The sequence below is a fragment of the Streptomyces sp. NPDC038135 genome (genome assembly GCF_055601245.1).
This window is the reverse complement of the sequence record NZ_JBVJXS010000008.1, coordinates 164,135-219,772: the sequence shown is the minus strand read 5'-3', so window position 1 is coordinate 219,772 and position 55,638 is coordinate 164,135. Positions and strand designations below refer to the sequence as shown.

General features: G+C 74.1%; 54 protein-coding genes and 1 pseudogene (2 of these 55 only partly in view). 24 read left to right on the top strand and 31 right to left on the bottom strand.

Translation table 11 applies throughout. From position 1 onward, the window contains the following. Positions 1-551: the final stretch of a bifunctional lysylphosphatidylglycerol synthetase/lysine--tRNA ligase LysX gene (lysX, locus tag ACZ7JA_RS23835; RefSeq protein ID WP_470810260.1), read on the top strand. It extends 2,740 nt beyond the left edge of the window; only the last 551 of its 3,291 coding nucleotides appear in the window; the start codon falls outside the window, past its left edge; its stop codon occupies positions 549-551. Between the two features lie 104 nt (positions 552-655). After that, positions 656-1,489, top strand: coding sequence for a polysaccharide deacetylase family protein (locus tag ACZ7JA_RS23830; protein ID WP_389452356.1), 834 nt, complete (start codon positions 656-658; stop codon positions 1,487-1,489). Positions 1,490-1,516: 27 nt separating this feature from the next. On the opposite strand, the gene ACZ7JA_RS23825 is transcribed toward ACZ7JA_RS23830, so the two are convergent. After that, entirely contained in the window at positions 1,517-2,200 is a 684-nt protein-coding gene (locus ACZ7JA_RS23825; RefSeq protein WP_389301534.1) for a class F sortase, read from the bottom strand. A 332-nt stretch (positions 2,201-2,532) separates the two neighbouring features. On the opposite strand from ACZ7JA_RS23825, the gene ACZ7JA_RS23820 reads away from it, so the two are divergent. Beyond that, the gene (locus tag ACZ7JA_RS23820; protein ID WP_389452359.1) at positions 2,533-3,312 is read left to right on the top strand and encodes a hypothetical protein; all 780 of its coding nucleotides are present in this window, start codon (positions 2,533-2,535) and stop codon (positions 3,310-3,312) included. A 114-nt stretch (positions 3,313-3,426) separates the two neighbouring features. On the opposite strand, the gene ACZ7JA_RS23815 is transcribed toward ACZ7JA_RS23820, so the two are convergent. Both ACZ7JA_RS23815 and ACZ7JA_RS23810 read right to left on the bottom strand, forming a co-directional pair. Continuing rightward, positions 3,427-4,191 (bottom strand): bestrophin-like domain, encoded by a 765-nt coding sequence (locus tag ACZ7JA_RS23815; protein ID WP_351667945.1) that lies wholly within the window; start codon positions 4,189-4,191, stop codon positions 3,427-3,429. A 30-nt stretch (positions 4,192-4,221) separates the two neighbouring features. Next, positions 4,222-4,350 (bottom strand): hypothetical protein, encoded by a 129-nt coding sequence (locus ACZ7JA_RS23810; RefSeq protein WP_351667943.1) that lies wholly within the window; start codon positions 4,348-4,350, stop codon positions 4,222-4,224. 765 nt (positions 4,351-5,115) lie between these two features. Here ACZ7JA_RS23810 and ACZ7JA_RS23805 point away from each other — a divergent pair. The 4 genes from ACZ7JA_RS23805 (at position 5,116) to ACZ7JA_RS23790 (ending at position 10,550) form a co-directional block, all read left to right on the top strand. Further along, positions 5,116-6,078, top strand: coding sequence for an SCO0930 family lipoprotein (locus ACZ7JA_RS23805; protein ID WP_470810257.1), 963 nt, complete (start codon positions 5,116-5,118; stop codon positions 6,076-6,078). Positions 6,079-6,357: 279 nt separating this feature from the next. Continuing rightward, positions 6,358-7,170, top strand: a complete 813-nt coding sequence (locus ACZ7JA_RS23800) for an SAM-dependent methyltransferase (protein WP_389301545.1) — start codon at positions 6,358-6,360, stop codon at positions 7,168-7,170. Next, complete coding sequence (locus ACZ7JA_RS23795; protein ID WP_389301548.1) at positions 7,167-9,311, top strand: putative bifunctional diguanylate cyclase/phosphodiesterase; 2,145 nt, start codon at positions 7,167-7,169, stop codon at positions 9,309-9,311. Before ACZ7JA_RS23800 ends, ACZ7JA_RS23795 begins: the two co-directional genes overlap by 4 nt. Positions 9,312-9,401: 90 nt before the next feature. Beyond that, positions 9,402-10,550, top strand: a complete 1,149-nt coding sequence (locus ACZ7JA_RS23790) for a tetratricopeptide repeat protein (RefSeq protein WP_470810254.1) — start codon at positions 9,402-9,404, stop codon at positions 10,548-10,550. 130 nt (positions 10,551-10,680) lie between these two features. Here the strand turns inward: ACZ7JA_RS23790 and ACZ7JA_RS23785 are convergent, their stop codons facing one another. Continuing rightward, a complete protein-coding gene (locus tag ACZ7JA_RS23785) occupies positions 10,681-11,598 on the bottom strand; it encodes a hypothetical protein (RefSeq protein ID WP_389301553.1) in 918 nt (305 codons plus the stop codon). After that, entirely contained in the window at positions 11,595-11,990 is a 396-nt protein-coding gene (locus tag ACZ7JA_RS23780; RefSeq protein ID WP_351667931.1) for a hypothetical protein, read from the bottom strand. The genes ACZ7JA_RS23785 and ACZ7JA_RS23780 overlap by 4 nt, the downstream gene beginning before the upstream one ends. Positions 11,991-12,109: 119 nt before the next feature. On the opposite strand from ACZ7JA_RS23780, the gene ACZ7JA_RS23775 reads away from it, so the two are divergent. Then, on the top strand, positions 12,110-15,952 hold the full coding sequence (locus ACZ7JA_RS23775; protein WP_470810251.1) for a CHAT domain-containing protein: 3,843 nt from the start codon (positions 12,110-12,112) through the stop codon (positions 15,950-15,952). Between the two features lie 30 nt (positions 15,953-15,982). On the opposite strand, the gene ACZ7JA_RS23770 is transcribed toward ACZ7JA_RS23775, so the two are convergent. Further along, complete coding sequence (locus tag ACZ7JA_RS23770) at positions 15,983-16,867, bottom strand: LysR family transcriptional regulator (protein WP_351667927.1); 885 nt, start codon at positions 16,865-16,867, stop codon at positions 15,983-15,985. Between the two features lie 121 nt (positions 16,868-16,988). Here ACZ7JA_RS23770 and ACZ7JA_RS23765 point away from each other — a divergent pair, with 121 nt between their 5' ends. The 7 genes and pseudogenes from ACZ7JA_RS23765 to ACZ7JA_RS23735 all read left to right on the top strand — a co-directional run bounded on the left by ACZ7JA_RS23765 (position 16,989) and on the right by ACZ7JA_RS23735 (position 23,430). Continuing rightward, the gene (locus tag ACZ7JA_RS23765; protein ID WP_450744799.1) at positions 16,989-17,660 is read left to right on the top strand and encodes a succinate dehydrogenase; all 672 of its coding nucleotides are present in this window, start codon (positions 16,989-16,991) and stop codon (positions 17,658-17,660) included. A 1-nt stretch (position 17,661) separates the two neighbouring features. Then, complete coding sequence (locus ACZ7JA_RS23760) at positions 17,662-19,611, top strand: fumarate reductase/succinate dehydrogenase flavoprotein subunit (protein WP_389301561.1); 1,950 nt, start codon at positions 17,662-17,664, stop codon at positions 19,609-19,611. Further along, positions 19,608-20,357: a succinate dehydrogenase/fumarate reductase iron-sulfur subunit gene (locus ACZ7JA_RS23755; RefSeq protein ID WP_351667923.1), complete on the top strand. Its 750-nt coding sequence runs from the start codon at positions 19,608-19,610 to the stop codon at positions 20,355-20,357. The genes ACZ7JA_RS23760 and ACZ7JA_RS23755 overlap by 4 nt, the downstream gene beginning before the upstream one ends. 238 nt (positions 20,358-20,595) lie before the next feature. Continuing rightward, positions 20,596-21,366 (top strand): GNAT family N-acetyltransferase, encoded by a 771-nt coding sequence (locus ACZ7JA_RS23750; protein ID WP_470810248.1) that lies wholly within the window; start codon positions 20,596-20,598, stop codon positions 21,364-21,366. Continuing rightward, positions 21,366-22,121, top strand: a pseudogene (locus ACZ7JA_RS23745) (lysophospholipid acyltransferase family protein); the annotation flags it as partial. The gene ACZ7JA_RS23750 and the pseudogene ACZ7JA_RS23745, both read left to right, overlap by 1 nt. Before the next feature lie 121 nt (positions 22,122-22,242). Beyond that, a complete protein-coding gene (locus ACZ7JA_RS23740) occupies positions 22,243-22,806 on the top strand; it encodes a hypothetical protein (RefSeq protein WP_351667917.1) in 564 nt (187 codons plus the stop codon). Between the two features lie 30 nt (positions 22,807-22,836). Further along, a complete protein-coding gene (locus tag ACZ7JA_RS23735) occupies positions 22,837-23,430 on the top strand; it encodes a hypothetical protein (protein ID WP_450744776.1) in 594 nt (197 codons plus the stop codon). Positions 23,431-23,475: 45 nt separating this feature from the next. Here ACZ7JA_RS23735 and ACZ7JA_RS23730 read toward each other — a convergent pair whose 3' ends face one another. After that, positions 23,476-25,821: an ATP-binding cassette domain-containing protein gene (locus ACZ7JA_RS23730; protein ID WP_470810245.1), complete on the bottom strand. Its 2,346-nt coding sequence runs from the start codon at positions 25,819-25,821 to the stop codon at positions 23,476-23,478. Between the two features lie 27 nt (positions 25,822-25,848). Beyond that, the gene (locus ACZ7JA_RS23725; protein WP_389452376.1) at positions 25,849-26,037 is read right to left on the bottom strand and encodes an antitoxin; all 189 of its coding nucleotides are present in this window, start codon (positions 26,035-26,037) and stop codon (positions 25,849-25,851) included. Positions 26,038-26,184: 147 nt separating this feature from the next. On the opposite strand from ACZ7JA_RS23725, the gene ACZ7JA_RS23720 reads away from it, so the two are divergent. After that, a complete protein-coding gene (locus ACZ7JA_RS23720) occupies positions 26,185-28,662 on the top strand; it encodes an ATP-dependent Clp protease ATP-binding subunit (protein WP_351667909.1) in 2,478 nt (825 codons plus the stop codon). A gap of 4 nt (positions 28,663-28,666) precedes the next feature. Here the strand turns inward: ACZ7JA_RS23720 and ACZ7JA_RS23715 are convergent, their stop codons facing one another. Further along, positions 28,667-29,671 (bottom strand): MsnO8 family LLM class oxidoreductase, encoded by a 1,005-nt coding sequence (locus ACZ7JA_RS23715; RefSeq protein ID WP_389301571.1) that lies wholly within the window; start codon positions 29,669-29,671, stop codon positions 28,667-28,669. 45 nt (positions 29,672-29,716) lie between these two features. Beyond that, a complete protein-coding gene (locus tag ACZ7JA_RS23710; RefSeq protein WP_351667905.1) occupies positions 29,717-30,112 on the bottom strand; it encodes a (2Fe-2S) ferredoxin domain-containing protein in 396 nt (131 codons plus the stop codon). Positions 30,113-30,172: 60 nt separating this feature from the next. On the opposite strand from ACZ7JA_RS23710, the gene ACZ7JA_RS23705 reads away from it, so the two are divergent. Then, entirely contained in the window at positions 30,173-30,664 is a 492-nt protein-coding gene (locus ACZ7JA_RS23705) for a phosphatase domain-containing protein (RefSeq protein WP_351667903.1), read from the top strand. Positions 30,665-30,697: 33 nt separating this feature from the next. Here ACZ7JA_RS23705 and ACZ7JA_RS23700 read toward each other — a convergent pair whose 3' ends face one another. Further along, complete coding sequence (locus ACZ7JA_RS23700) at positions 30,698-30,916, bottom strand: dodecin (protein ID WP_351667901.1); 219 nt, start codon at positions 30,914-30,916, stop codon at positions 30,698-30,700. A gap of 262 nt (positions 30,917-31,178) precedes the next feature. Between ACZ7JA_RS23700 and ACZ7JA_RS23695 the strand changes: the two genes are divergently transcribed. Then, on the top strand, positions 31,179-32,432 hold the full coding sequence (locus tag ACZ7JA_RS23695) for an extracellular solute-binding protein (RefSeq protein ID WP_351667899.1): 1,254 nt from the start codon (positions 31,179-31,181) through the stop codon (positions 32,430-32,432). A gap of 1 nt (position 32,433) precedes the next feature. Here ACZ7JA_RS23695 and egtD read toward each other — a convergent pair whose 3' ends face one another. From egtD to egtA, 4 genes are read right to left on the bottom strand one after another with little or no spacing between them, the layout of a single operon-like run. Next, a complete protein-coding gene (gene egtD, locus ACZ7JA_RS23690) occupies positions 32,434-33,396 on the bottom strand; it encodes an L-histidine N(alpha)-methyltransferase (protein WP_351667897.1) in 963 nt (320 codons plus the stop codon). After that, a complete protein-coding gene (gene egtC / locus ACZ7JA_RS23685) occupies positions 33,393-34,172 on the bottom strand; it encodes an ergothioneine biosynthesis protein EgtC (RefSeq protein WP_351667895.1) in 780 nt (259 codons plus the stop codon). The genes egtD and egtC overlap by 4 nt, the downstream gene beginning before the upstream one ends. Then, entirely contained in the window at positions 34,172-35,509 is a 1,338-nt protein-coding gene (gene egtB / locus ACZ7JA_RS23680) for an ergothioneine biosynthesis protein EgtB (protein ID WP_404027392.1), read from the bottom strand. Before egtB ends, egtC begins: the two co-directional genes overlap by 1 nt. Then, positions 35,506-36,822, bottom strand: coding sequence for an ergothioneine biosynthesis glutamate--cysteine ligase EgtA (egtA, locus tag ACZ7JA_RS23675; protein ID WP_450744787.1), 1,317 nt, complete (start codon positions 36,820-36,822; stop codon positions 35,506-35,508). Before egtA ends, egtB begins: the two co-directional genes overlap by 4 nt. 275 nt (positions 36,823-37,097) lie before the next feature. On the opposite strand from egtA, the gene ACZ7JA_RS23670 reads away from it, so the two are divergent. After that, positions 37,098-37,952 (top strand): TIGR02452 family protein, encoded by an 855-nt coding sequence (locus ACZ7JA_RS23670; RefSeq protein WP_470810237.1) that lies wholly within the window; start codon positions 37,098-37,100, stop codon positions 37,950-37,952. Between the two features lie 97 nt (positions 37,953-38,049). Here ACZ7JA_RS23670 and ACZ7JA_RS23665 read toward each other — a convergent pair whose 3' ends face one another. Together ACZ7JA_RS23665 and ACZ7JA_RS23660 are read right to left on the bottom strand one after the other, a co-directional pair. Then, positions 38,050-38,496: a type II toxin-antitoxin system PemK/MazF family toxin gene (locus tag ACZ7JA_RS23665; RefSeq protein ID WP_199212961.1), complete on the bottom strand. Its 447-nt coding sequence runs from the start codon at positions 38,494-38,496 to the stop codon at positions 38,050-38,052. A gap of 146 nt (positions 38,497-38,642) precedes the next feature. Continuing rightward, complete coding sequence (locus ACZ7JA_RS23660; protein WP_351667887.1) at positions 38,643-39,056, bottom strand: cupin domain-containing protein; 414 nt, start codon at positions 39,054-39,056, stop codon at positions 38,643-38,645. Between the two features lie 97 nt (positions 39,057-39,153). On the opposite strand from ACZ7JA_RS23660, the gene ACZ7JA_RS23655 reads away from it, so the two are divergent. Further along, positions 39,154-39,849 (top strand): helix-turn-helix transcriptional regulator, encoded by a 696-nt coding sequence (locus ACZ7JA_RS23655; RefSeq protein WP_470810236.1) that lies wholly within the window; start codon positions 39,154-39,156, stop codon positions 39,847-39,849. Continuing rightward, on the top strand, positions 39,846-40,274 hold the full coding sequence (locus tag ACZ7JA_RS23650; RefSeq protein ID WP_389452399.1) for a hypothetical protein: 429 nt from the start codon (positions 39,846-39,848) through the stop codon (positions 40,272-40,274). Before ACZ7JA_RS23655 ends, ACZ7JA_RS23650 begins: the two co-directional genes overlap by 4 nt. Before the next feature lie 81 nt (positions 40,275-40,355). On the opposite strand, the gene ACZ7JA_RS23645 is transcribed toward ACZ7JA_RS23650, so the two are convergent. The 5 genes from ACZ7JA_RS23645 to ACZ7JA_RS23625 form a co-directional block, all read right to left on the bottom strand. Beyond that, the gene (locus tag ACZ7JA_RS23645) at positions 40,356-41,843 is read right to left on the bottom strand and encodes an SPFH domain-containing protein (RefSeq protein ID WP_470810235.1); all 1,488 of its coding nucleotides are present in this window, start codon (positions 41,841-41,843) and stop codon (positions 40,356-40,358) included. 133 nt (positions 41,844-41,976) lie between these two features. After that, positions 41,977-42,195: a hypothetical protein gene (locus ACZ7JA_RS23640; RefSeq protein ID WP_351667879.1), complete on the bottom strand. Its 219-nt coding sequence runs from the start codon at positions 42,193-42,195 to the stop codon at positions 41,977-41,979. A gap of 100 nt (positions 42,196-42,295) precedes the next feature. Continuing rightward, positions 42,296-43,717, bottom strand: a complete 1,422-nt coding sequence (locus ACZ7JA_RS23635; protein WP_389452405.1) for an amidase — start codon at positions 43,715-43,717, stop codon at positions 42,296-42,298. Between the two features lie 136 nt (positions 43,718-43,853). After that, positions 43,854-44,837, bottom strand: a complete 984-nt coding sequence (locus tag ACZ7JA_RS23630; RefSeq protein WP_351667875.1) for an alpha/beta hydrolase — start codon at positions 44,835-44,837, stop codon at positions 43,854-43,856. Positions 44,838-45,016: 179 nt separating this feature from the next. Continuing rightward, the gene (locus tag ACZ7JA_RS23625) at positions 45,017-45,580 is read right to left on the bottom strand and encodes an NAD(P)H-dependent oxidoreductase (RefSeq protein ID WP_351667873.1); all 564 of its coding nucleotides are present in this window, start codon (positions 45,578-45,580) and stop codon (positions 45,017-45,019) included. Positions 45,581-45,685: 105 nt separating this feature from the next. Between ACZ7JA_RS23625 and ACZ7JA_RS23620 the strand changes: the two genes are divergently transcribed. Beyond that, the gene (locus ACZ7JA_RS23620; RefSeq protein WP_351667871.1) at positions 45,686-46,366 is read left to right on the top strand and encodes a TetR/AcrR family transcriptional regulator; all 681 of its coding nucleotides are present in this window, start codon (positions 45,686-45,688) and stop codon (positions 46,364-46,366) included. A 38-nt stretch (positions 46,367-46,404) separates the two neighbouring features. Here the strand turns inward: ACZ7JA_RS23620 and ACZ7JA_RS23615 are convergent, their stop codons facing one another. Both ACZ7JA_RS23615 and ACZ7JA_RS23610 read right to left on the bottom strand, forming a co-directional pair. Next, positions 46,405-47,544, bottom strand: coding sequence for an FAD-dependent oxidoreductase (locus ACZ7JA_RS23615; RefSeq protein ID WP_470810233.1), 1,140 nt, complete (start codon positions 47,542-47,544; stop codon positions 46,405-46,407). Positions 47,545-47,568: 24 nt separating this feature from the next. After that, complete coding sequence (locus tag ACZ7JA_RS23610) at positions 47,569-48,231, bottom strand: TetR/AcrR family transcriptional regulator (RefSeq protein ID WP_470810230.1); 663 nt, start codon at positions 48,229-48,231, stop codon at positions 47,569-47,571. A gap of 185 nt (positions 48,232-48,416) precedes the next feature. Between ACZ7JA_RS23610 and ACZ7JA_RS23605 the strand changes: the two genes are divergently transcribed. After that, a complete protein-coding gene (locus ACZ7JA_RS23605) occupies positions 48,417-49,463 on the top strand; it encodes a LacI family DNA-binding transcriptional regulator (protein ID WP_389301607.1) in 1,047 nt (348 codons plus the stop codon). Positions 49,464-49,542: 79 nt separating this feature from the next. On the opposite strand, the gene trxA is transcribed toward ACZ7JA_RS23605, so the two are convergent. Further along, positions 49,543-49,917, bottom strand: coding sequence for a thioredoxin (gene trxA / locus ACZ7JA_RS23600; RefSeq protein ID WP_351667863.1), 375 nt, complete (start codon positions 49,915-49,917; stop codon positions 49,543-49,545). Between the two features lie 151 nt (positions 49,918-50,068). Between trxA and ACZ7JA_RS23595 the strand changes: the two genes are divergently transcribed. Next, positions 50,069-51,499 carry a dihydrolipoyl dehydrogenase family protein gene (locus tag ACZ7JA_RS23595; RefSeq protein ID WP_470810227.1) on the top strand — a complete coding sequence of 477 codons (1,431 nt, stop codon included), beginning with the start codon at positions 50,069-50,071 and terminating at the stop codon, positions 51,497-51,499. 17 nt (positions 51,500-51,516) lie between these two features. Here the strand turns inward: ACZ7JA_RS23595 and ACZ7JA_RS23590 are convergent, their stop codons facing one another. The 6 genes from ACZ7JA_RS23590 to ACZ7JA_RS23565 all read right to left on the bottom strand — a co-directional run. Further along, entirely contained in the window at positions 51,517-52,161 is a 645-nt protein-coding gene (locus ACZ7JA_RS23590) for a peptide deformylase (RefSeq protein ID WP_389301612.1), read from the bottom strand. Between the two features lie 420 nt (positions 52,162-52,581). Then, positions 52,582-52,929: a tetratricopeptide repeat protein gene (locus tag ACZ7JA_RS23585; protein WP_351673628.1), complete on the bottom strand. Its 348-nt coding sequence runs from the start codon at positions 52,927-52,929 to the stop codon at positions 52,582-52,584. Positions 52,930-53,017: 88 nt separating this feature from the next. Next, entirely contained in the window at positions 53,018-53,908 is an 891-nt protein-coding gene (locus ACZ7JA_RS23580) for a universal stress protein (RefSeq protein ID WP_470810224.1), read from the bottom strand. 52 nt (positions 53,909-53,960) lie between these two features. Further along, complete coding sequence (locus tag ACZ7JA_RS23575; RefSeq protein WP_470810221.1) at positions 53,961-54,257, bottom strand: hypothetical protein; 297 nt, start codon at positions 54,255-54,257, stop codon at positions 53,961-53,963. A gap of 108 nt (positions 54,258-54,365) precedes the next feature. Further along, positions 54,366-55,235, bottom strand: coding sequence for a carbohydrate ABC transporter permease (locus tag ACZ7JA_RS23570; protein ID WP_389301618.1), 870 nt, complete (start codon positions 55,233-55,235; stop codon positions 54,366-54,368). Continuing rightward, a protein-coding gene (locus ACZ7JA_RS23565) for a carbohydrate ABC transporter permease (protein ID WP_470810217.1) crosses the window boundary here: on the bottom strand, positions 55,232-55,638 show its 3' end. It continues 559 nt past the right edge of the window; only the last 407 of its 966 coding nucleotides appear in the window; its start codon lies off the right edge, out of view — the gene reads right to left on this strand; the stop codon is at positions 55,232-55,234. The genes ACZ7JA_RS23570 and ACZ7JA_RS23565 overlap by 4 nt, the downstream gene beginning before the upstream one ends.

Sequence of the window (55,638 nt, the reverse complement as noted above, 5' to 3'; positions counted from 1 at the left end):
GGCCGGTCCGGACGGTGTACGGCGCGCTCTCCGAGGCGCTGGACGAGGAGATCGGCCCCGGCACCGAACTCCTGCGGCTGCACCGGCTGTGCGACCGCGCCGGAGTGCCGTACACCGCCGACGACGGGCCGGGGGACGTCGTCCTGGAGATGTACGAGCGGCTCGTCGAGGAACGCACCCTGCTGCCCACCTTCTACAAGGACTTCCCGACCGAGGTCTCCCCGCTCACCCGGCAGCACCGCACCGATCCCCGGCTCGCCGAACGCTGGGACCTGGTGGCCTTCGGCACCGAACTGGGCACCGCCTACTCCGAGCTGACCGACCCGGTCGAACAGCGCCGCCGGCTCACCGCGCAGTCCCTGCTCGCCGCCGGCGGCGACCCCGAGGCGATGGAACTCGACGAGGACTTCCTGGACGCCCTCGAGTACGCGATGCCGCCCACCGGAGGCCTCGGCATCGGCGTCGACCGGCTCGTCATGTTCCTCACCGGCCTCACGATCCGCGAGACCCTGCCGTTCCCCCTGGTGCGCCGCGGCCGGCGGCCCTCCTGAGGATCGTCGGCGCGGCGTCCGGCGTTGCGCCGTACGGGTGCATTACCGCCGCCGCACCGGTGCCGTTGTGGTGCGGCGGCGGGGTGCCGGGCGACTGATGAGTCATGCAGAAGGATCAGTTGTTCACACGGCGCCGCATGCTGCTCGCCGGGACCGCCGCGCTGGGCGCCGCGGGCACCGCGGGAATCGTCCTGGCCGGCGGCGAGGAGCCGGCCCGCACCGCCGCCCCCGTCGCCGGACCGCAGGCCCGCCAGCAGCTCAAGTCCTCGGCCTTCCGGCTCCAGCCGCTCACCGGGTACGGCCCGCCGCGCGCCGCGCCCCGCAAACCCAAGGTCCGGCACGAGCCCATCCTGCGCATCTCCGGACGCGGCCGGCAGATGATGCTGACGTTCGACGACGGCCCCAACCCGGCCTACACCCCGCACATCCTGGACACCCTGGCCAAGTACGACGTACGGGCGATGTTCTTCGTCTGCGGGGAGTGCGTCGTGGACAACCGGGAGCTGCTGGCCCGGATGGCCGACGAGGGGCACGTCGTCGGCAACCACACCTGGACGCACCCTTTGCTGACCAGCCTCAACCGCAAGGAGATCCGCTCCGAGATGGCGCGGACCAGCGACGTCATCGAGGACAGCTACGGCGAGCGCCCCCAGTGGTTCCGCGCACCCTACGGCGCCTGGAACCGGGCCGCCTTCCAGATCGGCTCCGACCTGGGGATGGAGCCGATGGCCTGGACGGTCGACACCACCGACTGGGAGACGCCCGGCACCGCAACCATCGTCGACCGGGTGGAGGAGGGCGCCGCCCCCGGCGTCGTGGTGCTCTCCCACGACGCCGGGGGCGACCGTTCGCAGAGCGTCAAGGCGATCCGCGAGTACCTGCCCCATCTCCTCGACTCCGGCTACCACCTCACCGTGCCGCCCCGGCGCCTCACCTGAGGCGGCGTCCGCCCGCCCGGCGGCGGTTCACTCGACCGCGACCAGGCGGGCGAAGACGACGACGTTGCCGTCGTAGCCGTGCTGCTTGGTGAAACCGCCGCCGCAGGTGATCACCCGCAGCTCCGGGGCGCCCTTCGAGCCGTACACCCGGCTGCCGGGGAAGCTGCTCTTCGCGAAGACCTCCACGCCGTAGATCTCGAACACGGGGGTCTTCCCGTCCTGGCGCCGGACCTCGATCCGGTTGCCCTTCTTCAGGGCCCCGAGTCCGTAGAACACGGCGGGGCCCTGCTGGTTGTCGACGTGCCCGACGATCACCGCGGTGCCCTTCTCCCCGGGGGACACGGCCCCGGTGAACCAGCCCGCCAGGTTGGGGTCGTCCGGCGGCGGGGCGCCGACCCAGCCCTGGGTGTCCAGGCCCACGGGCTGGACGGGTGCGTCCACGTGGATCGCCGGGATCCGGACCTGCTCGACCGGGGAGAACGCCAGCGGCGTGACGGGGGCCGGCACCGCCGCCGGGTCCTGCTCCGGCGTGGCACGGCTGTCCGCGGCCGCCGCCGACGCGGGCTGCGGCGGTCCGACGTCGAACTCACCCGAGCCGTTGCGGATGAGCGCCAGACCGGTCAGCAGAACCAGCGCTATCACGCCCCAGGGGGCGCGCTTGCGCCGCCGCTCCTCCTCTTCGGCCAGCTCGGCCAGCTCGGACGCAGACATTCGCCATCCCCTCTCGACGCGGCGGTCACCACGTCTCCGCGCATGGGAAAACGCTAAGTCCCGCGCGAGGGGCGGGCGACGGGGCGACGGGCGAACGGGTGGTCCGGAGCCCTGCCGGTGCGCCATCCGAGTTGCAGCGGAAAGGATTTTTCTGATGGGCCGTGACCTGCGTGAATATCTGATTGTGTGGTTTTTATTCGGCGTGTCCGCTCACCAGAACGGACCATTCTCGATGTGCGGGCGTGTTCCGGGCGGCTGAGGGTCTTGTCGGGAGGTGCTTTCTCGCCGATCGCCCGGGAACCGGACCCGGGGTGCCTCCCGCGGAGGATCACATGCGAAACAAACGTGCCCTGGGGGCCGCGTGCGCTGCGGTCGCCGTACTCGGGCTCGCCACCGCCCCCGTGGCCGTCGCGGACGGCATGGGCGCCGGGGGCGGCCCGTCGGACGGCACCGGAACCGGGAACACCGGGGCGGTGGTGGTCCCCGGAACCGGAAACGGAAACTTCAACGGCGTCCTCCCGGGGAACGGCAACTTCTTCGGCAACGGCAACTTCCCCGGCAACGGGAACTTCTTCGGCAACGGGAACTTCCCCGAGCACGGAAACTTCCCCGGCAACGGGAACTTCCCGGGGAACGGCAACTTCCCCGGCAACGGGAACTTCAACGGCAACCTGAACGGCAACTTCAACGGCAACTTCAGTGGCCACGTCAACGGCCACATCGGCAACGGCCGGGGCGATTTCAACAACGGCAACGGCCGAGGCGACTTCAACAACGGCAACGGCAGGGGCGACAACAACGGCAACGGGCCCTTCAACGGGAACTGCCGCGGCGAGCTCAACAACCCGGGCAGGCTGCCCAACAACGGCAACAACAACGGCAACAGGCCCTTCGACGACCGGAACTGCCGCGGCGACCTCAACAACGCGGGCGGCCTCAACGGCAACAGGCCCAACTGGCCCTCCGGGGGCGTCAGGGCGGGACTCGGCGGTGGCGTCTCCACCGGCGCCACGCCGACCGACATCGCCATCGGCGGCGGACTGGTGGCCGCCGCCACCGTGTTCGGGGGCGGCACGCTCTGGCTGCGCCGCCGTCCCGGCAAGCGCGTCTGACCGGCCTCGGCTCCCGCCCCGCCGGAGCCCGGCCCCCGGACGACCACCGCCTCGCCCCGGTCCCGTCACGGGACCGGGGCGAAGTCGGTCGGCGGCCCGCTCCGCGCGGAGGAGCTAGTTCCCGGCGCCCGGGATCAGGGTGAGGAACGGCTCGGCGGTGGCCGCGATGCCCCGGCTGTAGGGCGCGTCGAAGTCCCAGATCAGGAACAGCATGAAGGCGATGGTCGCGGAGAACAGCCCGGCCAGCACCAGCTCCCGCGCGGTGCGCCGGATCTGCAGGGCGAAGACCATGCCGATGGTGATCACCGCCCCGCTGAGCAACCCCCACCAGACCACGGGCGGCATGGTCGGGCCGGTCGAGTCGGCGCGCGCGTTGCGCGCCTGGTCGGCCGCCGCCATCTGGTCCAGCGCCGGCTGGTACGCCTGCGCCTCGTAGTCGTTCCCCGGCCGGTAGTCGGTCAGGTCGTGGCGGACCCGAGCCAGCAGCTCGCCGCCGCGCCCGGTGACCTCGCCGCGCTCGGTCATCGACCGCCACTCGGTGGTCACCACGTAGCGGGCGTACGCGTCGACGTCGTTCCGGATGCGGTCGCGGACCTCGGGCGGGTAGACCCGGACCCGCTCGGAGATCTCGTGCAGCGCCTGGGCCTCCGCCTGCACGTGGTCCTGGGCGGCGCTGCGCGCCTCCCACACGCCCGCGATGGCCAGGCCCAGGACGATGGCGTACACCACGCCGATCCACATCGTCATGTACTCGATGACGTCCGGGGTCTCGCTGGGGTCCTCGTCCTCGGGCGCCCTTCTGTGCCGTACGAGGGTGATGACGACCACGACGGCACAGGCCCCCAGCATGGCGAGGACGAGAACAAGCCAATCCGACAACGGTGCCTCCAGAGGTGAGCGGCCGGCGCGTCAGCGCGGGCGCAGCGCCGCGACGGCGACGATCGCGGGCACGGTGATGAGCAGGACGTAGGTGACCGGTGAGGTCCGGGCGGGGGCCGTGTGGTGCACCGGCCGCGGGCGGTACGCCGGGTAGCTCACCGGGGTCGCGGAGGGCCGCGGGGCGGGCTCGGCGGACGGGGCGGGCTTCGGCGCCGGCGGCGGGGCGGGCGGGGGAGTGGGCCTGGCCCTGGGCCGGGGCGCGGGCGCCGCCGGGGCGGGCCTGACGGGTGGCCGTGGCTTCGGCGGGGGGTCGGGCACCGGTGTCGGCGTCGGCTCGGGCGTGGGCTTCGGCGGCGGGGTCGGCGTCGGGGTGGGGGTCGGCGTCGGGGTGGGTGTGGGTGTGGGTGTGGGCGTCGGGGTGGGGGTCGGCGGACACGGGGGCTTCGGTTCCGGACACGGCGGGAAGGGGGGCCACGGGCCACCGCCCGCCACGGCCACCGCCACCGTGCCGTCCGGGCCCGTCGAGGCGTACGCACAGGCGTCGGCCGTCGCGGTCCCCACCGGGCAGCCCACCAGGGTCCAGGTCAGTGCCACCAGGGCCAACACCCGTGTGACGGGCGCGCATCGGGTCGCTTCGGGTCCTTGCACGACGAAGATCATGAGGCGCGGAGCGGGGCCCTAGTCCGCGGTGCCCGTGGATTGATCCGAAGGGATGACAAAACGCCATGAATGGTTTGACGGGACGAAAGGCGTCGACCGGCCTGTTCGAACGGCTTTGTCTCCGCTCTTCCGGCGGCCGTGTCACAGCGGGCGGAAAGAAATTCGCGCCCGGATTGAACGCTCCCGCCCCCGCGCCGCGTACCCATGGCCGTGCGGCGGCGCAGCAGAGCGCTGCGACATCCAGGCGAAATATGGGAGTTGACGATGAGGACCTCCTGGCGGACCGCCTCACTGGTGGCTACGGCCGCTTCGGTGCTGGCACTGACGACGGCGTGCGGTCAGGACAACACCACGACCCCCGCGTCGGCGGCCCAGAACGTGGGCGCCACGGCGGCGGCCGGCGACTACGGAAGCCCGGCCGGTACGGGCACGGGCGCCGGCAACGGGTACGGCGCCGACGGCAACCAGAGCTCCGCCTCCCCGAGTCCGGCGGCCCCCGCAGGCAAGCTGACCGTGGCCGCCAACCCCGACCTGGGCAACGTGCTGACGGACGGCTCCGGCCTCACCCTCTACCGGTTCGACAAGGACACGGCCAACCCGCCCAAGTCGAACTGCTCCGGCGACTGCGCCACCACCTGGCCGCCGGTGCCCGCGGACGACGCCACCGCCGGCGCCGGCATCGACAAGGCGCTGCTCGGCGAGGTCACCCGGGCCGACGGCAGCAAGCAGCTCACCGTGGGCGGCTGGCCCGCCTACCGCTACGCCAAGGACGTCAACTCCGGCGACGTCAACGGCCAGGGCGTCGGCGGCAAGTGGTTCGCACTCGCCCCCAACGGCAAGAAGGCCAAGGTGACCGACCTGCCCGGGCTGTCCGTGCACAAGGACCCCAAACTGGGCGACATCGTCGTGGACAAGAACGGCATGACGGTCTACCGCTTCCTGAAGGACCAGGCCTGGCCGAAGTCCGTCTCCAACTGCACCGGCGCCTGCCTGGAGAAGTGGCCGGCCGTCGGCCCGGTGAACGCCGGCGACACCGAGGGCGTGAAGAAGAAGGGGCTCATGCCCTTCACCCGGCCCGACGGCGTCAAGCAGATGTCGGTCAACTGCTGGCCCATCTACACCTTCTCCGGCGACAAGGCTCCCGGAGACACCAACGGTCAGGGCGTGGGCGGCACGTGGTACGCCGTCTCGCCCGACGGCAAGCCGGTCGGCGCGCCGGGCAAGTAAGGATCACCTCCCCAGGGTCGATCGCCCCGCCCACCGGCGCGTGACCGAAGGTCCGCCCCCTCCGCACCGCACGGAGGGGGCGGACCGTTCGTGTGCCGTGCGAATTCCGAAGCCGGCCGGAGCGTCGTGACACAGCGGGGTCGTTCGGGCACTTGCCGCAGGCAGTGACCGGGAACGGATGGTCAATTTCCGGTTCGGGTCGCTCCGTTGGCGGGCGATCAGTAGCCTCTGCTCGAACACCGGATCGCCTTCCCCGTCAGCCATCCCTGGGAGAGATACATGGAGCGTCCCGCCTGGGCACCCCGGAGCATCGACATCTCGGTGCCGAGCGTTTCGCGTATGTACGACTTCTACCTGGGCGGATCGCACAACTTCGAGGTCGACCGGGAAGCGGCCCGCAGGGCGATGGAGTTCATGCCGGGGTTGCCGAAGATCATGCAGGCCAATCGGGCGTTCATGCGCCGCGCGGTGCGCTTCGCGGCGGGCGAGGGCATCACCCAGTTCCTCGACATCGGCTCCGGCATCCCGACGTACGGCAACGTGCACGAGGTGGCCAGGTCGGCGGCGCCGGACGCACGGGTGATGTACGTCGACCACGACCCGGTCGCGGTGGCGCACAGCCAGGCCGTGCTCCAGGGCGACGACGGCACGGACGTGATCGCCGCCGACCTGCGCAAGCCGCAGGAGATCCTCGCGAGCCCCCAACTGAGCCGCCTCATCGACCTGAATCGGCCAGTCGCCCTGCTTCTCGTTGCGATACTTCACTTCGTGGAAGACGCGGACGACCCCTACGGTGCGGTGGCCGAGCTGCGCGACGCGCTCGCGCCCGGCAGCCTGCTGATCCTCACCCATGCCTCCTACGAGGGGATTCCGCTGACGGCGGAGCGGGCCGAGGGCACGGTGGACGTGTACAAGGACATCCGCAACCCGCTGATCATGCGCTCACCCGACGACATCGCGCGGTTCTTCGAGGGGTACGACATGGTGGAACCCGGAGTGGTGCAGATGCCGCGCTGGCGGCCGGAGTCGGCGCCGGAGGACGAGGATCCGTACGCCTTCTCCGGGTACGCCGGCGTGGGGCGCAAGGCGTGAGCGCGGAGCCGGACGGACCGGAGGACAGACTGCGCCGGTTCGCGACGATCTGGAGCAGGGCGGTCTTCCCGGTCACCTCCACTTCGCTGACCCGCGCGGAGTTCGAGCAGCTCCTCCTGCCCCTCGCGGGCCGGCTGCGGGACCTGCTGCACACCCGCGGTTTCGCCGCCGACGAGGCGAAGGCGGTCGGCGCCGCGCTGGTCGAGGCGCACTGCACCGACCCCGAGACGCTCGCCCGCACCCTGGACTGCGTTGACGCCTACCTGGTGCTCTACTGCGGCGACGACAGCCCGCAGGACGAACTGCGCGCCCGCTCCTCCCGGTTGCAGCACGCGATGGCCGCCGGATACGCGCAGGCGCTGCGCGAGCGCACCCTCGCCGAGCAGGAGGCCATCGCCCAGGCCGCGCTGCGGGCCCAGGGCGTGGTGGCCCAGGCGCTGCACGCCAGCGAGGCCCGGTTCCGCGCCGTGTTCGAGGGCGCGGCCATAGGCATCAGCATCGCCGACCTGGACGGCAACATCCTGCAGGTCAACAAGGCGCTGCTGCGCATGTTCGGCCTCACCGAGCCGGGCCTGCGCGGCCGCCGGGTGCTGGAGTGGACCCATCCGGAGGACGCGCCGCAGACCTGGAAGCTCTACGAGGAGCTGGTCCGCGGCGAGCGCGAGCACTACCACGTCGAGAAGGCCTTCAACCGCCCCGACGGAACTGCCCTGTGGACCAACCTGACGGTCTCCCTGCTCCGGGACGCCGACGGCAATCCGCAGTACCAGCTCGCCCTCATGGAGGACACCACCGAGCGCCGCCTGCTCAACCTCCGGCTGCGCTACGAGGCCACGCACGACGCCCTCACCGGACTGCCCAACCGCACGCTGTTCTTCGAGCGCCTGGAGAAGGCCCTCGGCGCCGGCGAAGGTCAGCGCTTCGGCCTGTGCTACCTCGACCTGGACGGCTTCAAGACCATCAACGACAGCCTCGGCCACGCGGCCGGAGACCGGCTGCTGGTGGAGGTCGCCGACCGGCTGCAGTCCTGCGCCACCGCGCCCGGCGAGATGGTCGCCCGACTCGGCGGCGACGAGTTCGTGGCGCTGACCACCGGCACCGACACCCAGCGCGAGGTCGACGAACTCGCCGAGCGCATCATGAGCGCCCTGGTCACCCCCATCAGCATCGACGGCCGCGACCTGCTGGTGCGCGGCAGCCTCGGCATCGTGGAGGGCCCGGCCGGCGAGCGCACCGCGGCGGAGGTGCTGCGCAGCGCGGACATCACCATGTACCGGGCCAAGTCGGCGGGCGGCAACCGTTCCGAACTGGCCGACCCGGAGGCGGACGCCCGCGCCATCACCCGGCACGGCCTCACCACCGCCCTGCCGACGGCCCTGGAGCGCGGCGAGTTCTTCATCGAGTACCAGCCGCTGGTCCACCTCGGCGACGGCAGCGTCCGCGGCGCCGAGGCCCTGGTGCGCTGGCTGCACCCGCAGCACGGCGTGCTCGGCCCCGACCGGTTCATCCCGCTCGCCGAGCACACCGGCCTGATCGTGCCGCTCGGCCGCTGGGTGCTGGAGCAGTCCATCCGCCAGGCCCGCGAATGGCGCGAACGGTACGCCGGCCAGGACGCCGCGAGCCCGCTGCGCATCAACGTCAACCTCTCCCCGTGCCAGCTCGGCCATCCCGGCCTGGTCCAGGACACGGTGGACATCCTCGAACGGGCGGGCGTCACCCCGGACGCCCTCTGCCTGGAGGTCACCGAGTCGGCCCTGATCGGCGCCGACGACGCCCTGCTCAAACCGCTGCGCCGGCTCGCCGAGATGGGCGTCGACATCGCCCTGGACGACTTCGGCACCGGCTACTCCAACCTCGCCAACCTGCGCCGGCTGCCGGTGAGCGTCCTGAAACTGGACCGCTCCTTCACCCGGGGCATGCAGCAGTTCCCGGCCGACCCGGTCGACCTGAAGATCGTGGAGGGCATCGTCTCCCTGGCCCACAGCCTCGACCTCGCGGTCACCGTCGAGGGCGTGGAGACCGGGGCCCAGGCCGAGCAACTGCGCATACTCGGCTGCGACACGGCCCAGGGCTGGTACTACGCCCGGCCGGGCCCGCCGGAGAGGCTGCACGAACTGGCGCTCGTGGACGCGACCGGCTGACGGCGGCTCCGCCGGGGTACGCATACGACGGGCGGGCCGCGTCGGCACCCGCCGTCGCGTCGTTCACCGTGCCCGAGGACGGAGGACCGGATGGCGGATCGCTCGGTGGCCGAACTGCGGGAGTACGTGGCCGCGTTGGAGGCGAGCCAGGGGCTGCGGGCACTGGAGACCACGACGGCCCGGCACGATCTGGCGGGGGCGTTGCACGAGTCCGGGGAGCTGCTCGAGGCGGTGGAGCAGTACGCGCTGGCCTGGGACTGCTTCGCCCGGCGCTTCGGCCCCTCGCACCTGATCACCCTGACCTGCCTGAACAACTTCGCCCTGGTGATGCGGGACCTGTGCCGGTGGGACGAGGCGCTGAACCTCTTCGACCAGGTGCACGCGGAGCGCGCAGCCCAGTTCGGGCCCGCGCACCCGCTGACCCTCAACGCCGCGAACAACTTCCTCAGCGTGCTGGTGAGGAAGGGCGACCTGGCCGCGGCGGCCGACGAGTACCCGGCGTTCGTGGAGGCCTGCGAGTACACCTTCGGCCCCGAGGACGACACGGCACTGTCGATCCGGCGGGACTACGCCGACGTCCTGCGCCGGCTCGGCCGGCACGACGAGGTCGTCCGGGTCCTGGGCGCGTCCGCGATGTGGCCGGTCGGCCGGGTGCTCATCGGCTGCGCCCGGCTGCTGCGCTACACGGCTCTGTTCCCGGTGGCGATGACCGCGAGCCGCTACGGCGCCGAAATGACGCTCAGCCTGCACGGGACCGCCCGCACGGACCTCGGCGCCGGGCGTGAGCTGCGCGACGACGACCTGGGCATCCGGTGCGCCGTGGTCGCCCCGAGGGACCTCCTCGAACCGTACGACCCCGCCGAGGACCTGCGGACCGCGGCGGACCAGGTCGCCGACGCGCTGGGCGCGCTGGGCGAGCACCTGTCCGATGCGGACCGGGAACTGGGGGAGGGGCGGCTGAGGGTGCGGGTCCTCGTGCACCACTCCCGGTGGCCCCGGCTGAGCCTGCCGCCGTCGCTGACGGTCGACCGCAGGCTGATGTCCGCGCGCGACCGCGCCCGGCACGACCGGGTGATGCGGTCGACCCCGCACCACCCGGCGCCCGAGCCGGCCGGCCGCCGGGGCCGCCTCGGCTCCCGGGGCGGCTTCTCGGTACGCCTGACCTCGGCGCCGCACGTCACCGTGTCCACGAGCATCGGACTGGACGCCGTTCCGCCACCGTCGCCGGCCCAGGCGTGAGGGCGCCGGCGCGGGCCCGTACCAGGCGACCGGAGGCCGCTTCCCGTACCGGTGCGCCGGCGGGGCCGCACGCCGTCCGCCACGCCGAGCGGCGCGGGTCACCGGCCGGGCGGACCGGTGACCCGACGCCTCACCCGTCGAAGCGCGACAGGTCCGTGCGGTCCTTGCGCAGCAGGGTGGTCGCCGCGCCGCCCTCCTCGGGGCCGAGCCGGCCCGGGCAGTCGATCCCCAGCCGCAGCACCAGTTCGCGGCCGTAGAGGTCGACCGTCGCCTCCACGAGGTCGGCCTGCACCGCGACGGCGAGCCGGGCCCGGTGGCGGGCGGCGACCAGCACCCCCGCGGCGAGCACGGCGGCGGGCCACCACACCAAGGCGAGCGGCAGGTACAGCAGCCCCCATCCCATGAGGCGCGCGCTCGCGCCGACCCCGGCCCGGGCCTCGGCGAGTTCGGCCCGCGCCTCGCCCGGAACCAGCAGCCACAGCCGCGGCCAGGCGGCCGTCAGATCCAGGTGGTATGAGTCGTGCACCCGCTCGTCCACGGCGTACAGGCGATCCCCCATCCAGGTCGGCCGGGACGAGGGTTCCGGGCAGATCGCGTCGCGGCGGGCGATCGCCGCCCGCAGGGCCCGCGCCGTGCGCGGAGTGCCGCCGGACGCCGTGAACTCCCGCAGCGCGGCGGTCACCCGCTCCTCGGCCAGCCGCCAGCGCCGTCCGCGCGAGGCGGCCAGGGCCCGCAGCGGCGGCTCCTCGCCGGACGCCCACCACACCCGCTCGACGAGCTGCGCGGCCGCCGAGGCGGCCAGTCCCGCTGCGGCCGACGCGGCGGTGAAGCCCGCGGCGCCGATCAGCACCGTACCGAAGCGGCCGCTGGCCGGAGCGGCGGCGACCGAGTCCAGCCAGACGGTCAGCACCCCGGGGTCGAGCGCGTGCCCGTGGCCGAGCAGCACCGCGACGGCCGCGGTGGACACGTAGAAGGCGCCCGGCAGCACGAGCAGCGCCGCCCAGCGGCCCGCCACCTGCTTGCCCAGCTCGGCGAGGACCGTGATCACAGCCGGGTCTTCCGGGAGACCAGGGGGACGCCGGTCAGCCCGCACGAGGGCGGCGGGGTGCGCGCCCCGTCGCGGCGCTCCTGCGGTTCCAGCCGCGAGCAGGCCGCCCCGGCCGGGCAGCCCCAGACGGTCACCACGGGGTGGGCGCGTCCGCCCCGCAGCGGCGGCAGGGCACGCGGCCCCACCGTGAGCCCGTCGATGCCGTGCCGGGCGAAGGCGTCGTCCAGGGCGTCCAGATCCTCCGCGACCTCGGGTGTGCGGCTGCCGGACCGGGCGGCCTCGCCCAGCCGGGTCAGCGCGCCGCCCACCCCGTAGCGTTCGGCCCGCTCGCGCAGCCCGCCGTCCCCCGCCTGTACGCACAGCCGCGCCAGCCGCTCCGCGATCTCGTCCATCGACGGCTCCTCGAACTCCCCCGCGCCACGGCCGTTTCCGTGGCCGGCGGGGTTCAACGTACCCGTCACCGACCGTGGTGGACACGCGACGGCGGGGAACCCTCGGGGGAGGAGGCTCGTTGGCCGGTGTACCGGGGGGTGAGGTGGTGGACGGTCTGGAGCTGTACCTGCGCACCGGCGACGGCCGGGACCTGCCGCCGCTGCCTCCCGCCGAGATTCCCCCGCCGCCCGGCGCGGACCCGGCGGACACCGCCCGCCTGGCCCTGCTGCGCTGGTTCCGCTACCTCCATCTGCCGGGCGTACGCGGTCTGCTGGAGTACCGCGCCGCGCTCCTGCTGGCCGGCATGCTGGAGCACGAACCGAAGGGGCTGCCCCCGCTGCCCGACGCGCTGCGCGAGAGCATGCGAAAGCCGGGTGCGCGGCGCCGTGGCCGGCGATGGCCGCGGCGCGGGCCCGGAAGGACGCCGGACGGCGAAGAGGCGGAGCGGGGCACGCTCGGCCCGGCCCGCATCGACCAACTCCTGTTCCTCATGGCCAGGTTCGAGGAGCAGCACGAATACTCCGCCTTCCACACCGCCCGGGACCTCCAGCGGCGCTGGCTCGAGGAGAAGGGCGCGTCGGCGCGTGAGTGCGCCGCGCTGCTCACCGACCACGCCCACCTGTTCCTGCTCGCCGGCGAACTCGGCGCCCACCCCAGCTGGCCGGCCGAGGCCGAGCTGGCCGCCGGCATGGCCGCCGAGGCCACCGCCCGGCATCACGCGAGACACGATCCGCATCTCGCCGGCCGGCTGGTGCTGAAGGCCCGTTGCGCGGCCTTCCGGTACGACCCCGACACCGACCCCTCCGGGCTCGAGCGTGCCGTGGGCGACCTGCGCCGGGCCGTCGAGGCGGCCGGGCAGCGCACCCCCGTGCAACTGCACCCCGCGCGCCACCTGGTGACCACGCTGACCCGGTGGTACGAGGCGACCGGCTCGCCGCAGACCCTCACCGAGGCGCTGACGGCGGCCCGCGATCTGGTGCGGGCCACCCACCCGGACGACCGCCGGGGCCCGGAACACCGCGAGTGGCTCGCGCGGTTGGAGTCGAAGGCGGTACCCCGGCTCGGCACGCGCGCGGTCGCCGCAGTCCTGAACGAGCCTCCGGTGGCGTACGCACCCGAGACCGAGCAGCGCCACCGTGCATGGTGGGGCACCGCCGAGGACGCGGACGCCCCGTGGCCCCAGCGGCGGACGGCGGCGCTCGCCCTGGTCGCGGCGGTGCCGGGCCATGACGTGGACCGGGCCGCGGCCCTGCTGCTGGCCGCGCAGACCGAGATGCACGTCTGGCTGGAGGGCGGCCACGAGGCGTCACCCGTCCAGGCGCGCATGTGGGCCGTCCGGGCGGCCGACGCCCTGCCGCCGGAGCACCGGCTCGCCGGGCGGGCGCTGACCGTGCTCGCCGAGACCACCCTCTACCTCGCCGCCGAAGCGTCACCCGAGCCCGACGAACGGCTCGTCGAGGAGGCGCTGGCGCACGCCCGGCGGGCGCGATCCGCGCTCCAGCCCGACCAGTCGGACACGCCCCTCCTGCTGGAGCGGCTGGCGAAGCTGTTCGTCCGGGCGGCGAACGTGCTGGCGGACGGCACCCTCCTGACGGAGTCGGTGGCACTGCGCAGGCGGGCGCTGTCCCTGACCCCGGTCACGGACTCCTTCCGGCCGTTCCGCATGTCCAACCTGGCGAGTGCCCTGCGTGAGCTGGGCGCCTACGAGGAGGACGCGGAACTGACCGACGAGGCACTCGCCTTCGCGCGCGAGGCCGCCGACGCGCTGGCCGAGGACCACCCGCGCAAACACGAGCTGCTGCTGAACCTGGCCGATCACCACATGCTCGGGCGCAGCCGCGGGGAGCGCGGGGTCGCCCGGCTGACCGAGGCCGAACGGCTCTACCGGGACGGCCTGTCCCGGCTCCCCGCGGACCACCCCGACCTGCCCCGCTTCACCAGCTCCATCGGCCAGGTGCTGCACATGCGGTACCGGGAGACGGGCGAGCGGGCGACCCTGGAGGACGCCGTCGGCCTGGCCCGGGACGCCGCGGCCCGCACCCCGGCCGACGACTGGTTCCACAGCGAGCGCCTCATCCTGTTCGCCCGCGCCGCGACCGCCCTGTACGACCTGACGGAGGCGGAGGCGGAGGCGGAGGTGCGGCCGGACGCCGAGCTGCGCGCCGAAGCACTCGCCGCCTGGGACGCGGTGGTGGCGGACGCGCGGCTGTCGACCACTCTGCTGTTCGAGGCCCGGGAGCAGTGCGCTCGTCTCGCCCGGGCCACGGGCGACCCCGAGCACGCCCTGCGCGTACTGGAAGCCGCACTCGCCGAGGTCCCGGGCCTGGCCCGGCGCGCCTACGCCGGACCGGTCCGCAAGGGCATCGCCGGCCGGGCGCCCGAACTGGCCGTACAGGCCGCGATCGCTGCCATCGAGGCCGGCCGCCCCGGACACGCGGTCGAACTGCTGGAGAACGGCCGGGCGATCCTCTACGGGCAGGCGATCACCTCCTGGCGGCACCGGGCCGAACTGCGCAGGATCGACGCGAAGGCCGCCGCGCGCCTCGTGGAGATCGACCGGAGCCTGGCCAAGGCCGACTTCTTCGCGAACGTCGGCAGGATCGACCTGAACGCGGTCACCCAGCACCGCTTCGGCCGCACCACCACGGACGCGACCCGCAGCTGGGACCCCCGCCCCGGCTACGCGGCGCAGACCCGCAGACTCGCCGCCGAACGCGAGCGCATCGTCGAGGGCCTGGCCGCGGACCCGCGGTTCGCCGAGCTGACCGGCCGGCGGTCACTGGCCGCCCTGCGCGCCGCCACCGCCGGAGCCACCGTCGTGCTCGTCCTGGCCCACCGCGCGAGGGGGGACGCCCTGCTCGTCCCCGCCGACCCCGCGGACCCGGTGCGGCACATCGCGCTGCCGGGCCTGACCGACACGGCGGCGCACGCGCACGCCGCCGCGCTGACGACGGCCCTGCGGGACGCGGTGGACCCGGCCGCCGGGCCCGACCGCCGCGAGGCCGCGCAGCGCGAACTGCACGACGTCCTGGGCTGGTTGTGGGACGAGGTGACCTCGCCCGTCCTGGACCTGCTGGACCCCGCCGTACCGGGTCGCCCGAAGCCGCGGCTCTGGTGGTGCCCGGTGGGACCGGTGGTGCGGCTCCCGCTGCACGCGGCGGGCCGCCACCCGCGCACGGCCGCCGAGGCCGAGGCCCGCGCCCGGGACCGCGCGCCCGGCGCCCGGCCCACCGTCATCGACCAGGTGATCCCCTCCTACACCCCCACCCTGGGGGCGCTGGCCCACTCCCTGCGGCGCGCGCCCGGCACACCGCCCGGCGGACCGGGACCGAGCTCCCTCGTCGTCGCCGTGCCGAACAGCCGGCACGGCCCGCCGCTGCCCCAGGCCGAGCGGGAGGCCCGCATCGTCCTCGCCGCGCTTCCCGGCGCGCGGCTGCTGCTCGGCGCGGAGGCCGACCTGAGGACCGTGACCGCAGCGCTGCACGAGCACACCCTGGTCCACTTCGCGTGCCACGGGGACAACGACTCATCCCTCGGCCTGCTGCGCGGCGGCGGCCTGCACCTCGGTCACGGGACCCTCACGGCCGACCAGATCCAGGACACCCCACTGGAGCACGGCGCGCTGGCCGTCCTCTCCGCCTGCAGCACGGCCCAGGCGCACCCCCGGCTGCCCGACGAGCCGATGCATCTGGCGGCGGCCTTCCAGCTGGCCGGGTTCCGGGGCGTCATCGGCACCCTGTGGCACGCCCCGGACACCCCCCGGATGGCCCGGGAGCTGTACGCCGCCCTCACCGCGGACGGCAGCACCCCGCCGGACACCGCGGCCTCGGCCGCCGCGCTCAACCGGGCGCAGCTCACCGTCCGCGACGCCTACCCGGCCACCCCGACCCGCTGGGCGGCCTATCTGCACTCCGGCGCCTGAGCGCGCGGGGGACGGGTGCCGGGGGAGGCCTCACCGCTCCAGCAGCATCCGCTGGAGCTCCCGGGCCGCCCGGGGCGGGGCCACGTCGCTGCGGTGGGCCAGCGCGATGGTCCGGTGCAGCCCCGGACGCGCCAGCGGGGTGACCCGCAGCCCCTGTCCGGCCCGGGTGGCGACCATCCGCGGCACCACCGCCACCCCCAGCCCGGCCCGCACGAATCCCAGCACCGCGTCCATCTCGCCGCCCTCCACGGCGAACTCCGGCTCGAACCCGGCGGAGCGGCACGCCGCGACGGTCAGCTCCCGCAGGTCGTACCCGTGCCGGAACATCACCAGACGCTCGCCCTCCAGGCCGGCGATGTCCACGACCCGCCCGCCCCGGCCGGGCGCCCGCGCGTCCGGCGAGGACACCACCACCAGGTCCTCCCGCAGCAGCTCCACCGTGGTCAGGGCGGGCGACGGCGTGGGCAGCGGCAGCACCACCAGGGCGAGGTCGAGGGCGCCTCGGGCGAGCTGCCGCACCAGGTCGTGGGAGCCGCCCTCCTCGATCAGGAGCTGAATCCCGGGATACCGGTCGTGGAAGGCGCGCAGCACGTCCGGCAGCAGCCCGGTGCACACGCTGGGCGTCGCGCCCAGCCGCACCCGCCCCCGGCGCAGCTGCACCAGCTCCTGCACCTCGTGCCGGGCCGTGTCCGCGTCGGCGAGGATCCGCCGGGCCAGCGGCAGCAGCGCCTCGCCGGCGTCGGTCAGCGCGATGTTGCCCCGGGCGCGCACGAACAGGTCCGCGCCCAGCTCCCGCTCCAGCGCCTTGATCTGCTGGGACAGCGAGGGCTGGGCCACGTGCACCAGTTCGGCGGCCCGGGTGAAGTGCCGGGTCTCGGCGACGGCCACGAAGTACTGGAGCTGCTGGAACTGCATGGACTCCATGATAGCCGTCGCCTATGGAATCAAGGCGGACCATGTCTTGGACCGATCGGGCCCTCTGGCCCTAGCGTTTCTCAACATGGCTCTGGCAACGCGGACGGACCGACGGCCGTCCATGGCGCGCACGATCTGGGACAGCACGGTCGGCAAGAAGACGGTCATGGCCGTCAGCGGCCTGGTCATGCTGCTCTACCTGGTCGCGCACATGATCGGTAACCTGAAGATCTTCTTCGGGGCGGGCGAGTTCAACCACTACGCCCACTGGCTGCGCACCGTCGGCGAACCCTTCATGCACTACGAGTGGACGCTCTGGCTGATCCGGATCGTCCTGGTCGTCGCCGTGGTCGCCCACGCCACCTCCGCCTACCAGCTCAGCCGCCGGGACATCGGGGCGCGGCCCGTGAAGTACGTGCACAGCAGGCCGCGGGCGAGCTACGCCACCCGCACGATGCGCTGGGGCGGGATCATCCTCGGCCTGTTCATCGTCTGGCACCTGCTGGACCTGACCACCGGCACCGTGCACTCCGGCGGCTTCCAGCAGGGGCACCCGTACCAGAACGTCGTGGACACCTTCTCCACCTGGTACGGCAACATCGTCTACATCGTCGCGATGCTCGCGCTCGGCCTGCACGTCCGGCACGGCTTCTGGAGCGCGGCCCAGACCCTCGGCGTCGGCAGCCGCTCCCGCGACCGCGCCCTGAAGACCCTCGCGAACGTCCTCGCGCTGCTGCTCACGGCCGGCTTCATCGCCGTACCCGTGGGTGTCATGACCGGAGTGGTGAGCTGACATGACCGACTACCTGAACTACACGACAGGCGAACCGGCCGTCGACACCAAGGCGCCCGCCGGCCCGATCCACGAGCGCTGGGACAAGCGCCGCTTCGAGGCCAGGCTGGTCAACCCCGCCAACCGGCGCAAGCACACGGTCATCGTCGTGGGCACCGGTCTCGCCGGCGGCTCCGCGGGCGCCACGCTCGCCGAACAGGGCTACCACGTCGTCCAGTTCTGCTACCAGGACTCCCCGCGCCGCGCCCACTCCATCGCCGCGCAGGGAGGCATCAACGCAGCGAAGAACTACCGCAACGACGGCGACTCGGTCCACCGCCTGTTCTACGACACCGTCAAGGGCGGCGACTTCCGGGCCCGCGAGTCCAACGTGCACCGCCTCGCCCAGGTCTCCGTCGAGATCATCGACCAGTGCGTGGCCCAGGGCGTGCCGTTCGCCCGCGAGTACGGCGGCCTGCTGGACACCCGCTCGTTCGGCGGCGTCCAGGTGTCCCGGACCTTCTACGCCCGCGGCCAGACGGGCCAGCAACTGCTGCTGGGCGCCTACCAGGCGCTGTCCCGGCAGATCGCCGCCGGCAACGTGGAGATGCACCCGCGCACCGAGATGCTCGACCTGGTCGTCGTCGACGGACGGGCCCGGGGCATCGTCGCCCGGGACCTGATCACCGGGGAGATCTCCACGTACTTCGCGGACGCCGTCGTCCTGGCGAGCGGCGGCTACGGCAACGTCTTCTATCTGTCGACGAACGCCATGAACTCCAACGCCACCGCGATCTGGCGGGCCCACCGGCGCGGCGCCCACTTCGCCAACCCCTGCTTCACCCAGATCCACCCCACCTGCATCCCGCGCACCGGCGACCACCAGTCCAAGCTGACGCTGATGAGCGAGTCGCTGCGCAACGACGGCCGGATCTGGGTGCCGAAGGCCAAGGGCGACGACCGTCCCCCGAACCGGATCCCCGAGGACGAGCGCGACTACTACCTGGAGCGCATCTACCCGTCCTTCGGCAACCTGGTCCCGCGCGACATCGCCTCCCGCGCCGCGAAGAACGTCTGCGACGAGGGCAGGGGAGTGGGCCCCGGAGGACAGGGCGTCTACCTGGACTTCGCGGACGCGATCCGGCGGATGGGCCGCAAGGCCGTCGAGGCCAAGTACGGCAACCTCTTCGACATGTACCAGCGGATCACCGACGAGGATCCGTACGAGGTGCCGATGCGCATCTACCCGGCCGTGCACTACACGATGGGTGGCCTGTGGGTCGACTACGACCTGCAGACCACCGTCCCCGGCCTGTTCGCCGTCGGCGAGGCCAACTTCTCCGACCACGGCGCGAACCGGCTCGGCGCCTCCGCGCTGATGCAGGGCCTGGCCGACGGCTACTTCGTGCTCCCGGCCACCATCAACGACTACCTGGCGCGCAACCCCCACCAGGACCCGGTGACCGGCGACCACCCCGCCGTGCTGGAGGTGCTGGCCGAGACGGAGGACCGGCTCAACCTGCTCCTGGCCGTCGACGGCGACCGCACCCCCGACTCCTTCCACCGCGAACTCGGCGAACTGATGTGGGAGTTCTGCGGCATGGCGCGCACCGACTCCGGTCTGCGCAAGGCCCTGGAGCGCATCCCGCAGATCCGCGACGAGTTCTGGCGGCGCATCAAGGTGCCCGGCTCCGGCGAGGAGTTCAACCAGTCGCTGGAGAAGGCCAACCGGATCGTCGACTACCTGGAGCTCGCCGAGCTGATGTGCCTCGACGCGCTGCACCGCGCCGAGTCCTGCGGCGGCCACTTCCGCGAGGAGTCGCAGACCCCCGACGGCGAGGCGGCCCGCCGGGACGACGAGTTCGGCTACGCGGCCGCCTGGGAGTTCACGGGCACCGGCTCGGCTCCCGTCCTGCACAAGGAAGACCTGGTCTTCGAGTACGTCCACCCCACCCAGCGGAGCTACGCATGAAGCTCACCCTGCGCGTCTGGCGGCAGAAGAACGCCGACGCCGACGGCGCGATGTCCACGTACGAGGTGGACGGCATCTCCCCGGACATGTCCTTCCTGGAGATGCTCGACACCCTCAACGAGGAGCTCATCCTCAAGGGCGAGGACCCGGTCGCCTTCGACCACGACTGCCGCGAGGGCATCTGCGGCGCGTGCTCGCTCGTCATCAACGGCGACGCGCACGGCCCGGAGCGCACCACCACCTGCCAGTTGCACATGCGGTCCTTCGAGGACGGCGACGTGATCGACGTCGAGCCCTGGCGGGCCTCGGCCTTCCCGGTCGTCAAGGACCTGGTCGTCGACCGGTCCGCGTTCGACCGGATCATCCAGGCCGGCGGCTACGTCACGGTCCCGACGGGCTCGGCGCCGGAGGCCCACGCCACCCCGGTGCCCAAGCCGGACGCCGACCTCGCCTTCGAGCACGCGGAGTGCATCGGCTGCGGGGCCTGCGTGGCCGCGTGCCCCAACGGCGCGGCGATGCTGTTCACCTCCGCCAAGGTCAACCACCTGGGCGTCCTGCCGCAGGGCGCGCCCGAGCGGGAGACCCGGGTGCTGGACATGGTGGCGCAGATGGACGCCGAGGGCTTCGGCGGCTGCACGTTGACCGGTGAGTGCGCGACGGCCTGCCCCAAGGGCATCCCGCTGATGTCCATCACCGGCATGAACAAGGAGTGGCTGCGCGCCACCCGCAAGGCGGCCAAGCGGTAGCGGGGACCGCAGGGACGTTCGCCGCACAGGGGCGGACGGGCGGGGCCGGGGACGGTGCTCATCCCGGCCCCGTCTGGGTTTCCGGCCCTGCGCCCTCCCGCGCCGTTCAGCAACCCCACACCCGCGCTCCCGCCACCGGTCACACGCACGCCAACCGGCATCGGAAGAACAGGAGCGGCAGCCCGGAAGCGCCGGACTGCCCTGCTGCCGACCCCGGCCCGTGACCAGGGAGTGAGCCATGACCGGCGTCACCACGCTCGACCGTCCTTCACAGCCCGAGGCCCCCGCCCGCTACACCGTCACCCTCGCCCGCGACGAGGACGACGTCCGCGCCGCCCAGCGGCTGCGGCACGACGTGTTCGCCGGGGAGCTCGGCGCCCTGCTGACCACCCCGCAACCGGGCCTCGACGTCGACCCGTTCGACGCGTACTGCGACCACCTGCTCGTCCACGACACGGTCACCGGCCAGGTCGTCGGCACCTACCGGCTGCTGCCGCCGGAACGGGCCGCGGTCGCCGGACGGCTCTACTCCGAGGGCGAGTTCGACCTGACCGCGCTCGACGGGCTGCGGCCCGGGCTGGTGGAGGTCGGCCGCTCCTGTGTGCACCCCGCCCACCGCGACGGCACGGTCATCGGCCTCATCTGGGCCGGGATAGCCCGGTACATGACCGACCGGGGCCACGAGTGGCTGGCGGGCTGCTGCTCCGTACCGCTCGCCGACGGCGGCTCCCAGGCCGCCGCCACCTGGGAGCGGGTGCGCGCCAAGCACCTGGCGCCCGAGGAGTACCGGGTGCGTCCGCTGCTGCCGTGGGCGCCGTCCGCCGCGGCGCCGGCCGGTCGCGGTGAACTGCCCGCCCTGCTGCGCGGCTACCTGCGGCTCGGCGCCTGGGTGTGCGGGGAGCCCGCGCACGACCCGGACTTCGGGGTCGCCGACCTGTACGTGCTGCTGTCGATGCGCCGGGTGAACCCGCGCTACCTGCGGCACTTCCTCTCCCTCGTGCCGGCCTGATGAGCGCCTGGCTGCCCACCGGGCCCTGCACCCCGGCCGCGTGCCTGGAACCGGCCGCACCCTCCGTGGCCGTGCCCCGGGCCGTGCTGCGGCTGGCCGCGGTCACCGCCCTGGTGCTGGCGGGCATCGCGCTGTGCCCGCTCGGCGGCCGGCTCCCGGCCGGCTGGGTCAGGCGCTGGTGCCGGGCGGTCGTACGGGCCGCGGGCGTCCGGATCCGGCTCACCGGCGCCGCGCCCGCCGAGGGCGGCGTCCTCCTGGTCGCCAACCACGTCTCCTGGCTGGACGTCCCGCTGCTCGCGGCGGTGCGTCCGGCCCGGATGCTCGCCAAGTCCGAGATCCGGCGCTGGCCCGTGGCGGGCAGGCTCGCCGCGCGGGGCGGGACCCTGTTCATCGAGCGGGACCGGCTGCGCGCCCTGCCGGAGACCGTCGCCCGGATCGGCACGGCACTGCGAGGCGGCGCCGCCGTCGCGGTGTTCCCGGAGGGCAGCACCTGGTGCGGGCGCGCCCGGGGGCACTTCCGCCGGGCCGTCTTCCAGGCCGCGCTCGACGCCCGGGCGCCCGTGCAGCCGGTGCGCCTGAGCTATCGCGGCGCCGGTGAAGGGGCGGCCACGGCGGCCGCGTTCGTCGGCGACGACACGCTGTTCGCCTCGCTGTGGCGGGTCGCCTCCGCGCGTGGCCTGGTGGCCGAGGTGGAGGTGCGCCCGCTCATCCCGGCCGGCCGCCACCACGACCGGCGGACGCTCGCCCGGGCGGCCGGGGAGTGGCCGGCCGGGAGTAACACAGAATGGGTACATTTCCGGCAAAAGGGAACCCGGGACGCGTACACCACTACTCTCCGAGGAGCGTGTGTCCATGTACACGGGAACGCTTCTGGCCATGTCCACGGGAACGCTGCTGGCGATCATCATCCCGATCGTCGTGGTGCTCGCACTGATCGCACTGATCGCCATGGCGGTGTCGCGGATGAGGCGCGACCGCCTCCGCAAGCGCTTCGGCCCGGAGTATGAACGCACGGTCGAGGGATCCGGCAGCCGGCGCACCGCCGAACGGGAACTCAGGGACCGCGAGCGGCGCCACGACTCCCTGGAGATCAGGCCGCTGCCCCCGGTCTCGCGCGACCGCTACTCGCGGGAGTGGAACGACGTCCAGCAGGAGTTCGTGGACCGGCCGCAGGACGCGGTGCACGACGCGGACCGCCTGGTGACGTCGCTGATGCGTGAGCGGGGATATCCGACCGAGGGTTTCGAGCAGCAGACGAGGGACCTCTCGGTGGAGCACGGCCGCACCCTCGAGCACTACCGCGCCGCGCACGAGGTGGAGTCCCTCAGCACGCAGCGCCAGGCGACGACCGAGCAACTGCGGGGTGCCATGGTGCACTACCGCGCCCTGTTCGACGAGCTGCTCTCCGACGGCGGCGGCCGGGCCCACGCCCGGACCTGACGCCCCGCACCACCCGTATGGAGGAACACCGTGCACAGCAACGAGGAAACGCGCCGCACGACGGGCGGCCTGTCCACCGGTGACCTGGCCCAGCCGGCCGGGGCCCCCACCGAGGACGAGCGCGGGGCGACCGCCTCGCGAGCCCCGATCTACCCGGGTGAGGGCACGACGCGGACCGGGACGGAGCCCACGGGCGGCGACACCGGGGCCGCGGACCACGACACCGGCGCCCCCGCGCCGGGCGGGTCCGAGGCGGCCGGGGCCACGGCCGAGCCCGCCGGCGACACGGCCGCCGCCCGCGGGGCCGGCGCGGCCTCCGAGCCCGCCCGCGCCCCCGGCGCGTCCGACGACGAGAGCCCGCAACTGCTGACCGACGGCGAGGAGCAGGGCTTCCGCGACCGCTGGCAGACCATCCAGGGAAAGTTCGTCGACGACCCCAGGGAGGCCGTGCACGACGCCGACGCCCTGGTCGCGGACGTCATGCGGACCCTCGCCACCACCTTCGACCAGCACAAGAAGGACCTGGAAGGGCAGTGGAGCCAGGGCGAACGGGTGGACACCGAGGAACTGCGCGGGGCGCTGCGCCGCTACCGCTCCTTCTTCAACCGGCTGCTCAGCACCTGACGTCCGGCGGCCGGCCGCCGGGCAGCGGCGCCCGCGCCCCGCTGCTCAGCGGCCGGCGTCCCCGCTCAGCGCCCGGGCCAGATGGGCCGCCGTCGCACTGCCCTCGGCCCGGGCCACCTCGGCCGGGGTGCCGGCCGCCACGACGCGCCCGCCCCGGTCGCCGCCGCCCGGCCCCATGTCGACCACCCAGTCGGCGCCCGCGACGACCGTCATGTCGTGCTCGACCACGACCACCGTGTGTCCGGCGTCGACGAGCCCGTGCAGCCGGCCCATCAGCACCTCGGCGTCGGCCGGGTGCAGCCCGGTCGTCGGCTCGTCCAACAGGTACAGCGTGTGGGCGCGGCGGCCGCGCTGCAGCTCGCTCGCCAGCTTGATCCGCTGGGCCTCCCCGCCGGACAGCTCCGTGGCCGGCTGCCCCAGGCGCAGATAGCCGAGGCCCACGTCGAGCAGCGTGCCGAGACTGCGGGCGGCGGCCGGGACGTCCGCGAAGAAATCCGCCGCGCTCTCCACCGTCAGGTCCAGCACCTCGGCGATGTTCCGCCCCCGGTACTCCACCCGGAGCGTCTCCGGGTTGTAGCGCGCGCCCGCGCAGTCCGGGCAGGGCGCGTACGTGCTCGGCAGGAACAGCAGCTCGACGCTGACGAACCCCTCGCCCTGGCAGGTCTCGCAGCGGCCCCCGGCCACGTTGAACGAGAACCGGCCCACCCCGTACCCGCGGGCCCGCGCCTCCTCGGTTGCGGCGAACACCTTGCGCACGACGTCGAACAGACCGGTGTACGTGGCCAGGTTGGAGCGCGGGGTGCGCCCGATCGGCTTCTGGTCCACCCGGACCAGCCTGCCCACGGCCTCCGCCTCCTCCGTGAACTCGCCGACGAGCGTGGTCTTCCCCGAACCGGAGACGCCGGTGACGGCGGTGAACGCGCCGAGCGGGAAGGCGGCCGTCACCCCGCGCAGGTTGTGCCGGGTCACCGGACCCAGCGTCAGCCAGCCGCGCGGCTCGCGGACGGTGCGCGCCGGACCCGGCTCTCCGGCGAACAGATGGCGGGCCGTCGCCGAGCCGGCCACCGAGGCGAGGCCCGCCACCGGGCCGCTGTACAGCACCCGCCCGCCGTGCTCGCCCGCGCCGGGGCCGACGTCGACGAGCCAGTCGGCGCGCCGTACCACCTCCAGGTGGTGCTCCACCACGAAGACCGAGTTCCCGGCCGCCTTGAGCCGCTCCAGCACCGTGATCAGCGCCTCGGTGTCCGCCGGGTGCAGCCCGGCCGAGGGCTCGTCCAGCACGTACACCACCCCGAACAGACCCGAGCGGAGCTGGGTGGCCAGCCGGAGCCGCTGCAGCTCGCCCGCGGACAGGGTGGGCGTGGCCCGGTCCAGGCTGAGGTAGCCGAGGCCCAGCTCGACGACCGGCGCGATCCGTGCGTCCAGGTCCTCGGTGAGCACGCGGGCGCTCTCGGCGCCGTCGTGCGGCAGCCCGGCGAGGTCGGCCAGCGGCAGGGCCGCCAGTTCGGCGATGGTGCGGCCGGCGAAGGTCACCGCCAGCGCCTCGGGCCGCAGCCTGCTGCCCCCGCACGCCGGGCAGGGGGCACTGGCCAGGAACCGCTCCGCCTTGGCCCGCAGGGTTGCGGACCTGGTGTCGGAGAACGTCTTCATGACGTACCGGCGGGCACTGCTGTACGTGCCCTGGTACGGACGCTGGATCCGGTCCGCGTCCCGCACCGGGTGGACGGTGACGACCGGCTGCTCGTCGGTGAAGAGGATCCACTCCCGGTCGGCGGCGGGCAGCTCGCGCCAGGGCCGGTCGACGTCGTAGCCGAGGGCGTCGAGGATGTCGCGCAGGTTCTTGCCCTGCCAGGCGCCCGGCCAGGCGGCGATCGCGCCCTCGCGGACGGACAGCGAGGGGTCGGGGACCAGTAGTTCCTCGGTGGTCCGGTGCACCCGGCCGAGGCCGTGGCACTCTGGGCAGGCGCCCGCCGCCGTGTTCGGCGAGAAGGCGTCGGAGTCGAGCCGCTCGGCGCCGGGCGGGTACTTCCCGGCGCGTGAGAACAGCATGCGCAGGGAGTTGGACAGGTTGGTGACCGTCCCCACGGACGAGCGCGAGGACGGGGCCGAGCGGCGCTGCTGCAGCGAGACCGCCGGCGGCAGCCCGGTGATCTCGGCGACCCGGGGCGCCCCGACCTGGTGGATCAGCCGCCGTGCGTACGGCGCGACCGACTCGAAGTAGCGCCGCTGCGCCTCGGCATAGACGGTGCCGAACGCCAGGGACGACTTGCCCGAGCCGGACACGCCGGTGAACACGGCCAGCACGTCCCGGGGGATGTCCACGTCGACACCCTTGAGATTGTGCTCGCGGGCACCGCGGACGCGGACGAAGGGATCATGGGGGCTGTGCATCGGGGCGATGTTAGTCCGCCCCGTTCGTCAGGTCTGCGGCGGCCTGTCCTGCGGCTTGCCGAACTCGTCCCGCAGCTTGTCCTGGCCGGTGTCGACCTGGGACTGGTACTTGTTGCCGGTCCGCTGGTCGATGTAGTCGCCACCCTTGTCGACGCCCTTGTCGGCCATGTCCTCGTGGCCCTTGAGCATCCCCTTGATCTTGTCCATGAAGGACATGTCAGCGCTCCTTGTCGTCGAGGCTTCCCCCCAAGCCTGACCGGACCGGCCCGACGCCGCATCTCGGGGCGTCTCCGTGCCGTGCGTACTCGAAGCATATATGCGATTTTGGGGGCATATGTCTGCCCGCCGCAGAAAGGGCCGCCCATGAGCACCCCCGGTTTCGGTTTCGGACGCAGTCCGTTCGAGGAGTTCGACGAACTGATGTCCCGCTTCTTCGGCGGGACCGGCGGACCGGCCGCGTCCGCCCGCCGGCCGCAGCGCGTCGACATCGGCAGCCTGCTGTCCGAGCGGGCGCGCGACCTGGTGGCGTCGGCCAGGGACATCGCCGCCGCCGAGGGCAGCGACGAACTCGACGCCCGTCATCTGCTGGCCGCCGCCACCGAGCACGACTCCACCAGGCGGCTGCTCACCGCCGCCGGCGCCGACCCCGACCGCATCCGCGAGCGGCTCGCCGCCCCCGCCGCGGACGTGAAGAGCGAGCCCGCCACCCTCACCCCGGCCGCCAAACGCGCCCTGCTCGACGCCTACCGCATCTCCCGCTCCGAGGGCGCCTCCTACATCGGGCCCGAGCACCTGCTGCGCGCCCTCGCCGCCAACCCGGAGTCGGCGGCCGGGCAGGTCCTCGGCGAGGGCGGCTGGGAGCCCGCCCGGGTGCCCGCCGAGAACGCGGCCGAGCGCAAGGAGCCGAGCAGCACGCCCACCGTCGACGAATACGGCCGCGACCTCACCGAGGACGCCCGCGACGGCCGCCTCGACCCGGTGATCGGACGGGACGAGGAGGTCGAGCAGACCATCGAGGTGCTCTCCCGGCGCAGCAAGAACAACCCGGTCCTGATCGGCGACCCCGGCGTCGGCAAGACCGCGGTGGTCGAGGGCATCGCGCAGCGCATCGTCGCCGGTGACGTGCCGAAGACCCTCGCCGGCAAGCGGCTGGTCTCGCTGGACCTGGCCGGCATGGTGGCCGGCACCAAGTACCGGGGCGAGTTCGAGGAACGGCTGAAGAAGCTCCTCGACGAGGTCCGTCAACACGGCGACGAGCTGGTGCTGTTCCTGGACGAGCTGCACACCGTCGTCGGGGCCGGCGGCGGAGGCGAGGGCGCCATGGACGCCGGCAACATGCTGAAACCGGCCCTGGCACGCGGGGAGTTGCACCTGATCGGCGCCACCACCGTGGACGAGTACCGCAGGCACATCGAGAAGGACGCGGCGCTGGAACGCCGTTTCGCGCCCATCCTGGTCGGCGAGCCGAGCGTCGACGACACCATCGAGATCCTGCGCGGGCTGCGCGACCGCTACGAGGCGCACCACCAGGTGCGCATCACCGACGAGGCGGTGGTCGCCGCGGCCGAGCTGTCCGACCGGTACATCACCTCCCGCTTCCTGCCCGACAAGGCCATCGACCTCATGGACCAGGCCTCAGCCCGGGTCCGGCTGCGCGCGAGGACCCCGCTCGCCGACACCCGGGAGGCCGAGGACCGGCTCGCGGCCCTGAACCGGGAGAAGGACCAGGCCGTCGCCGACGAGGAGTACGAGCGGGCCAGGGACCTGCGGGACCGGATCAAGGAGACGGAGGCCGAGCTGGCCGGCGCCGACAAGGCGGCGGAACAGGCCCCGAAGGTCACCGCGGAGGACATCGCCCAGGTCGTCTCACGCACCACCGGCATCCCGGTCGCCCAGCTCACCGAGGAGGAGCGGGAGCGGCTGATGAAGCTGGAGGAGCACCTGCACGAGCGGGTCGTCGGCCAGGACGAGGCGATCACCGCGGTCGCCCGCGCGGTACGGCGGGCCCGGGCCGGCATGAGCGACCCGGACCGGCCCGTCGGCAGCTTCCTCTTCCTCGGCCCGACCGGCGTCGGCAAGACCGAGCTGGCCCGCGCCCTCGCCGCGGCCCTGTTCGGCGACGAGGGCCGCATGATCCGCCTCGACATGAGCGAGTTCCAGGAGCGGCACACGGTCTCCCGGCTGGTCGGCGCCCCGCCCGGATACGTCGGCCACGAGGAGGCCGGCCAGCTCACCGAGGCCGTGCGCAGGCAGCCGTACGCCGTGCTGCTGCTGGACGAGGTGGAGAAGGCGCACCCCGACGTCTTCAACACCCTGCTGCAGCTCCTGGACGACGGCCGGCTCACCGACTCCCAGGGCCGCACCGTCGACTTCAAGAACACCGTGGTCATCATGACGTCGAACATCGGCGCCGACCGCATCCTGTCCGCCGGCACCGAGGACTACGCGAAGGTCCGCGAGGCCGTCATGCCGGTGCTCCAGCAGCACTTCCGGCCCGAGTTCCTCAACCGCATCGACGAGATCATCGTCTTCCGCGGCCTGGACCGCACCGAGCTGCGCCAGGTCGTGGACCTGCTGCTGGAGCACACCCGGCGCCGGCTGCACGCCCAGGGCGTCACCATGGAGGTCACCGACGCGGCCGCGGAGCTGCTGGCGAACCTCGGGTACCAGCCGGACTTCGGCGCCCGCCCGCTGCGCCGCACCATCCAGCGCGAGGTGGACGACCGCCTCGCCGACCTGCTGCTCTCCGGCGGGCTGAACGCGGGCGACCGGGCGGTGGTGGACGCGGCCGACGGCTCGGTGGAGATCCGCGCGCAACGGCCAGCGGCGGCGGAGGACTGAACCCTCAGCGGCCGGGCGCGAACAGGGCGGCGAGCCGCCGGTAGGAGTCCAGCAGCGCGGCACGGTCGTACGTGCTGGTGGTGACGAGGACCTCGGCGGCGCCCGTCTCCTTCAGCACGGTCTCCAGCTCGGCGGCGACCTGGTCGGCGGTGCCGGCCAGGTGCCCGGCGAGCGCGGACTCGTAGCGGTCCCGTTCCTTCGCGGTCATCGCGCGCCCCTCGGTCTCCTCGGCCGGGGCCAGCGGCGGGAAGGTGCCGTGGGTCCGCGAGTAGGCCGCGGACCACGCCTCCGGGACGAGGAGCCGCCGCGCCTCCTCGGCGGTCCCGGCGACCGCGACGGTCCCGGAGATCACCACGTACGGCTCGGACGCCCAGGGCGAGGGGCGGAACAGCGAGCGGTACTCGTCGATGCCGCGCATCATCGGCTCGCGCCGCCGCAGGTCCCCGATGACCATCGGCAGCCCGGCGCGGGCCGCGATCCGGGCGCCCTCGCCCATGGCCAGCACGAACGGCGGCACCTTCAGGCCCTCGGCCGGGCGGGCGCGCACCCCGGTGGGCGAGGTCCCGGCGAACCAGCCGAGGAGCTCGTCGAGCTGGGCCGCGAAGTCCCCGGCGGCGTCCTTGTCCCGGCCGAGCGCCCGGCGGACGCCGTCCGTGAAGCCGACGGACCGGCCGAGCCCCATGTCGATCCGGCCCGGGAACAGCGACTCCAGCACGCCGAACTGCTCGGCCACGACCAGGGGCCGGTGGTTGGGCAGCATCACCCCGCCGGTGCCGACCCGGACGGTGCGCGTCGCGGCGGCCACCGCGGCGGCGAGCACGGTCGGCGCGGAGCCCGCGACCCCCGGCACGCCGTGGTGCTCCGAGACCCAGAAGCGGTGGTAGCCGAGCGCCTCCGCCTCCCGCGCCAGCGCGACGGTGTCCCGCAGCGCCTCGGCGGGCGGACGTCCCGCGCGGGTACGGGAGCGGTCGAGGACGGAGAACCGGGTCCGGGCGATCACTGCGCTCACGCAGGGTTCAACACCGCCGGGACGCCAGGATTCCCGGTCCGGCGCTCACCGCCCCGACCGGGACCGCGCGCCGCGTGGCGCGCGGATCGTCTGCAACTCCAGGGTCAGCGGGGGCTCGGCCGCACCGGGACCGCCCGCCCGGGCCCACTGGGCGACCTCGGCCGTGCAGTCGTCGTCCAGGGCGAAGCCGATCCACACCGGTCTGCCGCCGGCCCGCCGGCCCTCCGTGGACGGCCGCACGACCAGCACGTTCGCCTGGTCGCACGGCCCGAGGCAGTCGCTCGTGCGCACCTCGAAGCCGCCCTCGGCGGCGGCCGCCCGCAACCGGTCGAGCTGGCCGCCCGGATCGGTGCCCGGCTGCTTGACCGGATCGCCGCAGCAGCAGCCCCGGCAGACGACGACGGTGCAGGGACGGGAGGGGAGGCGGGGCGCGGAAGGCATGGGAGAAGCATGCGGCCCTCGGTCCACGGCAGTTGACGCCGGGGTGGCTAAGGTGACCGGGTGACAGACAGCAGCGCGCGCCCCGTCGCCGTGTTCGACCTCGACAACACCCTGGCCGACACCGCCCACCGCCAGCACTTCCTGGAGAACCGCCCGCGCGACTGGAACGGCTTCTTCGGCGCCGCGCCCGCGGACCCGCCGCTCGCCGAGGGAGTGACGCTCGCGCTGGAGACGGCCCGCGAGTGCGAGATCGTGTACCTCACCGGACGGCCCGAGCGGTGCCGGCGCGACACCCTGGCCTGGCTCGCGGCCCACGGACTCCCCGAGGGCCGCGTGCACATGCGCGGCGACACCGACCGCAGGCCCGCCCGGTTCACCAAGCTGGAGATCCTGCGCCGGCTCGCCCGGGACCGTACGGTCCGGGTCCTCGTCGACGACGACGAGCTGGTCTGCGACGACGCCGAGCGCGCCGGGTTCACCGTCGTGCGGGCCCGCTGGGCCGACCGGTCGGCGGCGCTGGAGGACGCCCAGGAGCGCGAGGGCCGTACCTGAGGGGCCGCGCGGGGCGTCCGGGGGACCGGCCGGCTACTCGGCGGTGTCCTCGATGCGGAAGCCCACCTTCAGGCCCACCTGGTAGTGCTCGACCTGCCCGTTCTCGATCTGGCCGCGGACCTGGGTCACCTCGAACCAGTCGAGGTTGCGCAGGGTCTGGTCGGCGCGCGAGATGGCGTTGCGGATGGCCTGGTCGAGGCCCTCGTGCGAGGTGCCGACGATCTCGGTGACCCGGTAGGTGTGGTTCGACATACGGGGGGCTCCTCTCCGCCGTGAGGAGCCGCGCGGCGGCGTGCCTCACGTCCGGCGCGGCCGGTGTGCCACGCCGTACTCCACCGTGCCGTATCCCCGCCCGGCGCGCGAGGCGTCGCCACCGGACGGCCGGGGGCGCTTGACCTACGCATTGGTCCATACCAAAATCCAGCACACCCGTGCGAACGCGTGCGTTCGTCCCCCACGTCGGGCCCCCTCCCCTGTCCGCAACCGCCCCCGGCCAGACAGAACAGGACCCCCCGTGAGACGTCGTCTGCTCGCCCTCCTCTGCGTCACCGGCTCCCTCGTCAGCGCCTGCGGCGTCCTGCCCGGACACGACCGGCAGACCGTCACCGTGTGGCTGATGAAGGACAGCGCCTCCGAGGACTTCCTCCGGCGCTTCACCGAGGACTTCGAACGCACCCACGACGACCTGCGGCTCGACATCCGCATCCAGGAGTGGACCGGCATCGTGGAGAAGGTCCGCAAGGCGCTCAGGGGCGACGGGAAGGACGGCCCCGACGTCATCGAGGTGGGCAACACCCAGGTCCCGCTCTACGTCGAGGACGGCCGGCTGACCGACCTGACCCTGGAGTCGATGCGCGACTGGGGCAAGGAGCACTGGCTGCCCGGCCTCGCCGAACCCGGAAAGGACGGCAACAACCAGTACGGCGTGCCCTGGTACGCGGCCAACCGGGTGGTCATCTACCGCAAGGACCTCTTCGAGCGGGCCGGCGTCACGGCCCCGCCGAAGACCCGCGACGAATGGCTCGCCGCCACCCGGAAGCTCGACGCGGCCGGGAACCAGGGCATCTACCTCGCCGGACAGGACTGGTACACCCTCTCCGGCTTCATCTGGGACGAGGGCGGCGAACTCGCCGAGAAGAAGGACTACGACTGGCGGGGCACCCTGGACACCCCCGCCGCGCTGCGCGGCATGGACTTCTACCGCCGGCTCCAGGCACTCGGCGACGGGCCCGTGGACGCCGACGAGGAACACCCGCCCCAGGCCGGGGTGTTCGCGGGCGGCAAGGTCGCCCAGATCATCGGGGTGCCGGGGCTCGCGCAGTCGATCGTGCGGCAGAACCCCGGCCTGAAGGGCAAGCTCGGCTTCTTCCCGGTGCCCGGCCGGACCGCCGCCCGGCCCGGTGTCGTCTTCACCGGCGGCTCCGACCTCGTCGTACCGCGCAACACCGGCGACCAGTTCGCCGCCACCGCCGTCGTCGGCGCGCTCACCGGCGCCAAGTGGGACACCGAACTCGCGCGCACCATGAACTACGTCCCCAACAAGACCACGCTGGCGGACGCGGTGGCCGGCGAGGAGGGGGTCGCCGCCATGGCGGCGGGCGCCGCGCACGGCCGGGCCACCCCCAACACCCCGCAGTGGGCCGCGGTCGAGGCCGACAACCCGATCAAGGGGTACATGACCCGGGTGCTCGGCGGCGCCGACCCGGCGAGCGAGGCCCGCCGGGCCGACCGCGAGATCACCGAGGCCCTGGCCACCAGTCTGGGCTGACCTACCGCACCACGCTCAGCGACAGCGCGAACCGGTCCTCGGCATCCGTCCACCAGTGGGTCAGCTCGAGACCGGCGGCCGCCAGTTCGGCGCCGATGCCGGCCCGGCGGAACTTCGCCGACACCTCGGTGCGCATCTCCTCGCCCGCCGCGAAGTCCACGGCCAGGTCGAGGGCGGGCACCTTGACGGTCTGCGCGGCGCGCGAGCGCAGCCGCATCTCGATCCACTCCTGATCCGGGTCCCACACGGCCACGTGCTCGAAGGCGTCCGGATCGAAGTCCGCGCCCAGTTCACGGTTGACGACCGCCAGGACGTTCTTGTTGAACGCGGCCGTCACCCCGGCCGCGTCGTCGTACGCCCGGACCAGCACCCGCTCGTCCTTGACCAGGTCCGTGCCGAGCAGCAGGCCGTCGCCCGGGGCGAGCTGGGAGCGCACGAGGGCGAGGAACTCAGCCCGTTCGGCGGGCAGCAGGTTGCCGATGGTGCCCCCGAGGAAGGCCACGAGCCGGGGTCCGGGCGTCGCGGGCAGTTCCAGCGGGGCGGTGAAGTCGGCGATCAGCGCGTGCACGTCGAGTCCGGGCCGCTCCGCGACGAGCGCCCGCCCGGCCTGGGCGAGGGCGCTCTCGCTGACGTCGACCGGGACGTACGCCTCCAGCGAGGTGAGCGCGTCGATGAGGTGCCGGGTCTTCTCCGAGGACCCGGAACCCAGTTCGATCAGGGTCCGGGCGCCGCTCGCCGCGGCGATCTCACCGCTGCGGGCGACGAGGATCTCGCGCTCGGCACGCGTGGGGTAGTACTCGGGCAGACCGGTGATCCGCTCGAACAGCTCGCTGCCCAGGGCGTCGTAGAACCACTTCGGCGGCAGCGTCTTGGGGGTGGCGGTGAGGCCGTGCCGGACGTCGGCGCGCAGCGCGGCGCCGGTCGCGTCCTCGGGGAGTGTGCGGGTGACGTGCAGGGGACTCAACGGCAGGGCTCCTTCTGGGTTGCCGGCGCCGGATCCTCGAGTGGGGCGAGGAGCACGCCGGCGCGGTTCGCGGTAAGCACGGTGCGGTCGGGGACCTCCTGCCAGAGCGGGTCGTCGTCGTAAGGCTCCGACGCGACGACCGTCCCCCGGCCGGGTTCCGTGCGGTACCAGAGGCTGTCGCCCCAGGCGGTGGCGGCGATGGTCTCGCCGTCGGTGAGCAGCAGATTGAGGCGGGACGCGGGGGCCGCCGCGGCGAACCGGCGGACGGTGCCGCCGAGGGCCTCGGCGGGCTCGTCGCCGGAGCGCAGCCGGTGCAGCACCAGCGCCCAGACGAACGCCGAGTCGGTGCGCGCCTGCAGCGACAGCAGTTCGACCGGCGGCAGTCCGGAGACCAGGGGCGCCGCCGAGTCGGGCCAGCCGGCGATCGCGCCGTTGTGGCTGAACAGCCAGCGTCCGGCGGCGAACGGCGCGGCCGCGGCCTCGGCGTCCGCGCCCGCGAGGGTGGCGTCGCGCACAGCGGCGAGCACCGCGCCGGAGCGCACCACCCGGGCCAGGTCGGCGAAGGACAGGTCGGCCCAGATCGGCCCGGCCCGCCGGTAGCGGGCCGGCGCGGGATCGTCCGGGGCGTACCAGCCCACCCCGAAACCGTCGGCGTTGACGGTGCCGTACCGCTGCCGGCGGGGCTCCCACGACTGCCGGTACAGGCTGTGCGCGGGCTCCGTCAGGAGCCGGCCGAGCGGCTGTTCCGGCCCGAGGTAGGCCAGGTGCCGGCACATCAGACGGCCTCCGTACGCGCGGTCCGGAACCCGGAGAAGATCTGCCGCCGGATCGGGTAGTCCCAGTTGCGGAACGTGCCCCGGCAGGCCACCTGGTCCACGGCGAACGAGCCGCCGCGCAGCACCTTGTACTCGGCGCCGAAGAACACCTCCGAGTACTCCTTGTACGGGAACGCGGTGAACCCCGGGTAGGGCAGGAAGTCGCTCGACGTCCACTCCCACACGTCGCCGATCAACTGCCGTACGCCGAGCGGGGACTCGCCGTCCGGATAGCTGCCGGCGGGGGCCGGCCGGAGATGGCGCTGGCCCAGGTTGGCGTGCTCGGGGGCCGGGTCGGCGTCGCCCCACGGGTAGCGCCGGGAGCGGCCGGTGGCCGGGTCGAAGCGGGCGGCCTTCTCCCATTCCGCCTCGGTCGGCAGCCGGCGCCCGGCCCAGCGGGCGTAGGCGTCCGCCTCGTACCAGCACACGTGCAGCACGGGCTCGTCGGCCGGCACCGCCTCGGTGACGCCGAAGCGCCGCCGCAGCCACTGGCCGCCGTCGCGCCGCCAGAACAGCGGAGCGGTGACGCCGTGCTGCCGGATGTGCGCCCAGCCCTCCGGGGTCCACCAGCGCTCGGTGCGGTAGCCGCCGTCCTCGATGAACGCCTGGTACGCCGCGTTCGTCACCGGGGTCGTGTCGATCCAGAAGGGCGCCACGTCCACCGGGTGCGCGGGGCGCTCGTTGTCCAGCGCCCAGGGCTCGGCGGAGGTGCCCATGGTGAACGGGCCGCCGGGCACCAGGACTTCGGCCGGACCGGTGAACAGCGGGGCCGGTCCGGGATCGGGCGCGGTCAGGACCGGAGGACCGGTGCGGAGCTGATGGGTGATCAGCATGGTCTCGTCGTGCTGCTGTTCGTGCTGCGCGATCATGCCGAAGGCGAAGCCGGCCTCGGTCAGCCGGCTGCCGTGGAAGTCCGCGGCCCCCAGCAGGTCCAGGGCGCGACCGCGTACGTCGGACGCGTATCCGCGGGCCTCGGCGGGCGGCAGCAGCGGCAGCGAGGGGCGTTCGGCGCGCGAGTGCTCGAAGGCGTCGTACAGGCCGTCGATCTCGGGCCGCAGCGCCTCCCGGCCGCCGACCGCCCGCAGCAGCCACAGCTCCTCCTGGTTGCCGATGTGGGCGAGGTCCCACACCAGGGGCGACATCAGCGGGGAGTGCTGGGCGGTGAGGTCCGGGTCCTCGACGCAGTCGGTCAGCAGCTCGGTGCGGGCGCGGGCGGCGGTGAGCGAGGCGACCGCGCGCTCGCGCAGCGCCTCGGTGTCCGCCTCGGCGGCCGTGGTCTCGGTCTCGGGGGCGGTCATGTGCGGATGTCCTTCCTCCCGTCGGCCGCGCGGCGGCCGGCGCCGCGCAGACGGTCGAGCAGGTCGTCGGCCGGGCAGCGGCCCCGCGCGACGTAGCGGTCCAGGTACGCGGCGACGGCGTCGACGACCGCGGGCGCGGCGCCCATCCGGGGCAGGGCCAGGAGCGCCGCCGAGAAACAGGCGACGGCGGCGTCGCACAGCTCCGGATCGGTGAGCCCGTGCCGGGCCGCGTCGATCCACAGCGGATTGTGCGGGGCCGGCAGGTTCATGGCCCGCTCGGCCAGCGGTTTGACCGCCTGGTGCGCGCTCTCGGCGGCCTCCGGGTCGTCGAACAGCGCCGCGGTCACCGCGAGCGGCACGATCCAGCCGTCGTCGCCCGGCTGCGCGTCGATCATGCGCAGCTCCAGGTGGCCGCGCGGCCGGACCGGCGGGAACAGGGTGGTCAGGTGGTAGTCGAGATCCTCCCGGGTGGGCGGCCGGCGGTCCCGCGAGCGGGTCCACTCGCGGAAGGTGAGGCCGTCGGGCACGTCCCACGGGCCGCTGTCGCGGCGGACGCACATCACCGGGGAGTCCAGCACGTGCCGGGCCCAGGCGCCCCTCGGTTCCGCGTCGGGCGGGGGAGCGCCCGCGCGGCCCGCGCCGATCTCCGTCCAGTGCAGCTGACGGGTGGACCGCCAGCCGGTGGGCCGCCGGCCGACCAGGGGGGAGTTGGCGAACGCGGCCACCAGGACCGCGCCGAGCTGGTGGGCCAGCCACCAGCGCTGTCCGAGACCGAGGACGCCCGGGTCGTCGTGCCCGGCGTCCACGCACACCTGGACGGAGGCCGAGGCGCACATCATGTGCCGGCCGGCCGTGCCGGTGCGGTCGAGACAGGCCTCCATGGCGTCGTAGCGCGGTTCGCGCAGGAACCGGCGGGGTGCGCGCCAGGGGTCGTGGCCCACGCCGAGGAGTCCGAGTCCGTCCTGCGCGAGGACGGCGCGCACGGCCTCCAGGTCGGCGGAGACGGTGTCCACGCACTCCATCAGGGAGGCGGCGGGCGGAGAACTCAGCTCCAGCTGGCCGCCGGGCTCGATCGTGAGCGGCGAACGCAGCGGCACGCTCCGCAGGGTGGCGTACGCCGCTTCGAGTCGTTCGGGTGGGACCGGGAGCTGCGGCCGCCGCAGCTCGTGTACGAGCCATTCCACTTCGACCCCGAGGGTGCGGGGCGGTCCGGTCTTGAAGCAGATGCCCCTGACCAGGGCTTCCACCTCGGCTTCGGTGACGGCGTCGCGGCGCTCCGTACAGTCGCCGCAATCGCTCTTCGAGTCGGACATGTCGGGATCCTCCTGAGATTCCACCATGCCACCGGTCCGGCCCACGCCGGGCACGGACAGGCACCCGTCCACCCAAGACCCTTGAGTCGATTCGCACAAGGGTGCCCATCGGGACGTTCCGGATCGGTAACCTCCGTTCCTTTCCGGGTTCCCCGGCCGTTCCGGCCCCCGGGAAACTCCGTTGCACCGCATCCCAGCATCACCCAGGATGCGTGCATGAGCACGACGGGGGAGAGAGCGCCGGCCGCGCTCGTGGCGCCCACGGGGGTGGCGCCATGAGCGCGCGCCTGCGCGGTGTGGCCGCGGAGACCGAACGCATGGTGGCGGCGGGTTCGTACCGCGCGCCCGACGGCCGGGAGGTACCGCTGGCGGCCGCCGTCGAGGCCGCCCGGGCGGGCACCCGGCTGTATGGACCCGAACCGCTACCGGTACCGGTACCGGTACCCGTGGTCCTGGACACGGAGCCCGTCCTGGAGGTCACGGGGGAGAGCAGCACCGAGGCCGCCCGCCGGCTGGCCGGCGCGCCGGTCGCCGTCCTGAACTTCGCCTCGGCCCGCAATCCCGGCGGCGGCTACCTGAACGGCGCCCAGGCCCAGGAGGAAGCCCTGTGCCGCGCCTCGGCGCTGTACACCTGCCTACTGGAGGCCCGCGCCTTCTACGACCACCACCGCGCGCACCGTGACCCGTTCTACACCGATCGGGTGATTCACTCCCCGGCCGTGCCGGTGTTCCGCGACGACCGGGGCGCGCTGCTGGAGCGGCCGTACCTCGCGGGCTTCCTCACGGCGGCCGCTCCCAACGCGGGTGTCGTGCGGCGTACCGCCCCCGGGCGTGCCGCTGAACTCCCGGCCGCCCTCGCCCGGCGGGCCGAGCGGGTCCTGGAGACCGCCGCCGCCCAGGGCTACCGGCGGCTGGTGCTGGGCGCCTGGGGCTGCGGCGTGTTCCAGAACGACCCGGCGCAGGTCGCCGAGGCCTTCCGGGCGCTGCTCGGGCCCGGTGGGCGGTTCGCGCGGACGTTCGAGCACGTGGTGTTCGGCATCCTGGACCGCACGCCGGGGGCGGCCGTCCGGGAGGCCTTCGCCCGACGTTTCGCCGAGTCCTCCGAGCGCGCGCGCCCGGTCACCGGCTAGGGGCCGTCCGGCCGGTCGCCGACCGGGAACCGCAGGGCCACCGGCCGGGGGCGGTCGCGGCGCGGGCCGGGGCCGCGAGGCCGCCGGCCGGCGGCCGTCAGGTCCAGCCGTACCGCTCGTGCAGCCGCTGCCGGACCAGATTGAAGCGCATCCGGTCCAGCGCGCAGGCCTCCCGGCGCATGCCGTCCTCGTGCAGCCTCAGCACGCGGTCCACGTCCACCCACGAGTCGCGGCCCGACCGGTCCCAGGGGCCGCTGCCGATGGCCACCCACTCGCGGTCCCCGTCGTGCCGCTTGCTGGACAACTGGACGGCGAGGAAGGTGCCCGCCGCCTCCCGGGCGACCACCAGCACCGGCCGGTCCTTGCCGCGGCCGTCGTTCTCCTCGAACGGCACCCAGGTCCACACGATCTCACCCGGGTCGGGGTCGCCGTCGTGGGCGGGGGAGTACTCGGTGCGCACCCGGCCGGCCCCGCGCGGGTCGGCCTCGGTGGTGGCATGGGGGCCGAAGCGGCCCGGGACGTTCTCATCGGTAGGCGTGCTCACGGAGAGCACCCTAGGGCCTGACGTGGGCACGTCGGGAGCGCGGGTCAGCGCGGGGCGGACGGCGGGTCGCGGCGAACGGCGTTGCGCGACGGGCCTGTTCCGCGCCCGGGCCGCGGCGGAGGACATGACCGGCCGCCTCCCGCCCGTCACACGGGCGCGCCGCCGCGCGACTGGATCTGCATGCCGGGCCGGCGGCGGTGCACGGTCAGGCAGGCGAGGCCCGAGGCGCCGGCGGTGATGCTGCGCGTGGAGCCGTGCGGCAGCCACAGCAGGGCGCCCTCGGTGAGCGGCTCCGGCTCGTCCCGGGCGCCTTTGCCGAGCACGCCGTCCCCCGAGACGACCAGGACCAGCACGTCCAGGTTCGGCTCGGTGTGCGTGTCGACGCGCGAGCCCGGGGCCAGCCGTACGACGTTGGCGTCGAGCTGGCGTCCGCCCTCGGCCAGCTTCCACAGCACCCCCGACGGAACCGGCGGATCGGCGGCCAGGGCGCCGGCGTCGCACAGGACGCGCGGGTCCGGACCCGCGTCCCAGCCGGTCCCGCTCTCGGACGACGGCGTCATGCGCACCCCTCGCTCTATCGCTCTCCGTGGCCCATCCTACAATTACTCCACGTAGGTCTTGTGAAAAATACACGCAGGTGGAAGTGGGTGAACGGCCATGACCGCACGGCAGAGCCCGCGCCGCCGGGAGGTGCTGGACGTGCTGCGGGCCGCCCCCGCGCCGCTCGGGGTGGCAGCGGTCGCCGAGCGGATGGGCGTCCACCCCAACACCGTGCGTTTCCACCTGGACGCGCTGGTGGCCGACGGGCTGGTGGAGAGCGGCACCGAGGCGACCTCCGGGCCCGGCCGGCCCCGTGCCGCCTACCGCGTGCGGCCCGGCATGGACCGCGGCGGCGCGCGCGGCTACCCGCTGCTGGCCCGGATGCTGCTCAGCCGCTGGGCGTCCGCCGATCCCGCCGAGGCGCGCGCGGAGGCGGAGGAGACCGGCCGCGCCTGGGGCCGGTCCCTGGTGGAGCCGCCGCCGCCCTTCGAGCGGCCGACCGCCGCGCGCTCGGCGGCCCGGCTCGTCGGCCTGCTGGACGACCTGGGCTTCGCCCCGAGCGCGGAGGGAACGCCCGGACCGGACGGGCCGCCGGCCCGGATCCGGTTGCGGCACTGCCCCTTCCTGGAACTCGCCGAGGAGTACGGCCGGTTGGTGTGCCCGCTCCATCTCGGCCTGATGCGGGGCGCGTTGGCCGGGCTCGGCGCGCCGCTGACCGCGACCGGCCTGGAACCCTTCGCCGAACCCGACTCCTGCCTCGCCCACCTGGGCGGGACGGCCGCCGCAGAGCAGAAAGAGGCAGCCCCCCGATGAACAGCGCGTCGGCCGCCACCGCGAGCGCGGTGGTCTTCGTCTGGCTCGGAATGGTGCTGGCGATCTCCTTCCTGGAGGCGCCGCTGAAGTTCCGCGCACCGGGCGTGACCATACCCATCGGCCTGGGCATAGGCCGGCTCGTCTTCCGGGCCCTGAACGCCGTCGAGACCGCTCTCGCCGTCGTGGTGGCCGTCGCCGTCGCCGTGGGCGGCGCGGCGGCCGGGACCGTGGGGCTGACCGCGGCCGTCGCCGTGCTGCTCGCCGCCCAGCTCGCCGTCGTACGGCCGCGCCTGAACCGCAGGTCCGACCGGGTGCTCGCGGGCGAGGACCTGCCCCGCTCCCGCGGCCACCTCTGGTACGTGGCGCTGGAACTGGCGAAGGTCGTGACGCTGTTCGCGCTGGGCATCGCGCTGCTGCGCGGATGACGGCCGGCGACGGGGGCCGACGCGCGGCGGCCGGGGCCCCCGCTGGGGACCCCGGCCGTCCGGCGGCTCCGGAGCGGACCGCTAACCCTCCTGCTCCACCGGCACCCTCTGCGGTGCGGGCGGCACCGCCCCGTTGAGCGACGGTGAAGTGCCCGGCGCGCCGGTCCCGTTGTGGTTCATCGACGAGAGCAGCTGGCGGGCCAGGCCGAGTCCGGTGCCGCCCATGGTGAGCGCCTTGGCGAACAGCTCGGCCATGCCGTCGGCGCCGTTGAGCAGCACCATGTTGTCCACGTTGCCGAACGCGGACGCGCCCGCCTGGACGATCTCCGGCCAGTTCTCCGCGAGCTGCTGCGCGACGACGGCCTCCTGGTTCTCGGCCAGGGCGGCGGCCCGCGCCTTGATGGCCTCCGCCTCGGCGAGGCCCTTCGCCTTGGTCGCCTCCGCGTCCGCCAGACCCCTGGCCTGAGCGGCGGCGGCCTCCGCCTCACCGGTGGCCCGGGTGGCCGCGGCGGAGGCCGCGCCCCGGGTCTTGGTGGCCTCGGCCTCGGCGCCCGCGGCCGCCTTGACCCGGGTGGCCTCGGCGGCCGCCGCGAGTTCCGTCTCCTTCGCCTTGGCCTGGGCCGCCGAGATCCGGGCGTCGCGCTCGGCCTCGGCCAGCGTCCGCTTCTCGTAGGCCCGGGCGTCGGCCGGCTTGCGGACGTCCGCCTGGAGCTGCTGCTCACGCCGGTGCGCCTCGAGCTCGGCGACCCGGGTCTCCTGGACGACGACCTCCTGCCGGGCGGCGGCCGCGGCGAGCGGTCCGGCCTGCTGGGCCTTCGCCCCCGCCTTGTCCCGCTCGGCCTGGTAGCCGGCCTGCAGGATCTCGCTGTCCCGGGTGGCCTCCGCCATCCGCGCGAACGACTGCTGCTCCGCCTCGGTGGCCAGCCGGTTCGCCTCGGCCTGCGCGATGCGCGCGTCCCGCTGCACGGCCGCCGCGTGCGGCATGGCCAGGTTCTGGATGTACCCGGTCGGGTCCTCGATCTCGTGGATCTGCAGCGAGTCGACGATCAGACCCAGCTTCTCCATCTCCGTACCGCACGCCGCCCGGGTCTGCCCGGTCAGCTTCTCCCGGTCGCGGATCATGTCCTCGACCGTCAACCCGCCCACGATGGACCGCAGATGACCGGCGAAGACGTTGTGCACCCGCTCCGACATCAGCCGCTGCTGGTCCAGGAAACGGCGGGCGGCGTTCGCGATCGACACGAAGTCGTCGCCCACCTTGAAGATGACCACGCCCCGCACCTTCAGCGGGATGCCCTGGTGGGTCACGCAGTCCACCTGCAACTCGGTCTCGTTCAGGTCCAGGGAGAGCTTGCGCACCGCCTGCACACCGGGCAGCACCAGCGTGCCCCGCCCCGTGACGATGCGGAATCCCATGCCCTCCTCGAGTCCCTCGGTACGGTGCTTGGACCCGGAGATGATGAGCGCCTCGTTCGGCTCGGCGACCCGCCACATCATCTTGAACAGACCGATCAGCACGAGAACGGCAACGACGACCGCTCCCGCAACGACGCCGACGACCATCGGCATTCGCCCCCTTTGCATGGTGCCCTTTCGGCACCGAACGAAGGGAGTGTGCGCCCGTCGCGACGCACCGAGAAGGCATCGGGGCATCCTTGGCGCAATCTTGACGCACAAGCCCCTCACCTGGGGCGCGCTACGCTCAACTGTCGTACGCGGCGGTGACGTACACCGTCCTCGGCGGCAGGTACTCCACCACCATCACCACCGTGCCGCGCTCCATGCGGCCCGTGCCGTCGGCGGCGTACGCGAGGAAGTGCTCGGCGCCGCCGCGCACCCGGACGATCACCTCGCCGACCAGACCGGGCCCGATCGTCCCCGTCACCCGTCCCATGAGCCCGACCATCGACGCATCGTCCATGGCCACAGGGTACGGGCGGAACGGGCGCCCGCCGCCTGGAAGTTCGGGCTCCGGGAAGTCCGGGGCCCGTCCGCCCGCACCGCCCGCGCTCGCCGATCGGTCAGGCCACCCGCGCGTCCGGCTCCGGCACCGGCGGCCACCGCTCGTGCCAGCGCAGCTCCGACTCCAGCTGGGCGGCCAGGGACACCAGCAGCGGCTCGCTGGCGGCGGGCCCGAGCAATTGGGCGCCCACGGGCAGGCCGTCGCCCACGAACCCGGCGGGCACGTTGACCCCCGGCCAGCCGAGGACGTTCCACGGCCAGGCGTACGGACAGGCGGCGATCATGGCGCGGTCGGTGGCCAGCCCGCCGAGGCCGGACAGTGCGCCGATCGCGGGCGGGGGAGCGGCCGTCGTCGGGGCGAGCAGTACGTCGTACGCGTCGAAGAAGGCGCCGATCCGCCGGTGCAGGACCGCCTCCGCGCGCCGTGCGGCCCGCAGCGGGGCCCCGCCGAGCAGCCGGCCCAGCCGGGCCGCGCCCCGGGTGCGCGGATCGAGCAGCGCCAGGTCGGGAGCCTCGCGGACGTAGTCGGCGATACCGGCGGTGGCCCGCGGTACGAAGGCCAGCCCGATCTGCCCGTAGGGCGGGTCGGCCTCCTCCACGGTGTGCCCCAAGCCGGCCAGCCGGTCGGCGAGTTCGAGGACCCGGGCCCGGACGTCGGGGCGCAGCCGCGCGGGCACGGCGGTGAACGGCGGCTTCAGCGACAGGGCGACGCGCAGCCGGCCGGGGTCGCGGCCGACCGCCTCGGACACCGTGAGCGCCGGCGGCCGGTGCGGGTCCCGGGGGTGGTTGCCGCCGGCCGCGTCCAGCAGCAGGGCCGCGTCGGCGACCGTGCGGGCCAGCGTGCCGTTCACCGTGATGCCGTGGAAGGCCTCGGCGCGCGGCCAGGTCGAGATCCGCCCGCGCTGTGGCTTGATCCCGATCAGATGGGTCCAGGAGGCCGGGATCCGCACCGATCCCGCGCCGTCCGAGCCGAGCGCGGCCGGGACCAGTCCGGCGGCGACCGCGGCCGCCGAACCGCCCGAGGAGCCGCCCGGAGTGTGGCCGGTGTGCCACGGGTTGCGGGTCTCCCCGAAGGCGGGCCCCTCGGTGAACGGCCACTGCCCCAGCTCACAGGTGTTGGTCTTGCCGACAATCACCGCCCCGGCCGCCCGCAGCCGCCGTACCGCCTCCCCGTCCGCCGCGGCCGGCGGGAACGCGCCCCGGCAGCCGAACGCCGTCGGCTCGCCCGCCACGTCCATGTCGTCCTTGACCGCCACCGGCACCCCGAGCAGCGGGCGGCGTACTCCGGCCGCCAACTCCCGGTCGGCGGCTTCCGCTTCGGCGAGCGCGGCCTCGGCGCGCACCACCCGGAAGGCGTTCAGGGTCGGCTGGGTGGCCTCGATCCGGGCCAGGGCCAGTTCCACCAGCGCACGTGAGGTCACCTCCCCGGCGGCGAGCGCGCGGGCCGACTCCACGAGTCCTGCGGCACGGTCGGGCGTCATTGCGGGGCACCTCCGGGAGCCTCCGGGCACGATGTCTACCGAACGGTAACCTCGGCATGGGGGCGGTCGTACAGCTTTCGCACAGGTGACATCCGGCCAAGTCCGGGTGCGCGGGACGCGCACGGCGTGCGCGTCCTCATCCGGCCAGCAGTCTGCGCAGCCACGCGAGCCGGGCCGCCCGCGCCGCCCGGGACAGGGAAGCCCGCGGGGCGACTCCGTCGAAGCCGTGGAAGCCGCCTGGCCAGACGTGGAGTTCGGCCACGCCGCCGCAGGCCCAGATGCGGGAGGCGTAGTCGACGACCTCGTCCCGGAAGGTCTCGGCGGAGCCGACGTCGAGGAAGGCCGGGGGCAGGCCGGACAGGTCCGCCGCGCGGGCGGGTGCGGCGTAGGGCGAGACGTCGGGGCCACCGCGGCGGTCGCCGAGCAGCGCCGTCCAGGCGGTGTCGTTGGCGGTGCGGTCCCAGACGCCGACGCCCGCCATCTGGTGGCTGGAGACGGTGTCGTTGCGGTCGTCGAGCATCGGGTACATCAGGAGCTGGCCGATGACGGCCGGGCCCCGGCGGTCGCGCAGCAGCAGGGCGAGCGCGGCGGTCAGCCCGCCGCCCGCGCTGGCCCCGGCGATCACGATCCGGTCCGGGTCGCCGCCGATCTCCTTGGCGTGCCCGGCCGTCCAGAGCAGGCCCGCGTACACGTCCTCGACCGGCGCCGGGTGCGGGTTCTCGGGCGCGAGGCGGTACTCGACCGAGACGACGACGGCGCCCAGTTCCCGCGCCCAGTTCAGCGGGGCCTCCACCCCGGCCCGGTTGTGACCGAGGATCATGCCGCCGCCGTGCACGTGGTAGATCACCGGCAGCGGGCCGGCCGGGGCGGCGGCGGGGCGGCAGATGAGCAGCGAGACGTCCGGCGCGCCGCCGGGACCCGGCACCGGCCGCTCCTCCACCTCGAAGGCGCCGTCCATCGTGACGTCGAACAGCTCGGCCAGCTCCTTGCTCGCGCCCCGCCGGGCCGTGGGGATCTCGTCCGGTGTGAGGCCGGGCGGGACCGCGTCGCCGGCCGGCTCCAGCACGGCGGCCAGCTCCGGATCGAACGGCGGCGGGGACGGGGAGTGGCGCGGGGGCATGACTTCTCCTCACCTGACTCTGCGGGACGCGTGCTGCGCGCCCCTGCGACACGTATGACCCGTGCGCCTGTTTCGAGTCCTGGATGTCCACCGGACGGCGGGTCCCCCTCCCAGGGCGTCCGGGCATGCCGAAGGGGCCGGAACCCGGCGGTTCCGGCCCCTTAGCGGGTGCGTCCGGCTCAGGCGGCCGCGACCTCGCCCACGTTGCCGTGCAGGCGGGCGACGACCTCGGTGAGCTGCGCGGCGACCTCGGCGTCGTCGACCGGGTGGGTCTCGGCGAAGCGGGTCACGGAGCCGGGGATGGACAGCTTGATGTCCTCGATCACCTTGCCGCCGGCGATGCCCACGGCCTTGCGGGTGTCGTCCTGCGCCCACACGCCGCCGTACTGGCCGAAGGCGGTGCCGACCACGGCGACGGGCTTGCCGATGAAGGCGCCGGCGCCGTACGGGCGGGACAGCCAGTCGATGGCGTTCTTCAGGACGGCCGGGATGGTGCCGTTGTACTCGGGGGAGAAGAAGAGGAAGGCGTCGGCTGCGCCGGCGGCCTCGCGCAGCGCGGCGGCGGGCGCCGGGACGTCGCCCTCGACGTCGATGTCCTCGTTGTAGAAGGGGACCTCGGCCAGGCCCTCGTAGAGCACGACCTCGGCGCCCTCGGGGGCGAGCTTGACGGCCGCCTCGGCGAGCTGGCGGTTGTGCGAACCGGCGCGGAGGCTGCCGACGAGGGCGAGGATGCGAACAGACATGGGGGTTACTCCAAAGGGGGCTGAGACATCGCCGTTAGGATCCGGACCGAGGTCCGCTTAGCTTTTCTATCAGGCTAACCGGACCGCGGTCCAGTTTTGTTCCCGATGCTTTACGCTGTCTTCATGTCCGCCGCCCTGCCCCCCTTCCCGCAGCCCCAGGAGCCCTACGACACGCCTCAACTGCTTGAGGTCGAGCCGGGTCCCGGCGAGCCCTGCCTGCGCGCCGACGCCGCCCGCAACCGGGCCCGGCTGCTGGAGGCGGCCGCCCGGCTGATCGCCGAGCACGGGGTGGCCGGGGTGACGATGGAGGCCGTGGCGGCCGCGGCCCAGGTGGGCAAGGGCACGGTGTTCCGCCGCTTCGGCGACCGCACCGGGCTGCTGACGGCCCTGCTCGACCACTCGGGCCGGCAGCTCCAGGGCGACTTCCTGTCCGGGCCCCCGCCGCTCGGCCCCGGCGCACCGCCCCTCGACCGGCTGCGGGCGTTCGGCGTGGCGGTCCTCTACCGCTCGGCGGAGCAGCTCGACCTCCAGCTCGCCGCCCAGCCGGAGCCGTGCCGCCGGTTCTCACACCCCGCCGTCCAGGCGCTGCGCACGCACGTCACAATGCTGCTGCGGCAGCTCGTGCCGGGCGCCGACTGCGATCTGCTCTGCCTGACGCTGCTGGCCTACCTCGACCCCGCCCAGATCCACCATCTGACCCGGCAGTGCGGGATGCCGATGGAGCGGCTGGAGGCCGGCTGGCTCGACCTCGTGGCCCGGGTGACGGGCACGGAGCGGCCCGCCTGACGCGCGGTCCCGGCCGGGCACTCCCGGCCGGGGCGGGATCAGGCGTCGTGGCCGGCGAACATCCGCAGCAGCCCGTGCGGCGCGTCGGCCCGGAACAGCGTCGCGCCGCCGCGCGCCGACTCCGCCGCCGACGCCGCGGCCCGCGGGAACATCCGCTCCTCGTAGGCGGCGAGCGCGGCCTCGGTGTCCCCGGGGTGCGCGGCTACGGCGAGGCCCAGCTCGGCGCCGTCGAGCAGCGCGAGGTTGGCGCCCTCGCCGGCGAACGGCGACATCAGGTGCGCCGCGTCCCCGAGCAGGGTGACCCCGGGCGTCCTGGCCCAGCGGTGACCGGCCGGCAGGGCGTGGATCCGCCGTGGCACCAGCGCCCCGTCCGCCTCCGCCACCAGTGCGCGCAGGCTCTCGTGCCAGCCGCCGAACTCCTTCAGCACCGCCGTCTTCGCCGCCTCGGTGTCGCCGAAGTCGATCCCGTCGAGCCAGTCCTCCGGCGCCTCGACGGCCGCGTATACGTGCAGGCTGCCGTCGCTCTCGCGGTGCCCGAGGAAGCCCCGGCCCGCGCCCAGCGCGAACAGCATGCCGCCGCCGACCACCGCGGCGGCCCCGGGATGCCGGGCGTCGGCGTCCAGCAGGTCCGCCTCGACGAACGACACCCCGGTGTACGCGGGCCGGGCGGGGGACAGCAGGGGGCGGACGCGGGACCAGGCGCCGTCCGCGCCGACCAGCAGACCGGTGGTGAACGTGCCGCCGTCCGCGAGGGCCACCTCGTGCCGGCCGTCGCCGAGCGGGCGGGCGCCGGTCACCTTCGCGCCCCAGCGGACGGTACCGGCCGGCAGGGAGGCCAGCAGCAGGTCGCGCAGCTCGCCGCGGTCGATCTCGGGGCGTGCGCCGGTGCCGTCGTCGGACTCCTTCAGGTGGACGGTGCCCTCCTGGTCGAGGACGCGCAGCGCCTGGCCGCCGGGGTGCACCCGGGCCATGAAGGCGTCGTGCAGCCCGGCCGCGCGCAGCGCCTCCTGTCCGGAGTCGTCGTGGATGTCGAGCATGCCGCCCTGCGTGCGCGCGGCCGGTGAGGCGTCCGCGTCGAGGACGGCCGCCTCGACGCCGTGCACGTGCAGCACCCGGGCGAGCGCGAGGCCGCCGAGTCCGGCGCCGACGACGGTGACGGGGTGGTGGGCGGTGGTCATGGAGGTCTCCTCGGGAGCGGGGTGTCAGTCGGGTACGGCGGTGCGCTCGATGCCGTCGATCAGCGCCCGGAAGGCCCAGGACATACGGGCCCGCGGGGCGCCGGACAGCAGCTCCCCGGCGGAGGCGGCGATGTGCGGATGGGTCTCCTCGGACGCCCCGCGCAGCGCGCTGTCCAGTGCCTGCCAGTCGCCTGGGGACTTCTCCCCGGCGTGCTCGGCGGCGGTCGCGGTGGCGTGCTGCAGGAGCAGGTCCACGCCCCAGGCGGCCCGGTCGCGCGGGACCCCGCCCTCGGCGAGCAGGGCGAGCAGCGTCTCGATCAGGTTCAGGTAGTGCGGGCCGCTCGGCCGTGCGGTCAGCGCCGAGCGGGCCAGGTCCGGATGGTCCAGGAGCATCAGAGTGCAGTCGGTGAGCACCCGCTCCAGCCGCTCCCGCCAGTCGCCCCCGGCCGGGGCGGGACCGACGGTGCCGAGCAGCTCGTCGAGGACGGCCGCGTGCAGCTCGTCGGTGTTGCGGACGTAGACGTACAGCGAGGCGGGTCCGGTGTCGAGCTCCTGGGCCAGCCGCCGCATGGTCACCTTGCGCAGCCCTTCGGTCCGCAGGACCGCGAGCGCGGCCGCGACGATACCCTCCCGGCTGAGCGCCGGTTTGGCGGGGCGTTCACGGCGGGAGCGGGGGGTTCCAGTCATGCCGCCAGGCTAACGAACATGTTCGTTGCGAACAAGTTCGTAGCGAACGTGTTCGTCGCTTGCTCGCCGCTCCGCCTTCGCCGGGCCGCCGACGCGCCCGCCCCGGCGTGCCCGCCGTCCCGCCAACTGGTCGAAGAATGAACGACGTTCCCCCGCCCGCACCCCGCCCCCGCCCCTCTGCCAAGATGCGGTCTGTCATGGTGCAGATACCGAACACGCCGCCGTCCGCGGCGCCCGCGCCGCACTCCGTTCCGACGAGTGCCGACGTGGCCCGGCTGGCGGGCGTCTCGCGCGCGACCGTCTCCTACGTCCTCAACAACACCAGTGCCGTACGGATCAGCGAGCCGACGCGCCGCCGCGTCCACGAGGCCGCCCGGGAACTGGGCTACGTACCCCACGCGGCCGCCCGCAGCCTGCGGGCCGGACACAGCCGCATGGTGCTCATGCCCGCCCCGGCGATCCCGGCCGGCCCCCTCTACAGCCGTTTCCTCGCCGAACTCCAGACCGCCCTCGGCCGCCTCGACTACACCGTCGTCCAGTACGGCACCGTCGGCCTCCAGGGCGACGAAGCGGCCCGCGCCTGGGCCGAGTTGCGTCCCGTCGCCGTCCTGGTGCCCGGCGTGGGGCTCGGCCCGCGGGGCGTCGCCGTGCTCAGGCGTTCCGGCGCCCGGGCCGTGGTGACCCTCGGCCCCGAGCGGGTCGAGGGCGCCCACGCCCTGCTCATGGACCACGAGGCCGTCGGCCATTGCGCCGGCGTCCGTCTGCACGCGCGCGGGCGCCGCCGGATCGGGGTGATCGTCCCCGAGGAACCCGGCCTGGAGATGTTCTCCCGGCCCCGGCTCGCCGGCGTCCGCCAGGCGCTGCGCGGCACGGACGCGACCGTGACCGCGCTGCCGCTCGCCTACACGGAGCAGGCGGCCGCCCGGCTGGCCGCAGGGTGGCGCGAGTCGGGTCTCGACGCGGTGTTCGCCTACAACGACGAGTACGCGATGCTGCTGATGCGCGCCCTCCAGGACGAGGGCGTCCGCATTCCCGAGGACGTGGCCGTGGTCGGCGCCGACGACCTGATGCTCGGCCGGCTGCTGCGTCCGCGGCTCAGCACCGTCCGCGTCGAGCTGCCCTCCGGCCGGGAGCTGGCGGAACTCGTCGACCGCGCGGTCCGCGAACCCGGCGGCGAGCCCGAGGTGCGCAGGGTGCTCGGCGCGAGCCTGGTCCCCCGCGAGTCCGGCTGACCCCGCCGCACCCCTCGCACACGCGTGCGGCCCGCGGCGCGAGACGCGCCACGGGCCGCAGCAGGACCTGGAGCCGGGACTACTCGCCCTGCTGCTCCTGGGCCGCGATGCTCTTGCGGACCTCGTCCATGTCCAGCTTGCGGGCCTGCCCGATGACGTCCGTGAGGGCGGCCTCCGGCAGGGCGCCCGGCTGGGCGAAGACGGCGACCTGGTCCCGGACGATCATCAGCGTCGGGATCGACTGGATGCCGAAGGCCTGCGCCAGCTCGGGCTGAGCCTCGGTGTCGACCTTGCCGAAGACCAGGTCCGGGTTCTCCTCGGCGGCCTTCTCGTACACCGGTGCGAACTGACGGCACGGCCCGCACCAGGACGCCCAGAAGTCGATGAGGACGAACTCGTTCTCGGTGACGGTCTGGTCGAAGTTCTCCTTGGTCAGCTCCACAGTGCTGCTCATGGCCTGGTTCCCTCTTCCTGGTGTGGGGTGTGCCGTCGGCGGAAACACGCCGGCGCGGCCGCCTATTCCACGAGTGTTCCGGGCGGACCCGCGGCTGTCCCGCGCGCCTACCCGTGTGGCCCTGGTGCCAACCACCCACCAGACTGACCCCATGACGGAAACGGAATCCATCGCGTACGACGTCGTGGTGCTCGGGGCCGGGCCCGTGGGGGAGAACGTCGCCGACCGCACCCGCGCGGCCGGCCTCACCACCGCGGTCGTGGAGAGCGAGCTGGTCGGCGGCGAATGCTCCTACTGGGCGTGCATGCCCAGCAAGGCGCTGCTCAGGCCGGTCATCGCCCAGGCGGACGCGCGACGCCTGCCCGGCCTGGAGCAGGCGGTCCAGGGCCCACTCGACACCCCCGCGGTCCTCGCCCGGCGGGACGACTACACCTCGCACTGGCAGGACGACGGACAGATCCGCTGGCTGGAGGACACCGGCGCCGACCTGTACCGCGGCCGGGGCCGGCTGGCCGGCCCCCGCACGGTCACGGTGACGGGCCCCGACGGCACCGTCACCACGCTCACCGCCCGGCACGCCGTCGCCGTCTGCACCGGCACCAGCGCCCGGCTGCCCGGCCTGCCGGGCCTGGCCGAGGTCAAGCCGTGGACCAGCCGCGAGGCCACCAGCGCCAAGGCGGCTCCGGACCGGCTGATCGTCGTCGGCGGCGGGGTCGTCGCCACCGAGATGGCCACCGCCTGGCAGGCCCTCGGCTCCCGGGTCACCTTGCTGGTGCGGGGCAAGGGCCTGCTGAGCCGGATGGAGCCGTTCGCCGGGGAACTGGTCGCCGACGCGCTCGCCGGGGCGGGCGTGGACGTGCGGACCGGTGCCTCGGTCGAGTCCGTCTCCCGCGAGAACGGCACCGTGGTGGCCGTCACCGGCGCCGGGGACCGCATCGAGGCGGACGAGATCCTCTTCGCCACCGGGCGCGCCCCGCGGACCGAGGACATCGGCCTGGACACCGTAGGCCTGGAACCCGGCTCCTGGCTCGACGTGGACGACAGCCTCCGGGTCACCGGCACCGACTGGCTGTACGCGGTCGGCGACGTCAACCACCGTGCGCTGCTGACCCACCAGGGCAAGTACCAGGCCCGGATCGCGGGCGCCGCGATCGCCGCGCGGGCCACGGGCACGGAGCCGCCGGACGAGCCCTGGGGCGCGCACGCGGCCACCGCCGACCACCACGCCGTGCCCCAGGTCGTCTTCACCGACCCGGAGGCCGCCGCCGTCGGGCTCTCGCTGGCCGAGGCCGAGCAGGCGGGCCACCGCGTCCGCGCCGTCGACGTCGAGTTCTCCTCGGTGGCCGGCGCCGGCCTGTACGGCGACGGCTACAAGGGCCGCGCCCGCATGGTCGTCGATCTGGAGGAGGAGATCCTGCGCGGGGTCACCTTCGTCGGCCCCGGCGTCGGCGAGCTCATCCACTCCGCGACCGTCGCGGTCGCCGGCCGGGTCCCGGTCGGCCGGCTCTGGCACGCCGTCCCGTCGTACCCGACGCTGAGCGAGGTGTGGCTGCGGCTGCTGGAGGCCTACCGGGACAACTGAACGGCGGGCGGGGCGGGTTACGGCAGTTCGAAGCCGAGCGCCTCGGCCGCCGCCCGCGGTGCCGGCTGCGCCCACAGGGCCGCCACCGCCTCGTTCGTGGACAGCGAGCGCGGCTGCGCCCGGTCGAGGTAGAGGACGCCGTCGAGGTGGTCCGTCTCGTGCTGGACGATCCGGGCGGGCCACCCGGTGAACACCTCGTCCAGCGCGGAGCCGTGCTCGTCCTCGCCGCGCAGCCGCACCTCGGCGTGCCGGGCCACCACGGCCTGCCAGCCCGGCACGCTCAGGCAGCCCTCGAAGAACGCGGCACGGGCGTCGCCCACCGGTTCGTACGACGGGTTGACCAGGACGCGGAACGGCTGCGGCACCCGGCCCCGGATCCGCGCCACCTCCTCCGGCACCGGCGCGGGGTCCTCGACGACCGCGATCCGCAGCGGAATCCCGACCTGCGGGGCGGCCAGGCCCACGCCGGGCGCCGCGTGCATGGTCAGCCGCATCGCCTCGACGAACCGGGCCAGCAGGGCGGGGCCGAGCTGGCCGTCGTAGACCTCGGTGCCGCGCCTGAGGACCGGCCGGCCGGCCGCGACGATGGGCAAGGGGCCGCCGGCGGCGAGGAGTTCCTCGACCCGCTCGGCGAGCGGTGCCTGATCACTGGAAGGTGCCATCGCGTCAGAATGCCACGTCGCCGTACCGGCGCCGGCCGCGATCGCCGACCCTGTCCGCTTCGTGCCGCCGCCCGGCGTCGTCGCGGGCCGCCCTCCTAGGCCGTGTCCGCGAAGTCGCGTCTGCGTCGCGACGCCCGGCACGCACTCTCGCCGCACCGGCCGAAAGCCCGAGTACACCCAGTACGAGGGCATCCGGCCGGCACTCCCCCAGCTTTCGGCCGGGGGACCCCCAGAGCACGCACCGGACGCCGCGACGCCCGCCCTGCGGGCGAACGACGCGACTTTGCGGACACGACCTAGCCGGGGACGGTCCTCGGCGTTGTGCGCACCGGCGTGGGCGGCGTACGCGCCGGAGCGCCCGGCGGGGGACAGCGCGACGGGCCCGGTTCCCCATCGAACCGGGCCCGTGGGCTGCGCCGCTCACTCCTCGGGGAAGTCGCCCGCGAGCGCTCCGGCGATCCGCAGGTGCGGGGCCGCCTCGTCGTGCCGGGCCTGCCGCTGGAGCGTACGGCCCAGCATCAGCCGGGCGTAGTGCTCCACCGGGTCCCGCTCCACGATGATCCGAAGCTCGGCCTCCGCGCGGCGCAGCTGGGCCGAGTGGTAGTAGGCGCGGGCCAGCAGCAGCCGGGGTCCGGTCTGCTCCGGCACCTCCTCGACCAGCCCCGCCAGCACCCGGGCCGCGCCGGCGTAGTCCTGGGCGTCGAAGAACAGCCGCGCCCGGTCCCAGCGCTCGGCCGGGGTGCCGTGGTCGTAGTACGTGGTCTCCACTCGCGTCTCCACTGTTGACCTCCTCGGGGGCCTCAACGGGAGCGCGTTGTTGAATATTCCACTACCTGGAGGTCGCGGCGCGCGCTCGTCAGGGACGCGCCCCCGCCGCCCGTACCACCGCCACCGGACAGTGCGCGTGGTGCAGCAGGGCCTGGCTGACCGAGCCCAGCAGCAGGCCCGTGAACCCGCCCCGGCCTCGCGCGCCCACCACCAGCAACCGGGCGGAGCGGCTGGCCTCGATCAGCGCCTCGCGCGTGCCGCCGTGCACCAGCCGGTGCCGCACCGGCACGTCCGGATGGCGTTCCCGGTGGCCGGCCAGTGCCTCGGCGAGCAGCCGGTCCTCCTCCCCGGCTAGCGCGCCGGGCGGATTCGCGTAGGGCGCCGACGCGTCCTGCGGCGCGGGCAGCGGCGCGTTCCACGTGGTCCAGGCGTGCAGGGCCACCAGCTCGCAGCCCCGCAGTTCCGCCTCGGCGAAGGCGAAGTCCACCGCCGCCCCGCCCGCGGCCGAACCGTCCACCCCGAGCACGACGGGGCCGTCGCCGCCCTGCTGCTCGCGCACCACCAGCACCGGGCAGTGGCCGTGCGCCGCCAGGTGCACCGCCGTCGAACCGATCAGCAGGCCGACGAACCCGCCCATGCCCCGGGACCCGACGACCACCAGCTCCGCGTGCCGCGACTGCGCCTCCAGCACCGTCAGCGGTTCACCGGTCACCACGACATGGTCGACGACGACCTCGGGCGCCGCCGCCCGTGCGTGCTCCACCGCCTCGGCCACCAGGCGGTCGACCATCCTGCGCACCCCGCCCTCCGACGGCCCCAGCGGCGACGGACCCAGGGGCACGTGCATCGCGGGCCACAGGAAGGCGTGCACCACCCGCAGCCCGGCTCCGCGCAGCCGCGCCTCGCGCGCCGCGGTCTCCACGGCGGCGAGGCTGGAGGCCGACCCGTCGGCGCCGACCACCACCGGACCGGAGGTCACCGGGCCCCTTCAGCGGCGCGGGCACCCGCGCGGGCGGCGCGGTGCCCGCCGCTCAGGGGCGCGCCCACTGCCGGTCGTAGCGCGGGACCGTGGCGCCGCCGCCGGCTCGGACGGCCTCGACCACCGCCTGGTGCAGGTCCCGGCTCTCGGGCTGCGAGGAGCACGGCACCGGACTGCCGGTCAGCGTGTACCACAGGGAGGTCCCGGTGTACTGGACCTGCACGGCGGCCTGCCTGGCGTCCCAGGTGGTGTGCACGGTCAGGTCGCCGGTGACGATCCCGGCCTCGTCGGTACGGACGCCTCCCGGCCCGGTGAAGACGCCCTGCGTCGTCCAAGATGTCTGGACCATGGTTCCGGCCTCCCTCGTGAACGCGGGCGCGGCTCTGCCTCCGGCGGCCCGCCTCCGCACGGATCCAGTGTGTGCCCACACCCGGCGGACGTCCTGTCGGGAGCCCGGTCACTTGAGGCCGCTGAGCATGACCCCGCGGATGTAGTGCTTCTGCAGCAGCAGGAAGACGATCAGCACCGGCAGGATGCTCAGCACCAGGCCGGCCATGACGATGGGCATCGTGCGGGACGGGTCGACGTAGTCCTGCAGGAGTTGGATGCCGACCGGCAGGGTCATCACGTCCGGGTCGGCGGTCGAGACCAGCAGCGCCCAGATGTACTCGTTCCAGGCGTCGACGAAGGTCAGCAGCCCGAGCGTCACCACGACCGGCCGGGTCTGCGGCACCACGATCCGCCACCACACCGCGAACTCGCCGGCCCCGTCGATGCGCGCGGCCTCCAGCACCTCGTCCGGGATCGCGACCATGAACTGGCGCATCAGGAAGATCCCGAAGCCGTTGACCAGGAACGGCATGGTGAGGGCCACGATGCTGACGGTCAGGCCCGCGCCGCCGCGCCCGAGCAGGTCGTTGCCGCCCGCCAGCGGCCAGTGCACCAGGATCAGGAAGTGCGGGATGAAGAAGAGGAACGGCGGGAACATCATCGTCGACAGCACCAAGCGGAAGACGAAGTCCCGGCCCGGGAAGCGGAGTTTGGCCAGCGCGTAGCCGGCCAGCGACGACGTCAGCAGCACCGATCCGGTGATCACCGCGGTGGCGACGACGCTGTTGCGGAAGAGCACCGGAAGGTCGAGCTGCTCGACGGCCGCCCGGTAGTTGGACAGGTCGAACGCCTTGGGCAGGAACCGGTACGGCAGGGTGCCGGACTCGCCCGGTCCCTTGAACGACGTCATCACCATGTCCAGGAACGGCACCATGGTGAGCACGGCGCCGCTGACCACCAGCAGGTACGACAACCACGGGAAACGGCGGCCGGTCACGCGTCCTCCCCCTTGCGCCGGAACAGCAGCAACTGCAGCAGGGTGACCGCGAGGACCACCAGGAACAGCACGAAGGCGGCGGCGCTCGCGGTGCCCCAGTCGCCGTAGCTGAAGGCCTGGCGGTACATCTCCAGCGCGGCGACGGCCGTCGCGTCGCCCGGACCGCCCCTCGTCATCACGATGATCAGCGCGAACGACTGCAGCCCGGTCAGGAACTGGGTCACGCACACGAACAGCAGGGACGGCCGCAGCAGCGGCAGGGTGATCCGGAGGAAGACGGTCACGGGCCCGGCGCCGTCGAGCGCGGCGGCCTCGTAGTACGACCCGGGGATGGACTTCAGCCCGGCGGTCAGCACGAGGATCGCGGTGCCCACCGAGGCCCAGGCCTGCACGACCACGACCG

Bases quoted from the DNA above. Each gene is read 5' to 3' on its own strand.
- ACZ7JA_RS23830 (WP_389452356.1), top strand. From the start codon at position 656: ATGCAGAAGGATCAGTTGTTCACACGGCGCCGCATGCTGCTCGCCGGG.
- ACZ7JA_RS23825 (WP_389301534.1), bottom strand. From the start codon at position 2,200: ATGTCTGCGTCCGAGCTGGCCGAGCTGGCCGAAGAGGAGGAGCGGCGG.
- ACZ7JA_RS23820 (WP_389452359.1), top strand. From the start codon at position 2,533: ATGCGAAACAAACGTGCCCTGGGGGCCGCGTGCGCTGCGGTCGCCGTA.
- ACZ7JA_RS23805 (WP_470810257.1), top strand. From the start codon at position 5,116: ATGAGGACCTCCTGGCGGACCGCCTCACTGGTGGCTACGGCCGCTTCG.
- ACZ7JA_RS23800 (WP_389301545.1), top strand. From the start codon at position 6,358: ATGGAGCGTCCCGCCTGGGCACCCCGGAGCATCGACATCTCGGTGCCG.
- ACZ7JA_RS23790 (WP_470810254.1), top strand. From the start codon at position 9,402: ATGGCGGATCGCTCGGTGGCCGAACTGCGGGAGTACGTGGCCGCGTTG.
- ACZ7JA_RS23780 (WP_351667931.1), bottom strand. From the start codon at position 11,990: ATGGACGAGATCGCGGAGCGGCTGGCGCGGCTGTGCGTACAGGCGGGG.
- ACZ7JA_RS23770 (WP_351667927.1), bottom strand. From the start codon at position 16,867: ATGCAGTTCCAGCAGCTCCAGTACTTCGTGGCCGTCGCCGAGACCCGG.
- ACZ7JA_RS23765 (WP_450744799.1), top strand. From the start codon at position 16,989: ATGGCGCGCACGATCTGGGACAGCACGGTCGGCAAGAAGACGGTCATG.
- ACZ7JA_RS23760 (WP_389301561.1), top strand. From the start codon at position 17,662: ATGACCGACTACCTGAACTACACGACAGGCGAACCGGCCGTCGACACC.
- ACZ7JA_RS23755 (WP_351667923.1), top strand. From the start codon at position 19,608: ATGAAGCTCACCCTGCGCGTCTGGCGGCAGAAGAACGCCGACGCCGAC.
- ACZ7JA_RS23750 (WP_470810248.1), top strand. From the start codon at position 20,596: ATGACCGGCGTCACCACGCTCGACCGTCCTTCACAGCCCGAGGCCCCC.
- ACZ7JA_RS23740 (WP_351667917.1), top strand. From the start codon at position 22,243: ATGTCCACGGGAACGCTGCTGGCGATCATCATCCCGATCGTCGTGGTG.
- ACZ7JA_RS23730 (WP_470810245.1), bottom strand. From the start codon at position 25,821: ATGCACAGCCCCCATGATCCCTTCGTCCGCGTCCGCGGTGCCCGCGAG.
- ACZ7JA_RS23725 (WP_389452376.1), bottom strand. From the start codon at position 26,037: ATGTCCTTCATGGACAAGATCAAGGGGATGCTCAAGGGCCACGAGGAC.
- ACZ7JA_RS23720 (WP_351667909.1), top strand. From the start codon at position 26,185: ATGAGCACCCCCGGTTTCGGTTTCGGACGCAGTCCGTTCGAGGAGTTC.
- ACZ7JA_RS23710 (WP_351667905.1), bottom strand. From the start codon at position 30,112: ATGCCTTCCGCGCCCCGCCTCCCCTCCCGTCCCTGCACCGTCGTCGTC.
- ACZ7JA_RS23700 (WP_351667901.1), bottom strand. From the start codon at position 30,916: ATGTCGAACCACACCTACCGGGTCACCGAGATCGTCGGCACCTCGCAC.
- egtC (WP_351667895.1), bottom strand. From the start codon at position 34,172: ATGTGCCGGCACCTGGCCTACCTCGGGCCGGAACAGCCGCTCGGCCGG.
- egtB (WP_404027392.1), bottom strand. From the start codon at position 35,509: ATGACCGCCCCCGAGACCGAGACCACGGCCGCCGAGGCGGACACCGAG.
- egtA (WP_450744787.1), bottom strand. From the start codon at position 36,822: ATGTCCGACTCGAAGAGCGATTGCGGCGACTGTACGGAGCGCCGCGAC.
- ACZ7JA_RS23670 (WP_470810237.1), top strand. From the start codon at position 37,098: ATGAGCGCGCGCCTGCGCGGTGTGGCCGCGGAGACCGAACGCATGGTG.
- ACZ7JA_RS23660 (WP_351667887.1), bottom strand. From the start codon at position 39,056: ATGACGCCGTCGTCCGAGAGCGGGACCGGCTGGGACGCGGGTCCGGAC.
- ACZ7JA_RS23655 (WP_470810236.1), top strand. From the start codon at position 39,154: ATGACCGCACGGCAGAGCCCGCGCCGCCGGGAGGTGCTGGACGTGCTG.
- ACZ7JA_RS23650 (WP_389452399.1), top strand. From the start codon at position 39,846: ATGAACAGCGCGTCGGCCGCCACCGCGAGCGCGGTGGTCTTCGTCTGG.
- ACZ7JA_RS23645 (WP_470810235.1), bottom strand. From the start codon at position 41,843: ATGCCGATGGTCGTCGGCGTCGTTGCGGGAGCGGTCGTCGTTGCCGTT.
- ACZ7JA_RS23640 (WP_351667879.1), bottom strand. From the start codon at position 42,195: ATGGACGATGCGTCGATGGTCGGGCTCATGGGACGGGTGACGGGGACG.
- ACZ7JA_RS23635 (WP_389452405.1), bottom strand. From the start codon at position 43,717: ATGACGCCCGACCGTGCCGCAGGACTCGTGGAGTCGGCCCGCGCGCTC.
- ACZ7JA_RS23630 (WP_351667875.1), bottom strand. From the start codon at position 44,837: ATGCCCCCGCGCCACTCCCCGTCCCCGCCGCCGTTCGATCCGGAGCTG.
- ACZ7JA_RS23625 (WP_351667873.1), bottom strand. From the start codon at position 45,580: ATGTCTGTTCGCATCCTCGCCCTCGTCGGCAGCCTCCGCGCCGGTTCG.
- ACZ7JA_RS23620 (WP_351667871.1), top strand. From the start codon at position 45,686: ATGCTTTACGCTGTCTTCATGTCCGCCGCCCTGCCCCCCTTCCCGCAG.
- ACZ7JA_RS23615 (WP_470810233.1), bottom strand. From the start codon at position 47,544: ATGACCACCGCCCACCACCCCGTCACCGTCGTCGGCGCCGGACTCGGC.
- ACZ7JA_RS23610 (WP_470810230.1), bottom strand. From the start codon at position 48,231: ATGACTGGAACCCCCCGCTCCCGCCGTGAACGCCCCGCCAAACCGGCG.
- ACZ7JA_RS23605 (WP_389301607.1), top strand. From the start codon at position 48,417: ATGCGGTCTGTCATGGTGCAGATACCGAACACGCCGCCGTCCGCGGCG.
- trxA (WP_351667863.1), bottom strand. From the start codon at position 49,917: ATGAGCAGCACTGTGGAGCTGACCAAGGAGAACTTCGACCAGACCGTC.
- ACZ7JA_RS23595 (WP_470810227.1), top strand. From the start codon at position 50,069: ATGACGGAAACGGAATCCATCGCGTACGACGTCGTGGTGCTCGGGGCC.
- ACZ7JA_RS23590 (WP_389301612.1), bottom strand. From the start codon at position 52,161: ATGGCACCTTCCAGTGATCAGGCACCGCTCGCCGAGCGGGTCGAGGAA.
- ACZ7JA_RS23575 (WP_470810221.1), bottom strand. From the start codon at position 54,257: ATGGTCCAGACATCTTGGACGACGCAGGGCGTCTTCACCGGGCCGGGA.